Source organism: Actinomadura livida, assembly GCF_014648675.1.
GTDB lineage: Bacteria > Actinomycetota > Actinomycetes > Streptosporangiales > Streptosporangiaceae > Spirillospora > Spirillospora livida.
The window spans coordinates 13,338-68,081 of record NZ_BMRO01000023.1; the positions used below are offsets into that span (position 1 = coordinate 13,338).

Sequence of the window (54,744 nt, forward strand, 5' to 3'; positions counted from 1 at the left end):
GTCCCGCCGCGGGCCGCGCGCGTCGGTTCGGCGCGCGGTTCGTCGGCGAGCGGGTCCGCGGCCGTCGGCTCCGTTTGCGCCGCCCGCGCCGTTCTCGCTGGGCCGTCGCTCCTGACCAGGGCGAACGCGCCCAGGCTGAGGACCGCGACCGCGGCACCGGAGATGATCAGAATCGTTCGTAGGCGTGCTCGAAGAAGACGCCTGACAGGGCTACCCACAGAGGTGTCCTTTGATCGGGGACAGGTCCCCGGACGCCCGGCGTGTCGTAACGCCGTGCTCGCGGCGCGTTCAGGCGACGTCGACCGTCCCCGAATCCCCCGCCGCCCGCGGGCTCGTGGGCCCGCACGCGCCGATCCCAAGGCGCGTCCGCGTCAGCGCGGTCTGGCGTCCGGCAGGTGCGGCTGGAAAGGCATCTTCTTTTTTTGATCACAGAGACGCCGCACCGAGCGACCGCTTTCGCCGTTGCCGGCCCCCGGCAGATGACCTCTCTGGCGGGCGGGCCGGACGAAAGCGGTCCGTGGATGACCGTACGTTGCGTCTCGCGTTAATCAAGACGCAGAGCCCTGGTTTGTGGGGTTTGTCACCCGACCTTTTGCCCTGCGGAGTTGCTCGGAAGCGGCGCGTAACCGGGCAAGATGATCGTCTTTACCTGCGCGAGAACCGCGATCTCGGACATATAACTAGCACCGCGCGGATAATGAAAACGGAGCGTCCCGCAGATGTTACGACATCCGCGAAACGCCCCGTTTTGATCAGTGCTGGGATCAGCCGAGACCGGGCACGGCGGGCAGCTCCACACCGGACGAGTCCAGCAGCGACACCGGGCCGTCCCCCTTGGTCGCGGTGCGCTCGCTCGCCTTCAGCACGCGCACGACCTTGCTGACGCTGTTCCCCGCCTCGTCGAGCTCGCCGCCGGCCCGGTCGACCACGCCGTCGGCCTGGCCGAGCAGGTCCCCCGTCGGGCCGGGCTTGGCGGCCCGCGCGTTCGGCGGGAAGAGGGTGGTGCCGACCGGCAGCCCGGCCGGGCCGGCCGCGCCGAGCGTGGCCGGGACGTCCGTCAGCAGCAGGCTCACCGGCGACTCGGCCTGGCGGGCCTCGCGGAGGCCGCCGCCCCCCAGGGTCTGGCCCAGGCCGACGTTCCCGAGGAGTGACGTCAGGCCGCCCAGGTCGCCGGTGGGCACCGCGCCCCCGAGCGGGTCGGGGTTGGCGCGCAGGCCGGACCCGGCCCCGGTGCTCCCGAGCACGCCGTCGACCCTGTGCGTGGCCTTCTCGGCGGTCTGCCCGGCGGTCCGGGTCACGGACTCCGGGAGCGCCCGGGTGACCGGCGCGGCCTCCGCGTAGCCCTCGTAGAGGAGCTCGGTGGACGGGCCGGGCGCGGCGTGCGCGGGCGCGGCCGCGACGGCGAGCGCGGCGGCCGGCACGAGGACGGAGACGCTCAGCAGGCTCTTGACGGATCGGTACATGCTTCCCCCCGGGAGTTCTTCGGATTTGACCCTGCACGTGTGATGTGGCACGTGATGTGCGCCCCGCGGTCGGCAGTTTCCGGCGCACCGTCGACCGGCGACGCTAGTACAGCCCGGAGACGCGCACGGCCATTTGGAGAAGCAATTGGTAAACCCCATATAGATCTACGGATTCGTTCACCGGAAAACCCGGGGCCGCCAAATGGCGACAAGGTCCGACAAACAATCCGGGCATACGAAACGGGGACGCCCCGCAGGGCGTCCCCGTCCGGTACGTGCCCGGCTACTCGGCGGTGCCGCCGAGCGCGATGGCCTCGTCGACCTCGTCCTTGCGCGCGGCGAGTTCGGCCGCGTAGCGCTCCTCGTCGACCTTCTCGGCGATCTCCTCGTCCTGCTTCATGAGCGCCTCGAGGTCGGCCTTGGCATTGTCGAGGACGCCCATGTCGGCGTAGGCGGCCTGCACCTTGTCGCCCCACAGCCCGACGTCCCGGACGCACGGCACGATGCGGCTGAACAGCAGCGACTGGTAGAGCGTGTACATATCCGAGTTGTCGACGTATTCCATGCACTTGTCGACCGGCATGTCGAGCTGCTCGAAGATCTCGCGGCCCTTGAAGCGGTCCCGCATCAGGTAGCAGCCCTCGACGACGAACTCCTCGCGCTCGGCCCGCTCCTTGTCGGTGAGCTCGGCGTAGTAGTCCTTGAGCGCGAGCCGGCCGAACGCCACGTGCCGCGCCTCGTCCTGCATGACGTAGGCCAGGAGCTGCTTGACCAGCGGGTTCGTCGACATGTCGCGGTAGAGGCCGAACGCCGCGAGCGCGAGCCCCTCGATCAGGACCTGCATCCCGAGGTAGGGCAGGTCCCACCGGCTGTCCTCCAGCGACTCGGCGAGCAGCTTCGCCAGGTCCTGGTTGACCGGGTAGTACATGCCGATCTTCTCGTGCACGAACTTGGTGTACAGCTCGACGTGCCGCGCCTCGTCCATCGTCTGGGTGGCGGCGTAGAACTTGGAGTCGAGGTCCGGCACGGTCTGCACGATCCTCGCCGACACGTTGAGCGCGCCCTGCTCACCGTGCAGGAACTGGCTGAACAGCCACGATCCCTGGTGCCGCCCGAACTCGTCGCGCTCCTTCTGCGACATCTTCTCCCAGATGTCGGAGCCGAAGAGCGGGTTGAAGTTCTCCGGCAGGCCGGCGATGTTGACCGGATCGACCTCGAGATCCCAGTCGATGCGCTTCTGCGCGTCCCACTGCTTGTCCTTGCCCTTCTGGTACAGGTTCAGCAGCCGGTCGCGGCCCTCGTCGTATTCCCAGGTGAAGCGGGTGTCACCGGCCATGGGGACGTTCCACGTCTCCGTCGGCACCGGCGTGGAGTAGAGGTCGTAGGAACTCACGGGGGATCCTCCTCGGGGGGATGACGCCGCGCGATCGCGACGCGGGTGTGCTCCGCCCACGGCTTTACATACCTTCGTAACATGTAAAGCCCGCGGAAACCAGACCCGGCGGGAGCCCCGCGCCCTCAGCCGGCCCCCCGGCCGCCTCTTTCAGTCGCCTGCGACCCCGCCTCCCGGCGCGCTCGGCTCAGCGGGATTGGAGGGCGTCCAGGCCGACGGCCTGGGCTATCACCAGGCGGCGGTCCAGGCGCGGGTCGTGGATCTCGACGACGTAGCGGTCGCGGATGCCGAACTTCTTGTCGACGGAGAAGACGAGCTGGTCGCCGGCGTGGAAGTCGAAGTGGTACGGCCACGCGAACGGGAGCGCTTCCACCCAGGGGATGAACTGCCAGACGCGCCGCAGGACGGCGAGGGCCTTGTTGCGCTCGCTGCCCGTCGTCACGCCGAGGCCGGGCTGTTCGAGGTGCCACGTGGAGGCGAGGAGCGACTTCTTGAAGTCCTTGCGGAAGACTCCGATCGCCCGCCCGTCGGCGTCCGTGATGTCGTACGCGGAGGCGAGGTCGATGCGCTTGCGGGCCTTGAAGCCGAGGATCGGCCGGGACTTCGTGTCGTCCGTGTAGAGCGTGACCTGCTCCTTGAACGCCATGCGCTTCTGCTGGGCGAAGGCGAGCAGCTCGCCCTCCTTGCCGCCCGGCGCCTCGGCGTGCACTTCGTACTGGTTCACCATCAGGCGTATCCGCTGCCTGATCAGCAGCCTGCTGTGCGCCTGGAGCCCTTGTACGTCCAGCGGACTCACCCGTTCCTGAGCCTTTGCGAGATCTGTCACGGATGAGTGTGACAGGTCAGGAATCTTCGATGTGCGAGGCGAGGTAGCTGTGGATGAGCCGCTCCGCCTCGGCGACGATCACCGGGTCGCCGGCCGGGTCGCTGCGGAACGCCATCTTCAGGACGGCGTCGCCGGCCTCCACCGAGATGGCGAGGGCGGTGGCCAGGCCGGGGGTGTCCCGCAGGTCGAAGGTCTCGACGATCATCTGGCGGAGCGTCTCGGCGACGACCGCGTTGTTGTCGGCGTCGGAGTCGAGCAGGTTGACGTCCGCGACGTCGCCGAACCGCAGGATGCGGAAGCCGGGCACGGTCCGGTGCATCTCGACGAAGATCTCGATGATCGCGCCGACCGTGTCGGACCATTCGGCGAAGTCGCCCTCGGCCAGCCGCGCCGAGACCCGCTCCCCGAAGACCTCCAGGTTGCGCAGGGCCAGGGCCTGCGCGACCGCGCGCTTGTCGGGGAAGAACTGGTACACCGAGCCGATCGCCACGTCGGCGCGCTGGGCGATGCGCGTCGTGGTGAGGCCGTCGTAGCCGTCCTCGTCGAGGATGTCCGCGCAGGCGTCGAGCATCCGCTGGACGCGTTCGGCACTGCGGCGCTGGGCTGGACGACGGCGGAGCGGAGTCCGGATCTCGGTCACCCCACCATTGTCACCCCAACGCGGCGGACCTCGGCATCCGCGGGCCGGCGGTCGCCCCCCGGGGTCAGGTGAGTCTTCCGCGCACACCGCCCGAACCCCTAATATCCGAAGGCTATTCGCGTTTTCGCGCGGGTCATGTCGAGGAGGGGCGCGATGGGGCTGCCGGAAGGGTTCCGCTGGGGTGTCGCCACCGCCGCGTACCAGGTCGAGGGCGCGGTGGACGAGGACGGGCGCGGCCCGTCCACCTGGGACACGTTCTCCCGCACGCCGGGACGCGTCCGCGACGGCCACACCGGCGACGTCGCCTGTGACCACTATCACCGGTGGCCCGCGGACGTCGCGCTCATGAGGGACCTCGGCGTCGGCTCCTACCGGTTCTCGATCGCGTGGCCGCGCGTCCAACCGGCCGGGATCGGCCCCGTCAACACGAAGGGGCTCGACTTCTACGACCGGCTGGTGGACGGCCTCCTCGCCGCCGGCATCTCCCCCGCCGCGACGCTCTACCACTGGGACCTCCCACAACCGCTCGAAGACGCGGGCGGCTGGATGGAACGTGACACCGCCTACCGGTTCGCCGAATTCTCCTACCTCGCCGCCGAGCGGCTCGCCGACCGCGTCGACATGTGGATAACCCTCAACGAGCCGGTGGTCGTCATGGCCTACGGCTACGCGTTCGGCGTCTACGCCCCCGGCCGGGCGCTCATGCTCGACGCGCTCCCCACCGCGCACCACCAGCTCCTCGCCCACGGCCTGGCCGTCCACGCCCTGCGCAGCAGGAACGCCCGCAACGTCGGCCTGACGAACCACTACTCCCCGGCATGGGCGGCGACCCCCGAGGACCAGCCCGCCGCGGACGCCTTCGACGCGTTCATGAACCGGCTGTTCACCGAGCCCGTCCTGACCGGCCGCTACCCCGATCTCATGGACGGGGCGCCGTTCGTCCGCCCCGAGGACCTCGCCGTCATCGCCGCCCCCCTCGACTTCCTGGGCGTGAACTACTACCAGCCGACCCGGCTGGCGACCCCGTCCGAAGGGCCGCTCCCCTTCGACATCCTGGACATCACCGAGTACCCGACGACCGGGATGGGCTGGCCGATCGTCCCCGACGCGTTCCTGTCACTGCTGCGTACGCTCGACTCCAGGTACGACCTGCCGCCGCTCTACATCACCGAGAACGGCTGCTCGTTCCCGGACGAGATCGGCCCGGACGGCACCGTGGACGACTCCGCCCGCATCGACTTCCTGGACGCCCACATCAAGGCCATGCGGACCGCCATCGACGAGGGCATCGACATCCGCGGCTACTACGCGTGGTCCCTCCTGGACAACTTCGAATGGTCGGAGGGCTACCACCCGCGGTTCGGCCTCGTCCACGTGGACTACGCGACCCAGAAGCGCACGCCGAAGAAGTCCTTCACCTGGTACCGCGACCTCATCGCGTCCTCCCGCGAGCCCGCCGGATCGCGCTGAACCCGCGGGCGCGGCGCGGGCGATCATGGATAGCCTGCTCACGCCGCTTCCGCGTTGGAGGTAACGAATGCCCGGCACCCGCCCGCTGCGCCCGAACGACCCCCGGGAGGTCGGCGGTTTCCGGCTGACCGCCCGGATCGGGGCGGGCGCGCAGGGCAGCGTCTTCCTCGGGGAGTCCGGCACCGGGCAGCGGGTCGCGGTGAAGCTCCTGCACGCGGACTTCCGGAGCGACGCCCGCGCCCGCACCGCGTTCGAGCGGGAGCTGGTCGCGGCACGGAGCGTCGCCCCGTTCTGCACCGCGCCCATCCTCGCGGCCGACGCCGACGCCGAGCCGCCGTACATCGTGAGCGAGTACATCGAGGGACCGTCGCTGCGGGAGCTGGTCACCGGGCGCGGCGCGGTCGGCGGCGCCGAGCTGACCGGGCTCGCCATCGGCACCGCGACCGCGCTCGCGGCGATCCACGAGGCGGGCGTCGTCCACCGCGACTTCAAGCCCGCCAACGTGCTGCTCGGCGCGGACGGCCCGCGGGTCATCGACTTCGGCATCGCCCGCTCGCTGGACGCCACGTCCGCCACCATGACCGGCGCCGTGGGCACCCCGGCCTTCATGGCGCCGGAGCAGGTGGCGGGATCCGCGGGCGGCGCGCCCCTGGACATGTTCGCGTGGGGCTGCACCATGGCGTTCGCGGCGAACGGGACGCCGCCGTTCGGCGGCGACTCCGTCCCGGCGATCATGCAGCGGATCCTGCACGGCGAGCCCGACCTGGGCGCGCTGGCCGGCGACCTGCGCGACCTCGTCGCGTCCTGCCTGGCGAAGGAGCCGGCGAGCCGTCCCACCGCGATCCAGGTGCTGCAGCGGCTGCTCGGCACCGGTTCCGACGCGGACCTCCTGGCGGAGGGCACCTCCGCCGCCTCCTCGGCCCTGCCCGCGGGCGCGCCGCCCGCGCGGGAACCGGCCGGCGAGCCGGGCACCTGGCCGGGGGCCGCGGCCACCGCGCCTCCGTTCCCGCACGCGCCCCCTGCCGCGGCGTTCCCGCCCCCCGTACCGGCTCCGGCCGGGCATCCGTACCCGGCTGCTCCGCGGCGGGGCAACCGGCCGCTGGTGATCACCGCCGTGGCCGCGTCCTTCGTGCTGCTGGCCGCCGTCGGGGTCGCCGCAGCGGCGGTCTACTGGCGACTGAGCGGAACCGCCGAAGGCGGACGACCGGTGACTCAGGTGACTCCCACGGCCGCCGCCGCCCAGGGCTGCACCTATACGCCCGCCAGCGGCGACATCAAGGACGTCGGAACGCCCCCGTCCGAAGCCTCGCGGCTTCCGTCCACCGCCACGATTCGGACCAGCCTCGGCGCGGTCGAAGTGGAGTTGGACGCCGCGAAGGCCCCGTGCGCGGTGAACTCCCTCGCCTTCCTCGCGAGCAAGAACTTCTACGACGACACCGAGTGCCACCGGCTCACGACGAACCCGACGCTGAAGGTCCTGCAGTGCGGCGACCCCTCGGGCAGCGGGACCGGCGGCCCCGGCTACCAGTTCGCCAACGAGAACACGACCGGCGCCCGCTACTCCCGGGGCGTCGTGGCGATGGCCAACGCGGGGCCGGGCACCAACGGCAGCCAGTTCTTCATCCTCTACGAGGACGCTCCGAACCTGCCCGCGAGCTACCCGGTCATCGGCCGCGTCACCGGCGGCATGGACGTCGTGGACAAGGTCGCCGAGGCGGGCTTGAGCAGCGGCGCCGACGACGGCGAACCGAAGCAGCCGATCACCATCACCGACCTCCGCACGAGCTAGCACGCCGCTAGTCAGCGAACCGGCGCCGCCGCGTCAGTCAGGGAGGGGGCCGGGCGTGCGGTGCGGCGGCGGTAGTAGTGGAAGGTCACGACCGCCAGCAGCGGCCCCCAGGCGAGGCAGGGCGCGTATGCGGCGGTCATCACGGTCTCCGCGAACCCGTCCGGGCTCCCGGGCAGCGCCATGGCCTCGTCCCAGACGAACGCCGTGTCCACGCTGAGGTAGGTGACCGCGGCGGCGCCGAGCGACGCCGCCCCGACGGCGAACGAGACGGGCACCCGGCGCCCCGCGATCAGCGGGAACCAGCGCGGGAAGACCTCGCCCCAGGGGCGCACCAGCCCGATCGCGAGCAGCGCGAACAGCTCGGCGAGGATGCTCAGGGAGAAGACGTAGGGCGTCCCGATCGGGTGCGGGAAGTCGGTGAGCTCGCTTCCGTTCCCGAAGCCCATCGGCCCGCCGAGGCCGAGCGCGATCCGCCATATTCCGGACGGCAGCACGGTGAACGGGATGATGTGGGCGACGACGTCGGCCCATCGGGGAACCGGGCGGGCGGTGGTCATGGCGTCCTCCTCAGTGTGAACGCCTTCATGCTCCGCGGCGCGCCCCGGGTCGAGCCTCCCTCCCCGGAGCGGCACCGCTCCCCCGCGGGAGTGAATCGCGGGGACTAACCCCGCTTTGCCGCGCGTTGACCAGGGTGACGACCACGCAACCGGGGAGGAGACCCGATGGCCTTGAAGCGCCCGTCCTTCCTGCCGTCTCTGGAGCAGCTCGAGCGGCAGGCCCAGGAGCGGTCGTCCCACCGCAGCCGTCCCGGGTCCATGTTCGACCACCCGACGGCCAAGGCCGTGTTCATCGCCGTCCTGGTGGTGACCGTCCTCGCGCACCTCATCGGCGGCATCGTCTTCCTGGTCCTCGACTAGCGCGCCGAGCTCAGCGGCTCAGCGCGCCCAGGGGGTCGGCCAGCAGCGCGGCGAAGCCCAGTTCGGCCGCGCCCGCGAGGGTCGAGTCGTACCCGAGCGCCGCCGTCCGGAGCGCGACGCGCTCCCGGGAGACCGGCAGGACGCTGTTCTGCACGCGGGTGTCCACCTGCGCCGCGGCGCCGCGGTAGATCTCGCTCAGCATGCCGCCGAAGATCACGACACCCGGGTTGAACAGGTTGATCAGGTTGGCGACGCCGATGCCGAGCCAGTCGCCGACCCGGTCCAGCGCCGCGCGGGCGGCCGCGTCGCCGCGCTCCGCCGCCTGCACGACGCCGCGCACGCCCTCGCGGCCGAGCGGCCCGCCGGCGCGTCCGGCCGCCTCCAGCAGCGCCTCCTCGCCCACCTCCGCCTCCAGGCAGCCCCGCGAACCGCAGTTGCAGGGCCGCCCGTCGTAGGGGTTGACGATCATGTGCCCGAGTTCGGCGGCGTAGCCCTCGTCGCCGTCCAGCAGCCTGCCGCCGACGATGATGCCGCCGCCCACGCCCACGTCGCCGTGGAGGTAGACGAGGTTCCTGCTGCCGGCGCCCGCGCCGCGCTCGTGCTCGGCCAGTGCGCCCAGGTGGGCCTCGTTGCCGACGGCCACGGGCAGCCCGAGCCCGAGGCGGCGGCCGAGCGCCGGGCCGAAGTCGAGATCCGTCCAGCCGATGGTGGGCACCAGCCGCACCTTCCCGTCCGCGGCCCTGATCAGGCCGCAGTAGGACGCGCCTACGCCGACGCACGTCGCGTCCGGCGGCGCGGCGGCCACGAGCTCGGCACCGAAGCCGGCGAGGACGGTGACGACCTCGTCCAGGTCGTCGTTGCCGCGGCGCCGTGCCGCCTCCCTGCGCTCCAGCACCGTGCCGCCGAGCCCCACCCTGGCGGCGACGAGGCGGTCGACCGCGACGTCGAAGGCCAGCACGTACACCTGGCCGGTCTCGGGACGGACCACCAGCGACGGCCGCCCGGCGCGGCCCGTCGTCGCCGACGTCTCCTCGCGCACCAGGCCCGTCGCCGCGAGCTTGCTGATCAGCGTCAGGATCGTGCTCCGGTTGACGCCCATCCGGTCGGCGAGCTCGGTGCGCGACACCGCGCCGTCGCGGTGCACCTCCCGCAGCAGGACCCCGAGGTTGCGCCGCCGCGACACCTGCGAAACCAGCCGTCCCGTGCCGATGGCCCCCGACACGGTCGAGGACGACATGGCTCCTCCTCTCCCGACGTGACACCGCCAAGTTACCCAAGGGCGCCCTTCCCGTCGCCCGCCCGGCCCGGCTCCGGCGCCCGCCGTGCGACGATCGGACACCGGGCGTTCCAGTGATTCACCTGCCCGTTCGGGCACGTCAGGTGGCGCGGGACGGCACCCGTAAAGATTCCGTAAACGGGTTCCGCCAGTGTTCGGGCTATCGGGACGGCGGGGTCCGCCGCCCCGGCCGGCACGACCTGACTCGAAAGGACGAAACCCATGCGCAAGCTCAAGCTGCAGGTCCAGACCTCCCTCGACGGCTACATGGGCGGCCCGAACGGCGAGATGGACTGGATGACCTTCCCCTGGACCGACGACATCAACGCCTACCTCGACGAGCTGTCCGGGTCGGTCGACACGATCGTGCTGGGCCGCAAGCTCGCCGAGGGCTTCATCCCCGCCTGGGAGAGCGGTCCGGAGGGCGAGGACCAGAAGTCCATCGACTGGATGAACAACACCCCCAAGGTCGTCATCTCCGACTCGCTCACCGAGTCGCCGTGGAAGAACGCCACCGTCGCCGGGGGCGACCTCTCGGAGATCGTGAACGGGCTGAAGGCGCAGCCCGGCGGCGACCTGATCGCCTACGGGGGCAGCACGCTCGTGACGAACCTGATCGCGCGGGAGCTGATCGACGAGCTCCACCTGCTCGTCAACCCGGCCTCGCTGGGCGCGGGGCTGCCCGTGTTCCCCGACGTGGACGGCCACCAGCGGTTCCAGCTCGTCGCGGCCCGCCCGTTCGACTGCGGGATCACCGCCCTGCACCTCGAACCGAAGCGCTCCTGACCGCCGCCGACCGCTCGCGTCGGTCGGGCCGGGATCAGTTGGCGGACGCGGCGGACAGGCGGTACGTGGTGCCGCTGCTGCCCTGCACCCAGGCGTCGGGCAGGGCGGCGGCCAGCGCGTGCTGGGCGCGCCAGCCCGTGCAGTGGCCCGGGACCACGAGGCTCGGGGCGAACTCGGTCAGCGCCTGGACGGTGGGCGGGATGATCGGTTCGAACGCCGGGCCGCCCAGGTGGAACCCGCCGAGGAGGCCGTGCAGGCGGTCGACGCCGGTCAGCCGCTGCGCGTGCCGGACGATGTTGACCGCGCCCGAGTGCCCGCAGCCCGTCAGCACGACGAGCCCCCGGTCGCGGACGTTCACGATGAGCGCCTGGTCGTCGATCACCAGCGGGTCGTGGACCCACTCGCTGCCCGTCCACGCCTGGTGCGGGGGCGGCATTCCGCGCTCGAACTCGGTGGTGCGGTCGCGATCGGGTCGACCGCCGTCCCCGCCGCCGGGCGCGGCATGGCCGCCGAAGCCTCCCCGGGTGTGCCCGCCGTCTCGCACATACCGGCAGCCTAACGCCCGGGGAGCCGGGTCCCACGGCCGCGGCGCCCGCTCGATGATCATGGAGGTGGGGCCGGGTCAGGCCATGGTGGTGATGGTCGCTTCTATGCCGTAGTGGTCGGACAGATACGTCTCGGTGCCATCGGGAAGGCGGATGCGGTCCTTGAAGACCACGCGGGTGGTGGCGTCCATGCCCGGCCTAATGAGCATTTGGTCAATGGGCCCGATCGCGGCATAGTCGGGGTTGTAAGTGGTGGCCGTGTCACCGTTCAGCGCGTCCCGCAAACCGGCGGCGGACGCGAAATCCTGGAACAGGCGATGGTCGCGGGGGACGTTGAAGTCGCCCATGACGACCATGGGTTCTGCCGCGTCCACCCTGCCGATGTGGGCGGCCAGTTCGCGCAGTTCGGATTCCTCGGTCTTCGTGTAGACGTTGGACGGCGCCCAGTCCATGTCCATGTTCGCGGAGAGATGCGTGTTCACGACCGTCAGGAAACCGCCGGAGGCGGGCAGGCGGACGCGCGTGAAAAACGCGCCCTTGCGCATCAGCCATTCCGGGCGCGCCGGGCGGGTGGGCTTGAACGCGCGGTAGTTCCGGCGGACGATCGGCAGGCGGGACAGGGTCACCAGACCGCCGCGCACCACGGGGAAGGCCGACGCGTGCGCCACGTGCGGGTACGACTTCACGGCACGCCGGAGACGGGCCAGGTTCAGCGGCGATATGACCTCCTGGAGACAGACCACGTCGTAGTCGGCCTCCTCCAGGATTCCGGCCAGCACGCCCAGCCGGGCCCGCGAGTTGCCTTGGAACAGCGTGTTGAGGGTGAGGACCCGCGCCTTCATAGTCCCTCCGGCGTGCTGCGCCGCACGTCATCCCACCTGGCCATGCGCATCACTCTACGGGCACGCCGCTCTGTGCGTGCGGAGCATTGCCCGCCGTCCCGGACGCTTCCGATACTGGGCGGGCAATGCCGGACGCGGCACGGACGAAGAGGGGTCGGCATGGGTTTCCAGCTGGGCTTGTTCTCACCGAACACCGAATCGGGGCTCGCGATCACGAACGCCCCGGAAAGGTGGCACGCGACCTGGGACGACAATCTCCGTCTCGCCCGGCTGGCGGATGAGAAGGGCATCGACTTCCTGCTGCCCGTCGCGCGCTGGACCGACTGGGGTCCCGGTACCGACTTCCACAGAAGCGCCCTCGACCCGCTGGTATGGGCGTCCGGGCTGCTGGCCGCCACGAGCCGCATCCGCGTTTTCAGCACCGTCCACACCGCGTTCCACCATCCGGTCGTCGCGGCCAAGCAGCTTGCGACCGCCGACCATCTCAGCAAGGGCCGGATCGGGCTGAACATCGTCGCGGGGTGGCACGCTCCCGAATACGAGATGTTCGGGCTCACCCTGCCCGACGACCACGACACGCGGTACGCGCTCGCGCAGGAATGGTGGGACGTCGTCAAACGCATCTGGTCGGTCGACGAGCCTTTCGACCACGAAGGGGAGTTCTTCCAGCTGAAGAATGTCGTGGGGAGACCCAAGCCGTACAACGGGCACGGCCTCCCGGTCATCAACGCGGGCTCGTCCGCGCAGGGCCGTTCCTTCGCCGCACGCAACGCCGACCGCGCGTTCACCGTCGTCGGCGGCCCCGATGACGGGGCGGAGATCGTGCGGGCCATCCGCGCGGAGGCCGCGTCCCACGGCCGGGCGGTCGGGGTCTTCACGCTCGGCCACGTGGTGTGCCGCCCGACGAAGGCCGAGGCGGAGGACTTCCTGCGCTACTACGCCGACGAGCACGCCGACTGGCCCGCCGTGGACGAGGTGATGCGGCTGCAGGGCCTGCACGCGCAGTCGTTCACGCCCGAGATGCTGCAGGTCTACCGGGGAAGGTTCGCCGCCGGCCACGGGAGCTGCCCGCTGGTCGGCGACCCGGACACCGTCGCGGACGCCCTCGCGGAGTTCGCGAGTGCGGGATTTGACGGTATCGCTCTGTCGTTCCTCAATTACGCTGACGAACTTGGCTACTTCGCGGACGAGGTCATGCCACGGCTACGGGCGCGGGGTGTCCTGTCCACCGACCCTCAGGAAACGGCCCCACCGACACGACCATGACTGCTCCCGAAACCCCGCCGCCCCTGTCCGCTCACCAGCGGGTCGCCAGCAAGGACATCGGCGTCCTGCACGACACGGTCGAACCGTTCGCCGTAGGGCACGACCTCCATGCCCGTGAGCCGGACGTCCCGTTAAACGGCTTGGTGAACGCCGTCGGCGTGGGCGCGGTCACCCTCGTGTGGGTGCGCTACGGGGGCGGCGGGGTCATCGTGGACACGCCTCCGACCGAGGGGCACTTCGCCATGTGCGCGCCGATCGCGCCGATGGGCGTCGAGTACCAGGCCACGAAAAGCCGCGACACGGCAGGCGGGAGCCTCGTCCTGTCGCATGACGAGGCGATGCGGATGACGCCCGACCCGCTGCTGGGGTGCCTCGTCATCGCCACGAGCACCGGCCGGCTCGCCGACCACCTCGCCGGGCAGCTGGGGCGGCGGCACACCCCGCCGCTGCGTTTCCACAGCGTGGACGGCCCGGCGATCCTGCCGTCCTCGATCGTGGAGCGCACCTGGCGGCACGTGTGCGGCGTGCTCGACCACGTCACGGCGGAGGAGGAGGGGCAGTTGCACCCGCTGGCGGCGCGGAACCTGGAGGAGTCGCTGCTCACCGCCGTCCTCCTCGGCCTCCCGCACACCGCCACGGAGCGGCTCGCGGAGGCGCCGCCCCGGGCCCCGCACCATCTCGCCGGGGCGATCCGGGAGTGGATCGAGGCCCACCACGACCGTCCGATCGGCGTCGTCGACATCGCCACGGCGGTGGGGATCGGTGTCCGGCAGCTCCAGACGATCTGCCAGGACCAGTGGGGGCTGACCCCGACGCAGCTTCTTCGCGGGGTCCGTCTCGACCATGCCCGGACGGCGCTCATCGAGGCCCGGCCGGGTCCGCGCACGGTCACCGATGTCGCCGGTGCCGCCGGATACGTCCACATGAGCCGGTTCGCCGCCCACTACCGGCAGCGGTTCGGAGAGACCCCGACACAGACCCTCAGGCGGAGCGGGCAGCTCGTCTGAGGTCAGCCGTGGCGGCGTCCCACGTCCGCCAGGAACCGGTCTCCCGCGCGGCGGCCGATGCGGCCGATCGCCCGGTTCGCGGTCGGCGACACCCGGGAGAGGGCGCGGCCCAGGCGGGCTTCTGCCGCGACGTACACGACCGGTGTGTCCTGCCGGACCGCCCGCAGGACGGCCCGTGCCACCTTCTCCGGCGGGAACCCACGTCGCTCTACCGCGCGTCCCATCCGCTCACGCAGCTCGTTGTCCACGCCTGGGGCCATGCCCACGAAACGGGTCCGGCCGGTGATGGGCGTGTCGATCGCTCCGGGGCAGATGGCGGAGACACCGACGCCGTAGCGGTCCATGTCGAGGCGGAAGCACTCGGTCATCTGGAGCACCGCCGCCTTGGTCGCCCCGTACGCGGGCAGTTCGGGGCTCGGCAGGTACGCGACCATGGACGAGATGGTGACGATGTGGCCGCCTTCGCCGCGCTCCATCATCTGCCGCCCGAACAGGCGGCAGCCCCGGTACATGCCGTCCACGTTGATGGCGCGGATGCGCGCCCAGTCCTCCTCCGGTGTGTCGAGGAGTGAGCCGGCCATGGCGATGCCCGCGTTGTTGACGACGACGTCCGGTACGCCGAACGAGTCACGGACGTAGTCGGCGAACCGTTCCATCGCATCCGCGTCGGCGACATCGACGCTGTACGCGTGGGCTTCGCCACCGGCCGCGGTGATCTCGTCCACGGTGCGCTTGGCCGCGCCCTCATCGATGTCTGCGACGACCACGCTTCCCCCTTCTGCGGCGAAGGCGTGGGCGGTGGCGCGGCCGATACCGCTGCCCGCCCCGGTGACGACGACGAGATCACCGCCGAAGTCCCTGCCCGGCACTCCGGCCGCGCGGGCGCGGGCGAGAGCCTGCGTCTCCGGTCCGCCCTCGATGTGCTCCACGAACTCGGTGACCCAGCGGGCGATGAGGTCCGGGTGGCTGCGGGCCATCCAGTGCCCGGCGGGCGCACGCCGCACGTACAGCCGCGCCACCGGGCCGCGGGCCGACAGCAGCAGCGACCGCGACCCGTACCGGTCCTTGGTCGGGACGATGAGCTGCACGGGCACGTCGGTCCGGCCCTCGTCGGCGGGCCCGGCCCCGCCTCCACGGCGGCGGCCCATGTTCGCCCGGTACAGGCCGAGCCCGTTGCGCGCGTCCGCCGCCAGGGTGGCCGCCGGGTGGCCGGACCGCGGCTCGGCGCCCTCGCGCAGCCCCAGCAGCCGCGGGAACCCCGTGGCCAGGACGCGCGCCGCGGCCTCCCCGACCTTCGGCGCCATCAGCACCGGCATGTAGACGCTCCGCCGCGCCTGCCCGACGACCTCCGCCACCCCGCGCGGCCCGGACCGGACGGCCTCCCGCGCCCAGCGCGCCATGTGCCGCCGGTCCGGGCCGGAGATCGAGGTGAGGGACGCGACGCGGCCCCGCAGCCGGTCCCCGATGACGGCCTCCCAGCCCTGGACCGAGCCCCAGTCATGCCCCACGAGGTGCACGGGCTCCTCGGCACCGACCCCCTCCAGAACAGCCCGGAGGTCGCCCATCAGCGCGTCGAGCCCGTAGTCGAGCGGGTCGGCGGGCGCGGTCGAGGCTCCGGCGCCCCGCACGTCGTAGGCGACGACGCGGAACCGGCCGGCGAGCCGCTCGGCCACCTCGTCCCACATCGCGCTCGTGTCCGGGTAGCCGTGCACGAGGACGACCGTCGGCCGGCGCTCCGCACCGCGCACCCGCACCGCCAGCTCGATCTCGCCCGATTTCACCCGAAGGTCACCCATGACGCCGCCCACCCCGGTCCGTAAGAGCTCGTTCCCCGTGAAACTACGCCCGTCCGGGAGGCCGCCGACAGCGCGCGGTCCCGCCTACCGGACGGGCTGGCGGAGGATCGTGCGCATCTGCGCCGGGTCGGCCTCGCCGGGATCCGACAGGTAGATCTCGTGGTGCAGGCCGTTCCGGACGAGGCCCTCCGCCTCGATGAGCGCGACCATGCGGGCGAGGGACGCGGGCTCCTCCGAGTAGGGCCCGCGGTGAAGCATCTGGACGCACAGCCCATCGGTGAACGTCACGCGCTGGACTCGGCACGCCGCGGGCATCCCCGGCCGCACCTGTTCGACGACCGCGTCCACCGAAGTGATGTCGTCCGGAAGCCGGAGGAACAGGTGCCACCACCACTCGTCGCGCGGCACGTCGAACGGTGAGCGCTCGTCCTCGACCCACCAGCGTCCTTCCAGCGGCACCATCGGCGCACCGAGCGCACCCATGACGGTGTACAGCGCGCCCACGCTCTGGCCGTAGGCCGCGCCTCCCGGCTCACCGCGCCCGGTGACGGCCAGGCCCGACACGGGGCCGTGCTCCACCAGCTCTGGTTCCTCCGCCGCCTCGTACCAGCTCGCCCCCGTCTCCTTCAGGGACGCGTTCACTTCGCTCACTGGGAGTCCTCCACTCGTATCTGCACCCGGGTCTCCAGGCGCTCGGGCGGCGTGGTCGCGGGGTCGCTGAGGTACACCTCGCGGACCGGCCCCGCAGGCGTGTGCCCGTGGTCGCCGAACCACGCGAGCACGCCGTGGACGGTGAGCGGAATCTCCTCGTACGGGCCGACATGGACGGCCGAGGCGAACGCGCCACCGGGCAGGAGGTCGTCGCCGTCCGCCGCCTCGACGGTCACGCGGACGTCGAACTCCTCCTCCATGTCCAGCGGGAACAGCCCGATCAACAGGCTCTCGGGCGACATCCGGGGCAGCAGCCGGGCCACGCACGCCCCCGTCGCGTCGGGGATCGTCGCGGGCGTCGCGGGCTCGCGGGCGGTGAACACCCGCCGCGCCGGTTCCCGGACCAGCGACACCTCGTGCTCCGGCAGCCCCTCGGCGAGCACGCGGTCCAGGAGCCGCAGCCCGCGCTGCCGCCTGGCGACGTCGGCTTCGATGCGGTCCCGCGCCGCCTTCAGCTCGGCGCGCTCGTCCCCGGACAGGACGCGCGCCACGACCGGCAGCGGGACGTCCATCGCCCGCAGCAGGCCGATCATCAGCGCGTCCCGCGCCTGGGCCGGCCGGTAGTACCGGTAGCCGGACGCGGGGTCCGTCCACGCCGGGGCGAGCAGCCCCAGGTCGTCGTAGTGCCGGAGCTGCTTGACGCTGAGCCGGCACAGCCGGGCGAAGCGTCCGATCGGCAGGAGATCCTTGCTCACGGGCACCACCCTGACCTCTCCCCCAGTGGGAGAGTCCAGCTCAGCCGGCGGCCGGGCGCGCGTCGAGCCCGGTGCAGCCCCGCAGGTTGTTCCACCGCTGGACGGCCGACTTCGCCTGGGCGCCCTTCAGCGGGATCGGGATGCCGCCGGAGATCTGGGCCGGGTCCCACTTGTCCTTGGTGACCTTGCCGTTCTCCACCTTCAGGTACAGCACACCGGACTCCGCCGTCTTGCCGTTGGCGGAGTAGAACACGAAGTTCCCCATGCCGTAGTGGACGTACGCGTCGTTCATGTAACCGCCGCCGGCCAGGATGTGCTGGTGGCCGCCGACGAGGATGTCGGCGCCCGCCGCGATGAGCTGCTCGGCGAGTTCCTTCTGCCGCGGCAGCGGGCAGGGCTCCAGCTCCGCACCCCAGTGCAGGTGGACGATGACGACGTCGGAACCCTTGCTGGCCTCCTTCACCGCCTGGACCATCCGCGGGACGTCCTTGGCGGAGGCAAGCCCGCCCTTGGAGTCCGTGGCCGTCCACGCCTGGATCAGGTGGTCGTCCAGTACCTGGGTCGCCCCGACAATGGCCAGCTTGTTGCCCTTAACGGTCACCCGGTAGGGACGGTACGCCTCAGCAGCGTTCTTGCCGATCCCAACGGTCGGGAACCGGGTGCGCTTGATGGCGGCCAGGGAATCGCGTAGGCCGCCCTCCGAGTAGTCCATGCCGTGGTTGTTGGCCATGGACGCGACGTCCACTCCGGCGGCCTTCAGCGCGGTGAGCGCGGTCGCCGGGGCCCGGAACGTGAACTGCTTGCCGGGCGCGGGCGTACCACCCGTCGTGATCGCCGTCTCCAGGTTGACCATCGCGAGGTCGGCCACGCTCAGCTTCTTCGCGATCGGCCCGAGCGCGGTCTTGGGGTTGTTGAGGCGCGGCCGCAGGATGCCCTCGAAGTGCACGTCGCCGCCGAACGCGAGGATGATCGGCTCCTTCGCGGGCGGCGCCGGCTTCGTCCCGCCCGAGGGCGCGCCCGACGTCGCGGACGGCGGCGTGGCGCCCTCCGCCTCGGAGTCGCCCGAACTGCCGCACGCCGCCGCCGTCAGCGCCAGCGTCCCCGCCATGGCCGCGGCCACGGCCGTCCTTCCACGCATGCTCATCGCCTCACCTGCGTCGCCCCGGCCCCCTTGGATCCCCCGGGTCGGACGCCAAGCATGCCATGCACCCCCCGCGCCCTGACAAAGACATGCGTTTCAAAAACTTGAATCGTTCAGGTCCCTGGGGTTAGGTGGAGCCGAGCCCCAGGCCTTCTTCGGAGGGACGGCCCAAGCCTCGGGGCCTCCCTCACCGAGGGCGTGTCTCCACGGAAACACGCCCCGAAGCGGCCGGGCGGCCTCCCCCGCCCGGCCGCTTCCCACCCCACGCCTCCTGACCTTGCGCTATAGGCTCTGGCCAGGTACCGGACCGAGTGCTAGGAGCCCGCACATGCCCCTCCCCGCCTGGGCGACGGACCCCTCGATCCTCTTCATCACCGAAGAAGAGTACGAAGCCCTGCCGTCCGAGGTGTGCAAGACCATCGAGGTCGTCGGCGGCAGGGTCGTCTTCCGCGAGTCCCCGAGCCTGGAACACCAGCATGTTTCGCTCAACCTTGCGGTGGCGTTGAAGGCCGCTCGTCCGCCGAAGCCGTGTATCAGCGTCGTCCAGGACGCAGACATGCGCTATCGGTACTCGAATCCGCACGCAAGTCGACGAAACAAGCGTTTCACCCTGCGGCGGCCTGACATCAGCGTCATGCATTGCGTCGAGCGTGGCGCGAAGCTCTGGTCGGACGACGTCATCACCGCCATCGAGATCACGTCCACCGATGACGAGGTCGACTTCAACGACAAGCGCGCCGAATATGCGGCTCAGCGCATCCCCGCCTACTTGATCGTCATCATGGAGGACGGGCAGATCGTAGCGATCGAAGAACACCGGCTCGACTGGAGTGCCCGGAACTACCAGCTCGTCGCGGTCCACCGCGGAACCCTGGAGACCGAACTCCCGGAGGGCATGAAGGTGAACGTAACGTTCTCCGAGTTGGAGAGCGCCTGACCCCGGCCGCTTCCCCATCCCCACGTCTTCTGACGTGGCGCTATAGGCTCTGGCCAGGTACCGGACCGAGTGCTAGGAGCCCGCACATGCCCCTCCCCGCCTGGGCGACGGACCCCTCAAGCCTCCTCATCACCCGGGAGGAGTACGAGGCCCTGCCGGCAGAGGTCTGCAAGACCATCGAGGTGGTGGACGGCAGCGTCATCTTCTGCGAATCGCCGTCACCCCGGCACCAGCGCGTCCAGCGAAACCTGACCCGGGCTTTGGACAACGCGCGGCCTACCGGCGGCCCCTGCATCGACGTGCTGCCGGACACCGACATGTACTACCTCGAAGATCACGCGGAGCGCGGGAAGAGCCGGTTCACCATGCGCCGGCCCGACATCAGCGTCCTGTACTGCCTCGAAGGAAACGCCAAGCTGACGAGCGCCAATGTCTTCACCGCCGTGGAGATCGCCGGCTCCGACAGCCAGAAGCGCGACTTCCAGGACAAGAAGGCGGAATACGCGGGCGAGCGCATCCCGGTGTACCTCGTCGTCGTCCTCGACGCCGAGGACTTGATCCGGTCCGTGGAGGAGTACCGGCTCGACTGGTCGGGCCGCAGCTACCAGCTTGCGGCCGTTCATTACGACGTACTGGACACCGATCTTCCCGAGGGCATGAAGCTCAAGGTGGCGTTCTCCGAGTTGGAGAGCGTCTGAGCGGGCGGTCAGTGTTCTACTTTCTGGCGGTTGCCCCGGGTTAGTTCGTAGGGGGCTTCTGCGGGGATGACCACGTCGGGGTCGTAGGGGCGGGCCGTCCACTCCTCGCCGCCGATCAGAGCGCGCCCGCCCCGGCGGTTCACCTCGGTGAGGGTGAGCGCCTCGCGGCCGACGAGCGCGGCGGTGCCCGAGCGCAGCGGCGGCGGCCGGGTGATGTGGCGGCGCGCGATGGGGCGGACGACGGCGAGCCCCGCGACGGACCCGATGGCGAACACCGCGACCTGCGCGGCGAAGGGGAGGCCGAGCGCGCCGGCGAGCCCGGCGGCCAGGGCGGCGGCGGCCAGCAGGCCCAGCGCGAACGTGAGCGTGAAGATCTCGGCGATTCCGAGCAGCGCGGCGACGGCCAGCCAGACGACCCACGACTCCATAGCAGCTCCTCACGGCTGCCCGAAAGCCCTTCCCGCCAAGGTAACTCCAAAATCGACATCTCGGCCATGCCCGGTCAGGACATCTCGCGTCATGGCGTCCCCGGGCCGGGACAGGCCATGATGGAAAGGAGCCACTTACGAGGAGTGTCCCGATGGGCGAGCGCATGGCCTTCCGCACCTGTCCCCTCTGCGAAGCCCTGTGCGGCCTCGAACTCACCCTGGACGACGCCGGAACGGTGACACGGGTACGAGGCGACGCGAAGGACCCGTTCAGCCAGGGCTTCATCTGCCCCAAGGGCGCGACGCTGGGCAGCCTCGACGGCGACCCCGACCGGCTGGCCGAGCCGCTCGTCGGGGGCGCCGCGGCCGGCTGGGACGAGGCGTTCGAGACCGTCCGGCGCGAGCTGGCCGCCGTCATCGCGAAGCACGGCCGGGACTCCGTCGCCGTCTACATCGGCAACCCGACCGCGCATTCGCTCGCCGGTCCCCTCTACGCGGGCGCGATCGTCAAGGCCATCCGCACCCGCAACATGTTCTCGGCCAGCACCGCCGACCAGATGCCGAAGCACGTGTCGTGCGGGCACATGTTCGGCGACCCCCTGGCGATCCCCGTGCCGGACCTGGACCGCACCGACCATCTCCTCATGCTCGGCGCCAACCCCCTCGAATCGAACGGCAGCCTGTGCTCGGCGCCGGACTTCCCGGGGCGGCTCAAGGCGATCCGGGCGCGCGGCGGCAAGGTCGTCGTGGTCGACCCCCGCCGCACGCGGACGGCCGCCCTCGCCGACGAGCACCTGTTCATCCGCCCCGGGACGGACGCGTTCCTGCTGATGGCGCTCGTCCACACGCTGTTCGCCGAGGACCTGACGGCGTCCGCGGAGCACCTGGCCGGGCGCGTCAACGGCCTGGACGAACTCCGCGGCCTCGCCGTCGACTTCGCCCCCGAGCGCGTCGCCGAGATCACCGGCGTCCCGGCCGGCACGATCCGCCGCACGGCCCGCGAACTCGCCGCGGCCGGGCGCGCCGCCGTCTACGGACGCATCGGCACCTGCACACAGGCTTACGGGACGCTCAACAGCTGGCTCGTGGACGTCCTCAACGTCCTCACGGGGAATCTCGACCGGCCCGGCGGCGCGATGTTCCCGCGTCCCGCCCACGCGCCCGTGTACCGGCGCAAGAAGCCGTTCACGACCGGGCGGTGGCGCAGCCGCGTCCGCGGACTGCCCGAGGTCAGCGGGGAACTGCCCGTCGCGACCCTTGTCGACGAGATCGAGACGCCCGGCGAAGGCCAGGTCAAGGCGCTGATCACCATCGGCGGCAACCCGGCGCTGTCGGCCCCCAACTCCGACCGGCTCGACCGCGCGCTCGCCGGCCTGGAGTTCATGGTCAGCGTCGACCCCTACCTGAACGAGACGACCCGGCACGCGCACGTCGTCCTGCCGCCGCCGCGCCCCGCGCAGACGCCGCACTACGACCTCGCGCTGGTCGGGCTCGCCGTCCGCAACTACGCGCGCTTCTCCGTGCCGGCGGTGCCGCTGCCGGACGGGCGGCCCAGCGAGGCGGAGATCCTGGCGCGCCTCGCCATGATCGCCTCCGGCACGGACGGCGACCCCGCCGCCCTCGACGAGCTGATCATCAACACGACGCTCACGAAGGCCGCCGCCTCCGCGGGCTCGCCCGTCCACGGCCGCGACCCCGAAGAGCTGCGCAAGATGCTCGACAGCGGCACCCCGACCGAGCAGCGCCTCGACATGATGCTGCGCCTCGGCCCGTACGGCGACGGCTTCGGGGCCGAAGCGTCCGGCCTCACCCTCACCCGGCTGCGCACCGAGCACCCCCACGGCCTCGACCTGGGCGCCCTGGAGCCCCGCCTGGACGAGGTCCTCTGCACCACCTCAGGACGCGTGGAGCTGTGCCCGTCCACGTTCGCCGCCGACGTGGACCGCCTCCACGCGGCCCTGAACGACCCCGCGCCCACCGGAATGCTCCTGATCGGACGCCGCCACCTGCGCTCCAACAACAGCTGGCTGCACAACGTCCCCGAACTGGTGCGCGGCTCCAACACGTGCACGCTCCAGCTCAACCCCGCCGACGCCGAACGCCTCGGCATCTCCACCGGCGATTGCGTCCGCGTCACGTCCCGCACGGGCACCGTCGAGGCCGTCGCCGAACCCACCGACACCGTCATGCCCGGCGTCGTCAGCCTCCCGCACGGCTGGGGCCATGACCGACCCGGTACCCGCACGGAGGTCGCCCACCGCAACGCGGGGGTCAACGTCAACTCCGTCACCGACGACCAGGAGATCGACCCCCTGTCCGGCAACGCCGTGTTCAACGGCGTCCCCGTGACGCTGGAGCCCGTGGCGCGCTGACCCCGTGGTTTAGCCTTATCCGCCATCAGGTAGGAATGACTGGCCACATACGTACGCAGATGACCACTGTCGCGACAGGCGTCTCAGCGCGGAGGAGGGGCATGATTCGCAGGACGAGCCGGCGCATGTCCCGGCCCCAGGGCTCGACACGACTGGCGACCGCCACCGAGAGCCTGGAACGCGCCCGCGGCCTCGACCGCACGATCCGCGCCCTGTCCACGGCCGTCCGCCGGACGCTGCGCACCGGCACGATCAAGGACACCCTGCACGGCGTCCCGATAGGGCACCCCGCGCACCCGCCGCTGACCGACCTGCCCATGGGCATGTGGATGTCCGCCGCCCTCCTGGACCTCGTGCCGGGCACCCGGCGCGCCTCGCAGACCCTCGTCGCCGCGGGGCTGGCCGGCGCCGTCCCGACCGTCCTCACCGGCATCGCCGACTGGTCGGCGATGCACCGCGAGCAGCAGCGCGTCGGCCTGGTCCACGCGGCGAGCATGGCGACCGCGAGCGGCCTGTACTCGGCGTCCTTCGTGGCCCGCTACCAGGGCCGCGACGCCGCCGGCCGCGCCTTCGGCTTCGCCGGCCTCACCGCCCTCCTGGCGGGCGGCTACCTGGGCGGCCACCTGGCCTTCCGCCAGGCCGGCGGCGCCAGCCACGCCGACCAGACCGCCCACCTCGTCAGCCTCGGCTGGCACGACCTGTGCAGCACCGACGACCTCCCGGACGGCTGGCCGGTGCACCGCCGCCTCGGCTACATCAGCCTGTTCGTCCTGCGCACCGGCGACGAGGTCCACGTCCTGACCGACCGCTGCAGCCACCTGGCCGGCCCCCTCCACCAGGGCCGCATCGTCACCGACGACAACGCCGACACCTGCGTGATCTGCCCCTGGCACGGCAGCACCTTCCGCGTCCGCGACGGCGCCGTCGTCCACGGCCCCGCCACGGCCCGCCAGCCGTCCTTCGAGACCCGCGTAACCGACGAGGGAACGGTCCAAGTCCGCCCCCTCGGCTGACCGGTCGGCGAGGCCCTTGTCAGCGGCCTGGACGAGGACGGCGCCGACCGCCCGCTGTGCGAGCACTCCGTGCTCCCGGGATACCGGAGCCGACCATCCGCCGGGCCGCCTCCAGATTCGTCCGCACCCTCTCGGTGCTCGGGTGGTCGGCCCCGAGAACCCGCTCGGAGTCGGCGAGGGCCTGTTGGAAAAGCGGCAGCGCACGCCCCAGGTTGCCGGCTCGGACGTAGGCGTTGGCGAGATTATTGCGGGACACCAACGTGTCCGGATGATCGTCACCCCAGACCCGCTCCCGATCGGCCAAGGTGGACTTGTAGAGCCTCACCGCACGTCCTAGGTCACCGGCCGCCTCGTAGGCGGCGGCGAGATTGTTGCGGGACACCAGGGTGTCGGGGTGGTCGTCGCCCAGCACCCGGCCGCGATCGGTGACGGTGGCCTCGAACAGGGGAATCGCACGCCCCGCATCACCGGCCACCACATAGGCATGAGCGAGATTGTTGCGAGACCCCAGGGTGTCGGGGTGATCGTCGCCCAGCACCCGCTCGCAATCGGCGAGAGCAGCCTCCAACAGCGAGATCGCACGCCCCGCATCACCGGCCACCACATAGGCATGAGCGAGATTGTTGCGAGACGCCAGCGTGTCGGGGTGATCGTCACCCAGGACCCGCCTCCGATCGGCCAAGGTGACCTCGTACAGCCTGACCGCACGCCCCACATCACCGGCCGCCTCGTATGCGGAGGCGAGGTTGTTGCGATAGGTCAGGCTGCGGTGGTGGTCAAGCCCTAGCAGCCGTTCGCAGTCGTCGAGGATCCGGCGGTACAACGGGACCGCACGTCGCAGGTCACCGGCCACTTGGTAGGCGAGAGCGAGGTTGTTGCGGAACATGAGGACGTCGGGATGATCGTTGTCTAGCGTGCGCTCGCAATCCGTGAGGGCGGCCTCGAACAGCGGGATCGCACGTCCCAGATCACCGGCCGCCTGGTAAGCGGAGGCGAGGTTGCTGCGGGACTCCAGGGTGTCGCGGTGGTCACCGCCCAGCATCCGCTCGCGACCGGCCAGGGCACGCCGGAAGTAGGTGATCGCACGGTTCAGTGCACCTTGGCCGAGCAGAAAGCACGCGGTTCCGCTGAGCACTCGCGCCATGGCGATCGTGTCGGTGTCGGGGCCGGTGCGGTCGACCAGGGCGGTGACGTGCGGGGCGAGGATCTGCCAGGTCGGCCACTGTGCCGGATCCTCGACCGTGGTCGGGATGGCCTGGTTGAGCAGGTCGGTGGCCTGGCTGCGGGCTCGGTCGATGTCGTCCGGGCGGCGGTGGGGGTCGCCGTCGTCCTGGACCGGACGCGGGTCGGGAGTGCGGGCGACCGCTTGGACCAGTCGATGGACGGTGACGGTGTCGGCGTCCAGGTTGATCATGTTGTAGGCGGACAGGTCGCCCAGCGCGGTCGCGAGCTCCGCCGCGCCGCCGAGCGGGGCGAGCAGGCCGCGCGGTATGCCCTCGGGCGCCCACCACGCCAGGACGCGCAGCACGTCTCCGGCCAGCGACCCGTCGGCGGCGAGGTGGTCGAGGGTGAGGCGCCAGATCCGGGCGATGGTGCGTTCACCGTCAGCGCCGCGGGCCGCCTGGTCGTACATCACCGCCGGTTCCGCCCGCAGCAGCTCCAGATAGGCGACGGGGGACAGGTGCGTCTGGCGCATGTAGGCGCCCGCCTGCTTGACGGCCAGCGGAAGGTGGCCAAGCTCGGCGCACAGTTCGGCGGCACCGGTCAGGTCGGCGGGACGACCCGTGGTGAGGATGCGGGCCAGCAACTCCTCCGCTTCGGACGCACTGAGCACGTCCAGCTCGATCAACGCCGGGACGAGGTCGTACCACCCCTCCCGCAGCCGACTGGTGATCAGGAACCGGCCTCCCGGAGCGCCGGTCACCAGCTCTGCCACATCGGCGGGGTGAGTGACGTTGTCGAGCACCACCAGCCAGCCGGTGTGCGCGGCCAGCCACCGCCGCGCCCAGTCCGCCCGGTCCTCCAACCCCACCGCCGCCGGCGCGCCGCGGGTCATCTCGGGCACCAGCATCCCAGCGAGGTCGGCCAGCCCCGCGGTGACGCCCGCAGCCGAGTCGGCGGTGATCCACCACGTCAGGTCATGCTCATCGGCGTGCCGATGCGCCCACTGCGCGGCCAGCGCGCTCTTGCCGACACCGCCCAGCCCGTGGACCGCCTGCACGACCGCCCCGCCGGGGGCTTCCAGCGCATCTTCCAGCTCGGCCAGCTTCTCGTCCCGCCCGACGAACGTCGCCGTGTGCAACGGCAGGGCGGGCGGCACCCGAGGCGGCGGATCCACATCTTCGGGACGCGGCAGCGGTGCCGCCCGGTACACATCACCGACATGCGTGGACGAGCCGATGATGTCGCCACCGGCGGCCATCGCCCCGGCACCAGCCGCTTCAATCAGCCCGCCCGGCCGCGCCGCGTCCCGCCCCACCTCACCGGGTGACGAGCCGCCCCCACTGCTCATCACGCCTCCCGCAGCGCCCGCGAAACCCCGTCCCACACCGATTGTTCCGCGCCGCCTGTCCTCCCACGGCCGCTTCGCCGCACCCGGCCACCACCCTCCAGGCCAGAACGCTCAACGCGCAGCGATAAGCCCTCAACCCCATCGGGCCGAGGGCTCACACAGAGCTAGGACGGATCAGATCAGGGTCTTACTCACCACGCATCACACGGCCAGCAAACCTGCGCCAGGCAGCGACCCCGCACACCAAGCGGGAAGCCTCGGGAGCGGCATCCGGCCTGCACCTTCGCGTCACCCAGGGGTGACGGCGAGCGGGTTACCGGGCGAATCCAGCCAGGTGTACTGGCCCTCGGGAGTCACGGTGAGGCCGTACCTGGACAGATCTGCTTTTCCGGCGGCCTGCCAGCGTTCCTCTGCGGCCTGGACGCTCTGGGCGCTCACCTGCTGGGCACGGAGGGGCATGAAGGGTGCGGAACCGACGCATCGTCCCTGCGCCGTCCCCGAATCTTGGACGCGGAGTACCGCGAGAGGCCAGTCCGGATGAACCGTTGGTGCCAGCGGTACGACGATCAGTCCACCAGGCCGAGTCTGACGGACCCATGCGTAGGGGATGGTGTGAGCGGACGCCGTCACGATGATCCGGTCGAACGGCGCACCGGGCGGGAACCCCCCTTCCCCGTCCCTCGTGACCACCTCCACTGGGAGACCCACCGATGTAAGAGCTTTGCGGGCCTGGGAGGCGGCCACAGGATCCAGCTCCGTGCTGACAACGTTCCCCGCGCCGACCAGCTTTGCGAGGACGGCGGCGTTGTAGCCCGTGCCGGTACCGATCTCTAAGACCCGCATGCCGGCCTCCAGCTCCATGACCTCGATGAGGTGGGCCATGATTGACGGAGCGCTGCTGGAACTGGTGGAGATCATTCCCTTGCCCGTCTCCGGGTCGCATATCCCGGCGGGCAGCGACGGATCGGGCTCCACCCGCGTCACGACCGGAGCATCCGCCTCTACCTGCTCCCGCCACCGGTCCGGATCGTCGGCGCGACGCAACGACACCAGCCATCCCGCCTCGTCCCGCACGAAGATCTCCTCCGGGATGAACGGTGCCCTGGGCACGGACGCGATGGCGTCGTGGACGTTCACTGCTTTCCTGTCCCGTTGCACATGGCACACCGCCTCCACACCCTGTTTCCGTCGTCGGATACCCAGCTGCCACCGTTACCGCTGCAGGATGAGCAGTCCACTTCCTTCTTATGCTTCCCCATCGCGCCTTTCCCTTTCTATTGATCATCGGAGTCGCGGTCACCATGTGCCAGGGAACAGCCGCTGCTTGAGAAAACGGTCTACACGTTCCGCCGCGGCTTTTGCATCACCGCAGGGGGCCAGGAAGCCGTACCGGCCCCACCGGGCGTCGTGGTAGCCCCACGCGCCTCCGGACGTCGCCAGGACGCTCACCAATGCTCCGGCGTCGTCCGTCACGCCGCTGGCGTACACCCACAACAGGGGGACCGGAACCGCGAATTCTCCACTTCCATAAAGCCGGACATATCGCCAGCCGCGCGCTTTGAGTGCGACGGCCAGCAGATCCAGATGCCGCACCGCGACATCGTGCCCACAACGCGTCCGCCACCGAAGCACCGGCCGCCACCGGCCCACGGCCTGACACAGCCCGCGAACCATCTGCCTCTTCTCACGGCTCACGCGCCGACCCTCGCCCACACCCATTTCCCGCATGGCTCCGTCGTTGTGACACCGCACTCCAACGACAACGCCTCTACGATCGGCAGGCCCCGCCCACCCAGGCCGTCGCCATGGCCCGGGTCGAGCGACATGGCGTCTGGAGCGAGGTCACCCGCCATCACCTCCAGCCCACGCTTGCGGACCGGCCGTGCATCCGAGCGGTCCCATACCGACAGCAGCACCGCGTTCAGTTCCCGCGTGAGCGTTACCCGGACCTTTCCGTCTGGGACGTGCAAGACCGCGTTGGTGACAAGCTCACTGGCGATCAACGAGACATCGTCGGTGAGCTTGGACAATCCCCAGTCGGCCAGCCGCAGTTCGACGAGCATCCGCACCTCCCCCACGGCGGTCTTGGCCGCAAGGAAGGTCACGTCAAGGGCGCCCTGTGCGCTGGGTGTCGCCATCTTTGCCGCCTCCGCTACGATCTTTTTGCTCTCCGCACAGGCTCACACACTCACTGTTACCTTTGCTTTGTCTCGGGAGCGCTTCGAGAGTCACGGAGGAGTCATGGCCAGCACCGCTGAGTCGATCAACCCGATGGACGGACTCTGGTCACTTCTGGCCTACATGCTGCGGAAACTCCGTCAGCAGCACCGCCAGTCCCAAGCCGATGTCGGACGGCTCGTAGCGGCCGACCACAAGACGGTCTCGAATTGGGAGGCCGGGAGGAACCACCCACCCGTCGAAGCACTCCGGGTCCTCGACCTTGAGTGGAAGACAGGCGGACTCCTGGAAGCCCTCCGCCACTACGCCAAGACCATGCAGGCCCCGGCGCAGTTCCTCGCGTTCGTCGAGTACGAGTCACTGGCCGACGTGATCCGCATCAACGGAGTGGCGTTCCTGCCGGGCCTCCTCCAGACACCCGAGTACGCCCGTGAGGCATTCACCCTCGCGGGCGAATCAGAGGTGGACGACCACGTCAGACGCCGGATGGAGAGGCAAGTGGTACTCACCCGAAAGGGGCCGCCCTATGTCTCGATACTGCTCTCGGAACTCGCCCTGACAGTCATCCCGCCCCACATACTGCCGGGCCAGCTCGACAGGATCGCGGAGGTGGCAGACCTCCCGAACGTAACCCTCCGCCTGGTACCCGCAGCAGTCGGACTCCAGGTCGGTCTAGCGGGAGATTTCTACCTCTTCACCACATCGGCACGCGAAGTCGGATTCATCGAAACCCCGGCTCGCGGAAGGCTCGTGACTGAGATCGAGGACCTGCGTAGGCTGAATGTCGCGTTTGACCGAACCAGCGGGCGCGCACTCACTCCTGAGGCCACCCGCGCCAGACTCCAAGAGATGATCGAGGCTCACCAGTGATCCAGTGGAGAAAGTCCCGGTACAGCGCCAATTCTGGCCAGGCGGACTGCGTCGAGGTGGCGCGCCTGGCCCGCGAGTTCGGCATCCGGGACTCCAAAGCCCCCGAGGTGGGCCACCTCACCCTGACCTCCACGGCCTTCGCCGAACTCGTCGCGAGCGTGAAGCGGAACGACCTGGACCGCTGACCCTCACGCGATGGACCCCAGCTATTGGTCCGGTGCCCTTCACCAGGGCCGCATCGTCACCGACGACGACGCCGACACCCGCGTGATCTGCCCCTTGCACGCCAGCACCTTCCGCGTCAGCGGTGGCGCGGTCGTCCACGGCCCCGCCACCGCCCGCTAACCGTCCTTCGAAATCCGCATGACCGCATCGGGGACGGCCTGAGACCACCCCTTCGGTTGACGCCAGTCGTCCGGCGGATTTAGTCCTGGGTGCCGACACCCCTATCGGGGGCGCTCATGTCGCCCGTGCCGGGGGTGCCTTCGGCGAGGGCGTAGCGCAGGTAGACGGTGCCGGTTGGGCTGGCGACCGGGGGTTCGAGGAGGGTGAGGTTCGCGGGGACCGCGCCCTCGTCGAACACCTTCTTCCCTACGCCGAGGACGATCGGGTGCACCCAGAGGTCTAGGCGGTCGAAGAGCTTCTCGCGCAGGAGGGTCTGCACCAGGTTCAGGCTTCCGACGACCTTGATGTTCTCGTGCCGCTCACGGATCTCGTCCACTGCGGCGGCCAGATCCGGGCCTAGCTGCGTTGAGTCGGCCCACGGGAGGTCGGGCTTTCCACGGGAGGCCACGTACTTCGGGATGCCGTTGAAGAGCGCGGCGATCTCGCCGTCCTCGCCGCCTTTCTGGTGCGGCCAGTAGGCGGCGAAGATGTCGTACGTCCGCCGGCCGAGCAGCAGGGCGTCCGTGCCCTGGTACGCGGCGCCGACCTGCCCTCCGGAGACCTCGTCCAGCAGGGGCGCCTGCCAGCCGCCGAACGGGAACCCCTCCGGGTCCTCGTCGGGTCCGCCGGGCGCCTGCCCGACGAGGTCGAGGGTCGCGAACATCTCGATATGGATGAGGCCCATGTCATCTCCTGAGAATCGGTTGCTCCAGTCAGGAGGTTGACCAGGGGGGACCGCCGTATTCATCGCCGCGCGGCGGCGGTTTCCCGTCCGGCTACCGCGGGGGCGGCGGATGGTGCTGGGCGTTGCCCGTCTGGAGCGTGGCCGTGAGGCCGCCGAGGACGGACGCGAGCAGCGCCAGCAGGGTCGGCGGCAACGCCGCCACGAAGACCAGCCGCCACCCGAACGGCGCCGCCAGTACCGGGCCCGCGAGGAAGCCGAGGAGAACGGCGAGCACACCGGCTCCGATCATCGCCGCGACCGCCCCTCCCCGCAGATGACCGACCCGCAGCGCGAGCAGCGCGGCGAGCGCGCCCGCGCCCAGCCCGGACACGACCCGGCCGACCATCAGCAGCATGTAGGACGGCGTCAGGAAGATCAGGATCACTCCGATGAGGATCAGGCCGAGGGCTGCCCCCGCCGCCCCGTTCGGGAACCGGCGGCCGAACTTCGCCCCGAGCGGCGCGGCCAGCGCCGCGGGCAGGAGATAGCCGAACAGGTCGGACAGGATCGGAAATCCGGTCCCGTGGCCCAGGATCCCCCGGTAATCGCCCATGGCGACCAGCCCGAAGGGCGCGGTCAGGAGGTACAGGGCCACGAAGGCGCCCAGCGCCGGTCCGATCGCCTCCACCCCGGCGGTCGGCCGCGATGGCACCGGCCCCTGGCGCTGCGGCGGAGCGGGCATGGGCGGAGGTTGGGCGGCGAACTGGTGCGGGGCGGCGGCCGGTGGCGCGGGCGGGGCCGCCGCTGGAGGTGCGGATGGAGCTGCCGCCGGTGGCGCGGGCGGGGCGGCGTGGCTCTTGACCATGTGGTCGATGACGTCGCGGGGGGTGGGGCGCTGTGCGGGGTCCTTGTTCAGCGCGGCGGCGACCACCTCGCGCAGCGGGCCGGTCAGGGCGCCGAGGTCCGGCTCGTGGTGGACGATCCGGTTCATGACGGCCGCGACGGTGTCGCCCCCGAACGGCGGGCGGCCCGTGGCGGCGTAGATGATCGTGCCAGCCCAGGCGAACATGTCGCCGGCCGGGCCGGTCTCCTCGCCGTTGATCTGCTCCGGCGCCATGAACGCGGGCGTGCCGACGAGCTGGCTGGTGAGGGTCGAGGTGGCGTCGAGGACCCGGGCGATACCGAAGTCGATCACCCGGGGGCCGTCCGGGGCGAGCAGCACGTTGCCGGGCTTGAAGTCCCGGTGCACGATGCCCGCTTCGTGGACGGCGGCCAGCGCGGTCGCGGTCACGATCGCGAGCCGGTCGAGGGCCGTTCCGGTGAGCGGGCCCTCGTCGCGCACCCGGTCGTGCAGCGAGGGGCCGTCGACGTACTCGCTGACCACGTACGGGGTCTCGCCGTGCAGGTCGGCGGTGACCACCCGCGCGGTGCAGAAGGGCGCCACGCGTTCGGCGGCCGCCACCTCCCGCACGAACCGCTGGTGCGCCTTGCCGTCGCGGCCGAGCCGTGTCCGCAGCAGCTTGATCGCCACGTGCTCGCCGTCCGGGCCGCGCCCGAGATAGACGACGCCCTGGCCGCCCTCCCCGAGACGTCCGGCCACCTCGTAGTGGCCCAGTCGCGATGGATCTCCCGGCTGGAGAGCCGTGACGTCCGGCATCGACGTCCCTTCCGCGGCGGTCATCGTGCAGACCGTAGATCTCGGTCGCGCCCACTTTGCCACACGCGAAACGGGCAAGTTGATCATATGGAGAGGGCGGCCGAGCGCCGCTTCGGCGGCGCTAGCGGGGGGCGGTGCCGTTCAGGATCTCTCTGCGGGCGGCGGTGTCGGGGCTGAGCTGGGCGGAGTAGGGCGCGGTGCCGCGGTCGGCTATCCGGGCCGACGTGATGGTCAGGTCGTAATGCGCCCACACCATGGCGGCGTCGGCCAAGCGGCGGGCCGTGGCGCGGATGAGGTGGACGTCCGGTGAGCCGGTGACGATCAGCAGGACGGGCTCACCGCGATCGAGGTCGTCCACGGTGGGGTCGTCAGGCCATATCGCGACGCGCAGGCACCGGTCCTCGATCACCCGCAGCTCGCCCCAGTCCGGGACGCAGACCCAGGGCAGGCCGTCCGCGGCGCAGGTGACCATGACGATGGGGCGCTGCCGCGCCTGGGAGCTCCTGATCGCGTCGATGGAGGTTGCGAGGACGTCGGGTGATGCTGTCGTCGGCACGTCCGCCGCACGTCGAAGGTTCGGCCGGCGTCGTTCGGGTGAGGACCATTCCTGTACCCACTTGAACATATGTTCGATTGTAGTGGATGCAGGTGCCCTCGGCCCAGTCTCCGGAGCCGCAACTCACGACGGGAATACGAGATGCCATCTCGGTTGACGGGATGTGCGAGGTTGGCCTACGGTTTGCGGGAGATCCTCCACAGTCGGGAGCACGCCATGAGCCGAGTCGCCTCACGGGGCCTTGGGTCGGCTGTGCGCGCCTACTCCGAGCCGCTGCGCGTGCGTCCGCCGCGCACCGGCATGCGCCCCGGCACCGCCGCGGGCATCGTGCAGACGCCCTTCTAATCCGCGACGTCCGCCGCCCTGTCTCTCCGGGCCGCGGCGTCCCGTCCGCGGTCCTGCCCTCCTTCTGAAGTGCGAGGCATCATGTCCACGACCATTGACCTGTCCCCGATCTCCGGTCCGTCCGCCTGGCGCGGCGACGAGCTGGCCGGCTCCACCGAGTGGATCTACCACCTGTCCGACGCCGAGCGGGACGAGCTGGAGGCCGTCGGCCGGCGCTTCGTCGCCGACGACCCCGACCTGCGCACCGTCACGGCCGCCGACTACCCGCTGGACGCCGCCGCCGGCCTCATCGAGGAGTGCGCCCAGCAGATGGACTCGGGCCGCGGGTTCATCCTCGTCCGCGGGCTCCGCACGGAGGAGTACGGCGACGCGGTCGCCGGGGCGATCTTCTACCTGATGGGCCTGCACCTCGGCGCGCCCATGCCGCAGAACCAGTACGGCGACGTCCTCGACCACGTCATCGCCACCTCGAACAAGACCATGGACGACCCGACCGCGCTGCCGTCGCGGGTCCGGGACCGGCTGCCGTTCCACTCCGACAGCTCCGACGTCGTCGCCCTGATGTGCCTGCGCGGCGCCCGCGAGGGCGGCGCGAGCAGCCTGGTCAGCGGCACCACGATCTACAACGAGATCCTGCGCCGCCGCCCGGACCTCGCGCCGCTGCTGTTCGAGCCCTGGCACTGGGACTGGCGCCGGCAGGACCCCGACGCCCCGGCCGACACCTACGAGTCGCCGATCTGCAGCTACGTGGACGGCATCTTCAGCACCTACGCCGGGGCCCAGATGATCTTCACGGCGCAGGAGTACCCGGAGGTGCCGCGGCTGACCGAGGCGCAGATCGAGCTGCTGCACATTTTCGACGAGATCGCGCAGGAGCCCGGCCTCCCGCTGGACATGGACTTCCAGCCCGGCGACGTCCAGTGGCTCCTGAACTACGCGGCGCTCCACTCGCGCACCGAGTACGTCGACTACCCCGAGCCCGAGCGGCGCCGCCACCTGCTGCGGCTCTGGCTGCGCCGCGACGTCGGCCGCCCGCTCGTGCCCGGCTTCGGCAAGAGCGTCATCGAGAACGCCGGCGAGCCGCTGCCCGGCGGCCGCTTCAAGATCGCGGACGCGGTCGTCCCCAACGAGTCCTGGGGCCTCTGACCGGCCGCCCCCTGAGCCCGTGGCCCCGTTCCAAGAGCGGTGTGAACGGGGCCACGACCTCCCGGCCGGGGCGGGATCAGCGGGCCCGGTCGTAGACGAGGGCCATCTCGCCCAGCTTGCCGGTCTCCTGGAAGGACAGCGTCCACCGCGTGGCGGGCAGGCCGTCCTCGAAGAGGCGCTGCCCGCCGCCCGCGATCTCCGGGAAGATCATCAGGTACAGCCGGTCGATCATGTCCGCCGCCAGCAGCGGCCGGATGATGCTGGCACTGGTGTTGACGAGGATCTCGCCCTTCCCGGTGCCCTTCAGCTCGGCGACGACCTCCGCGGCGGGCGCGTTCACCAGGCGGGTGCGCTCCCAGGGCGCCTCGGTCAGGGTGGTCGAGAAGACCACCTTCTCCGTCGAGGTCAGCCACTGCGCGTACCCGCGGTCGCGCGGGTCGGCGTCGTCGTCCGCGGCGAGCGGGCCCCAGTACCCCATGAACCCCTCGGCGTTGCCCCGGCCGAGGACCGCCGTCGTCGCGTCCTTGTGCAGCCGCCTCATGTGGTCCCTGGCGACCTCAGTGCTCACGTACGGGACGAACGCCCCGAAGTCGCCCGGCCCGCCGGCGCCGTGGATGCGCCCGTCGAGGCTGAGGCTCATGTTGGCGGTCACCCTGCGGCCGTCAGTCGTCTCGCTCATCTCGTTCTCCTTGTGTGGTTGAAGTGCTAGCGCCGGGCGCTTCCGCGGCGATCGCGGCCACGAGCCGGTCGAGGCTCTGCCCGAAGCCGATCTCGATGCCCGCGACGAAGTCCGCGGAATCGACCGTGCTGTCGGTGATCCGGTAATGGACGTGCAGCTCGGTGCCGTCCCCGTCCGGCCGGAGGCCGATGTCGACGCGGGAGGTGAAGGCGGGACCGCCCGCGGGGAGGAGGGGGCTGAGCCGGTAGGCCAGGCGCTCGGCGGGGCGGACGTCCTCGACGACCCCCTCCGCGCGGCCCGCGACCGGATCGGAGCCGTCGACGTCCTCGGCGTCGCGGTACTCCTGGACGATCCGCCCGCCCGGCCGCGCCTCGAAGACGAGCTCGGAGACGCGCAGGTCGTCGGGCGTCCACCACCGGGCCAGCAGCCCGGCATCGGTCAGGTGGCGCCACACCTGCGCGGGGCGCCCCGCCAGTGACCGGGAGAACCGGAAGGCGCGGTCGTCGGCCCACCCCGGCCGCTGCGCGGCGAGCCGCTCCGCACCGAGGCTGAGCCCGTACCGGTCGAAGGTCTCGCGGGAGCCGCCGGCCTCGTCGGCGGTGTCGGCGAGCCGCCCGAGCTCGGCCGCGAGCTCCCGCAGCGGGCCCGGCCGCAACGCGTAGATGCGGCGCTGGCCGGTGCGCTGGGACGTCACCACGCCGGCCCGCTCCAGCGTCTGCAGGTGCTTGGTCGTCTGCGGCTGGCGCGCCCCGGCCAGCCGCGCGAGGACCCCGACCGAGCGCGGGCGCTCGGCCAGCAGGCACACGAGGCGCCAGCGGGCGGGATCGGCCAGTGCGGCCAGGAGGTCGTCCATGTGGCGAAGTATTCTCGTCAACGAATATTCGTGTCAAGGAATAATTAGAGACGTCCGCAGGCCCGATGATGCGGTGGGTCAAGCGCAGCAAGTGCCCGACTACGGCACGGGCAGGTCGGAGCCCGTCGTCAGGAAGCCCTCAGGACAGCAGGTGGGCGTAGAGGCGGGCGTAGGCGGCCAGGGATGCGAGGTCCAGGACGTCGCAACGGGGATCTTCGGCGGACGGGCGGGAAGCGGGGCCGAGGCGGACGGTGTCGATGCCGTGGGCTCTGAGCGCTACCCCGTCCGTGGAGCCGGTCCAGCCGGTGATCGGGGGTGGGGCGGCGCCGAACTCCTTCTGCCAGGCCGTGCGGGCGGTACGGACGATCCAGGCGTTGGCGGGGGTCGCGGCGGCGGGGTGGATCTCGTCCACGTCCACTTCGATCGTGCAGGTGGCCAGGGGACCGTTCGCGCAGGCGGTCTCGACCTCGCTTCGCAGCGCACCCGCTATGACCTGCGGGTCGGCTTCGGGGACCGTCACCACGTAGATACCGGCCTCCAGCAGGGCCGGGAGGAGGTCGGGTTTGTCGGGGCGGCCCGCCGTGAGCGAGCCGATGCCGGCGGCCGGGCCGACCTGGGTGCCAGGGGCCTGATTGGAAGCGACGTAAGCCGCTCGCCAGCGTTCGACGGCCTCGATGACCGGGCCCGCGTGGGCGATGACCCCGCCGGGCGGGTCGGCCGACTCGCGAGCGAGCACGGCGCCGTGCCGGCCGACGACGCGCAGGCGCAGATAGAGGGCGCCGGGCTCCTCCCACAGGATCGTCGGCGGGCCGCCCTTGGCGACGATGGCGGCGGGCGGGCGCGGCTCTGTGGCGAGGTAGTGGTCGAGGCCGGTCGAGCGAGTGATTCCGCCGTGGCCGCGCAGCATGCTCCGGTGCGTTCCTGAACCGGCCAGGAGAAGGCGCGCGGGTATGCCGCGGGACGCGGCGGAGACGAAAGCGATCAAAGCGGCGGCGGCAGGAGCCCTAGCCACGCCCAGGCCGAACCCCGAGACCTCGGACGCCGTGACCTTCAGCGAAGGCGGCGCGTCCGCGCGGGCGGTGATGGGGCGGTCCTCGGCGGGGTCGCCGCTGAGCGACGTGTCCAGATGCGAGTAGAGCAGCACGCCGCGCGGATCGCCCGCCTGGAGGTTGGCGCCGCCCCCGCCGTACCGCTGGACGTCCCAGTCGATCCAGGGCCACCGCGCCGTGCACCAGGAGGCTAGGCGCACGGCGGCGGCGGCTTCGTGCCCGTACGGGGACGGGACGTCGGCCAGGACCTGGAGGGCGCGGACGATGTCCGCGTCCTCCGGTGCCCTGCTCAGAAACGGCCCCAGTCGTCGGCGGCCGGGCGCCACACGTCGATGTTGCGCGGGTCCGGCGGCATCCGGCGGGGGCGGTGCGTCTCGTGCTCCTCCGGCGTGAACACGCGGTGCCGGTCGCACAGCTCGTAGCGGGGGCCGTGCAGCGGCTCGTGCATGTAGAACGCGATGGACGTCGACGCCGAGTGGTTCACCAGGTCCGACGCGATCGGCTCGCCCTTGTACAGGGCGCGGGCCCGGAAGCGCATGACGTGGTCGAGGCTCTTCGTCGCGAAGCACAGGTGCGCGACGTAGTGCTCCTTGTTGTTCTGCAGCGCGAGGCTGTGGTGGTAGCGGTCCTCGCAGCGCAGGAACGTGGTGGAGCCGACGATCTCGTCCGACGGCAGGAAGCCCAGCACCTTGGTGTAGAACTCCAGCGACTCCTCGTACTTCGTCGTCGCGATGAACGGGTGGACGAGGTCGACCGGGCGCAGGTCCGTGACCGGCGGCTCGGCGTACTCCAGGAAGCCGGTGAACAGCTCCACGATCAGCCCGTCGGGGTCGCGCACCGCGAAGCCGTCCGCGCACAGGTCCTTCTGCCGGTCCTGCAGTTCGAGGATCTCGTGGCCGGCGTCGGCGACCCGCTTGCGCAGGTCGGCGAGGACCTCGTCGCTCTCGACGCTGTAGCCGATCGCGACGGTGTGCCCCACCTCATGCTGGGGCGCGCTGATCAGCTCGATCGAGTGGTGCTCGATGTCGGTCCGCAGGTAGGCGTACTCGTCGGTGCGCTGTTCGAGCTGGAGGCCCACGTGGTACTGGAGGAAGTCGATCGTGCGGTCCATGTCGGGGACCTCGATGCGGGCGTACTCCATCCCGTACGGGCCGCGCGGCCGCCCCGGCTTGGCCGGGATCTCGTAGGTGACGATGATGTGGTCGTCCATGATCGGGCGCCACCGCTCCCGGACGAACCGCTCGTGCGACTCGCTCTCCAGGTAGGCGTTCAGGTCCGCCCGGGTGTCGAACTTCACCGAGAAGGCGTGGGTGTACCTGTCGCTGCGGGTGCTGATGTTGGGCCCGAGCGAAAAGTCGCGCATGGCCGGGTAGCGCTTCGGGAACGTGCGCAGCTCCGCGAGGATGGACTCGACGGCCTCCGCCGGCGCGTCCTCGCGGAACCGGAACGCGAGGTTGTGTTGGATCATCAGGGTTTCCTCAGAGGATGAAGCTCAGCCGGGCGCCGGCGGTCAGGTGTTCGTGGCCGAGGACCGCCCGGCGCCGCCGGAAGCGCAGGCCCTCGTCGCCCGGGACGAGCAGGTGGTCGTACCGCCCCACGTAGGCGTCGAACTCCCCGTCGCGGGCCCGGTGGACGATGAAGGACGCCGTGACCCGGAGCAGGCCCGGCTCGTCGGCCTCGCGCAGCCGCACATTGGAGATCATCCGGTGCGTGCGCGACGGCGGGTTCTCCGCGTGCGCCTTGCGCGACTTGAGCCGCTTGACGCGGGCGCGCAACAGGTCCCAGTCGTCGGTGACGAACGAGCCGGACTCGAAGAACGACTCGCCCTTCCAGTCGGTGGCGGGCACCTCGAACCGGGCGCCGGGCTCGAACAGGGCGAGCCAGTCGTCGTACTTCCAGGCGTCCAGGATCTCCGCCTCGTCGTAGAGGAAGTCCTCCACGTCGGCGCGGGTGATCTCGCGGCCGCCGATGAGTGCCGTCATCGCACGTTCCTCCCCTCAAGGAAGCGCTCGGGACGGTCTCCGCTGACCGCCAGGCCGTCCTCGACGCCGAGCGCGTCGACCCAGTGCCGCCAGAAGCCGCGCATCGCGCCCTCGTCGATGGAGCGGCCCTGGACGCCCTTGACCTCGTCGACCATGCCGCGGGACATGTCGCTGTAGTCCATCCCGGGGCGGGTGTCGGCGGCGGTGGCCTCGATGCCCCGCTGGACCGCCTCGTACGCCTCGATGTCGTCGGGCGTGGCGAGCCCGCCGGGGCCGACGAAGCTGACCATCGTCTTCATCCGCAGCGCGCGGGTGTCGGCGTCCTCGCCGCGCGGGGCGAGCTGCCAGGCGCGGACGTCGGTGCGGTCGGCCGCGACCGGTTCGAGCTGGCGGATCGACAGCCCTTCGAGGTCGAACAGCAGCAGGTTCGGCCAGACGAACAGGATGTGGCTCTCGTCGGCGACGTAGCGGGCGCGCTCGGGGCCGAGGCGGCGGTCCATCTCGGCGCGGTGCGCCTCGGTGCGGACCTTCTCGTCCTCGCCGAAGCGCGGCTCCCACAGCATGCTGATGCGGCCGCCGTGCCCGGTGAGGACGAGCAGGCTGTGGCCGTTGCCGAGGTTGTAGGCGTACTGGTCGTCGTCGGTGACGGCGAAGCCGGTCTCGCGCAGGTAGCCGACGAAGGTGTTGTGCGTGGGCGAGAAGTGGTAGCCGTCCATGGCGTTCTCGACGCCGAGCTTCCAGTTGCCGCGCACCCCGTACATCTGCGTGCCGGGCAGGACCTCCATGCCGGCCTCGTGCTGCTGGGAGATCATCGTCATGTAGTCCGCGGCGTCGCCGAGGTACTCCAGCAGCGGCGGGACGTCCGGGTCGAACGAGACGAACACGAAGCCCTCGTGGCTCTCCAGCCGGGGGACGGCGCGCAGCCGCATCGAGTCGAGGAAGCCCTCGCCGGCGGCCTCGTAGGCGTCCTTGCCGGGGATGGCGGCCACGTCACCGCTGTTGCGGAACGTCCACGCGTGGTAGAAGCACTGGAACAGCTTGGTGGATCCCTCGCGCTCGCGGCACAGGATGGTGCCGCGGTGCGGGCAGGAGTTGAGCCACGCCTGGATGTCGCCGTCGGCGTCCCGGCAGAAGATCAGCGGCCGGCCGCCGAGCGTTCGCGTCTTGAAGTCGTTGGGCGTGGCGACTTCCGTCTCATGGCCCAGGTACAGCCATGTGCGCGCCCATATCCGGTCGCGCTCCGCCTGGAAGACCTCTTCCGAGCGGTACGCGACCCGATTCACGCGGAAAGTCAGCGCGTCCCAGTCCTCGACGACCAGCCGCCCCGGAAGTCCCGTGCCATCCGGTCCGGGCATCGGGCTCCACCCCCTTCCACGCCGCTTCGTCAGCAGCATCGTTCAACAATTCGAGATACCATCTCGCATCGTGTACAGACTTCACCAGTCTCGCTCGTCATGTCAAGGGGCTGTACGGATGGATCGCAACCGGCTTGACTAGGAGCGTCACGTTCATCATGATTGCGTCTCGCAGTGAGAGATGGCGTGCGGTAAAGCTACTACTACGTTACGTGCTGGGCGCTTTACCCATTGGTGTTGCGAATGACCCGCCATGCCGCTCTCGCTCGTGATGAGATGGCGTGTCATGCCGCCACGGAGCCGCCGCACGGCACACGAAGCGGCCGGTGGCCCGGGCAGAAGCGAGGAACGGATGGCGACGAGGACCGCACGAGACACCACGGCCGAGAGCTCCTCTTCGATCCAGACGGTGCAGCGCGCCGCGCTGATCCTGGACTCGTTCACGGTGAGCCGGCCGCATCTGAGCCTGAACGAGATCACCGCCCGGCTCGGCGCCAGCAAGGCGACCGCGCACCGGTACACCAAGGCGCTCCGGGCCGCGAACCTGCTCCGGTACGACGACCGCACCGCGCTGTACTCCCTCGGCCCGCAGGTGCTCACGCTCGCCGCCGCGGCCCGCGCCGCGCTGCCGATCGTGACCGCCGCCGAACCGTACATGGACCGGCTCGTCCAGCTCGCCGGGCAGACCGTCGTGCTGAGCATCTGGGACGGCGAGTCCCCCACGGTCGTGCGCTCGGCCGACAACACCGACCACCTGATCCGCATCAGCGTCCGCGTCGGGTCGCGGCTCGACCTGGCGACCTCCGCGCAGGGCCGGGTGTTCTGCGCGTATCTCCCGCCCGACCAGGTGCCGGCGCTGGGCAAGCTGCTGCGCCGCGCCCCGGAGCTGCGCGCGGAGCTCGACTGGATCCGCGAGCACGGGCTGTCGGTCAACTCGCCGTCCGAGAACGGCCTGCACACCATCGCCGCGCCCGTCTTCGAGGGGGACGCGATCATCGCCACGATGGCGATCGTCGGCACCTCGGTGGACGTCCCGCGCCAGGCCGACTCGCCGATGGCCGAGGCGCTGCTGGAGATCACCCGGGACCTGTCGCAGCGGCTCGGCAACAACGGCGTACCGCACGCCGAGGCCGCCGGCTGACACTCCGCCGGATGGGCGGGACCACGGAGTCGCGGCGCACCGCCCCCTGCCGGGGTCTCGCGGGGGCGGCGCGCCGCGGGCGAACCTCTCAGGAGAGGTCGTCCAGGTAGGTCAGCGACTTCGCGAAGTCCGCGCGGGGCGGCACGAAGATGTCGATGTTGACGCACGGCTCTTCCAGCGGCTCGATGTAGTGCTCGGCTCCCGCGGGCACCAGCAGGAACGTCCCGGCCGTCATCTCGTGCGGGACGCCCTCGACGTAGTAGTTGCAGCGCCCCTCGGAGATGTAGACGAGCTGGTCGAAGTCGTCGTGGCTGTGCGGGTTGAGGTCCATGCCGACGTCGAGGGTGTGGTGGGCGACCATCACCTCGTCGGTGGAGTAGACCCGGCGCCGCACCCCCTTGCGCAGCTCGGTCTCCGGCATGTCGGCCCAGCCGATCACCCTGTTGTAGAGCTTGGCGTTGCGGCCCTCGTCGGTCATGCGTTCCCCTCTCGGCCGGCCGCCGCTTCCAGTCCGGCGGCCAGAATCTGCAGGTCAGAGCCCGTCACCAGGTAGCGCGCGGCGGCCATCCCGTGCCCGTCCGCGGCGGCGGGGGACGGGACCCAGCCGCCGAACGCGATGCCCTGCCGTCCGGCGGCCTCCCGGATCTCGGTGACGGCCGCGCGCAGCTCGGCTCCGCCCGGGGCGGCGCCCAGGCTGACCGCGAGGTCGGTGCCGCCGACGAAGACGACGTCCAGTTCGCCGGTCACCGCGTCCCAGGAGTCGCCGCCCCGCCACCAGGGGGTCTCGATCTGGCCGACGAGCAGCGGCGGGTCGGCGCGTTCGGCGGCCAGGAACGCCGCCAGACCGCCGGACGAGCGCAGCCCGAACCCGGCGGCCCGGTTGGCGAGGCTGACCGACCGGGCCCCGTCGGGCGCGAACCGCGTGGCCCGGACGAGCGCGCGGGCCTGCGCCGCCGAGCCCAGCATGGACAGCTGCAGCCCGGCGGCGCCGTTCTCCAGCAGGCGGCAGATCAGCGGCGCGTCGACCTCCGGGATCCGGACGAGCGCCGGCAGCCCGCAGCGCTCGGCGTGCCGGACGAGCCCGATGGCCTCCGCCTCGGTCAGCGTGGAGTGCTCCAGGTCGACGACGACGAAGTCGAAGCCGGCGAGGCCGCAGACCTCCACCACGTCCGGCGCGGGCAGCTTGACGAAGGTCCCGGTGACCCGGGTGCCCGCCTTCAGCGCCGCCCGCAGCCGGGCCCGCGGCGAACCCTGTGAAGCCGTCATAGGCCGCGCCACGGGACGGTCTCGACCTCGGCACCGTCGTGCAGGACCAGCGCGGGCTGCAGGAGGGGCGCGGTGATGGAGTTGCCGGCGGCGTCCGGCAGGGCGACCGGGTCGGTCTCCTCGACCACGGTGACGTGGGCGGGGCCGCCGGCCTCCAGGCGCCCGTAGCCCTCGGCCTCCAGGCCGAGGAGCTGCGCCGGGCGCACGGTTGCGCGGGCGACCGCCTCGGTGAGCGGGAGGCCCAGCGCGACGAGCTTCGACATGCTGGTCAGCAGGTCGAACACCGGGCCGCGCCAGTTGCGGGCGCTGGTGTCGGAGCTGAGGACGTCGGGGTAGAAGCCCTTCTCGATCGCGGGCCGCGCGACCTCGAAGCTGAGGTTGCTCTTGCCGTGCGCCGAGTCGAACAGGACGCCGCGCTCGCGGGCCGCGAGCACCGCCGGCTGCACGGCGTCGCCGTCCAGGATCCCGTGCTCCTTGCCCGTGTAGCAGTGCGCGACGACGTCACCGGGGCGGAGGTGGTCCAGCACGACCGGGAGCGGCTCGGACGTCTCGCCGATGTGCACCATCAGCGGCAGGCCCGCCTGCTCGGCGAGGTCGAGGGACTTCTTCAGCAGCATCTGCCAGTTCTCGCCGACCACGTCCTCGGACAGCCGGATCTTGAAGCCGCGCACCACGTCGGGGTTCTCGGCGGCGGTGGCCAGCGCGTCGTCCGGGACGAGCGTGTCGGGGTTCATCAGCTCGCCGAAGCGGAAGTCGATGAGGCCGAGCACCGACACGTTCAGGAAGTTCACGATCCGCATCGGGGACGGCTCGACCACGAGCTTGCGGAACGCGGCGAACGTGGAGGCGCCGGCCGTGCCGGCGTCCGCGGCGGCGACGACGCCGCGGCGCAGGTGCGCCTCGTCGGCGGGCGCGCCGACCGCGGACACGTACTGGAAGATGTGGGTGTGCCCCTCGACCAGGCCGGGCAGCACCCAGCGCCCGGTGCAGTCGATGACCTCCGACGCCTCCGCGGCGAGCCCCTCGCCGACGGCCGCGATCGTGGTGCCGTTGACGGCGACGTCGAGCACGGCGTTCGTGCCGGACGCGGGATCGATGACCGTCCCGCCCTTGAGCACGCGATCGTAGCGGGGCTTCTTGTCTTCGGTCATCGAGGTTCTCCCTGTTCTGTGCGGGTGGTGAGGGAAAGGCGGGTGCGCCGTCCCGGGCGGGGCGGCGCGGAGCGCGGGGTCACGTCCGGACCCGGGTGGTGAGCGGCAGGACGCCGTCGATCTCGACGCGGATCGTGTCGCCGGGCCGCAGGAAGTCGCCGCGGTCCTGGCCGGTCCCGGCGGGCGTGCCGGTCAGCACGACGTCACCGGGGTGCAGGACGGCGTACCGGGAGATCCGGGCCAGCAGCTCGGGGATCGGGAAGATCATGTCGGCGCTGCTGGAGTCCTGGCGCTGCTCGCCGCGGACCCAGGAGCGGACGCCGATCGCGTCCGGGCCGGCGACCCGGTCCCGGCTCAGCAGCGACGCGCCCAGCGGGGTGAAGCCGGGGAAGCTCTTGGCCAGGACGGGCCACCCGGTGCGCTTCATGACGTCGCGGCAGGTCATGTCGTTGGCCGCGGTCACGGCGGCGACGGCCGCCCAGGCGTCGGCCTCGGCGGCGTGGTCGAGGGTGCGGCCGATCACGACGGCGATCTCGGCCTCGTAGTCCATCTCGGCGGTCTGCTCGGCCGGCAGCCGGACGCCGGCGCCGGGCCCGCTCACCGACGACGGCGCGGCCAGGTAGAGCACCGGCTCGGCCGGGGCGTCGCGCCCGGTCAGCCGCGCCTTCGAGTGGTAGTTCATGCCGATGCCCCACAGGGCGCGGGGGCGGATGGGCGCGAGCAGCGGCCCGGCGTCGTCCCCGGTGGCCTCGTCGAGCGGGATCCGCCGGACGACCTCGGCCGCGGCGAGGGCGTCCAGCGAGCCGGTCGCCTCGATGAGGGCGCCCGCGTCGGCGTAGGGGGTGTCGAGCACGGCGATCGCGCCGTCCTCGATCCGGCCGAGGCCCTGCGAAGTCATCACAACATGCACAACGTCATCTTTCGATGCGAGATGGATAGCTGTCAAGCAATAAGAGACGGTATCTCACAATGCGACACGCCATGATCCGGGCAGCACCGTGCCGCCGCCTGGCGCGGCCGGGTGGCGGCCGGGCGGCTCGGCGGCGGGCGGTCAGGCGTCCGCTTTGGGAGCGGCGGCGAGCTGCTGCGCCACGTCGGACCCGTCCCAGTAGTCGACGCGGCGCGCCACCAGGCCCTCCGCGTCCACCCACAGCCGGAACACGCCGCGGACCCGCACCGGCGCGTATCCGGCCGAGACGAGCCGGAACGACATCGAGTACGCCAGCACCGCCCGCACGTCCCGGACGACCAGGTCCTCCATGACGTACTTCAGGTCGGCGAAGTCGGCCAGGAAGCCGTCCAGCCGCTCCCGGTACGCCGCGCGGCCGACGACGCCCCGCCCCGCCGCCGCGGTGTGCTCGCTGACGAAGCCCTCGGCCACGCACGCGGCGACGGCGTCGGCGTCATGGCGGTTGAGGGCCGCGAGGTACCGCAGCACCGCCGCGCGGGTCCGCTCCTCGACCCGCGCGGCGGCCCCCGGTTCCGCGGGCCCCGGCCGCCCGGTCAGGATCGCCCCCACTTGGCCCTGACGGTGTCGAACACCTTCTGGTCGTGGGAGATCTCGATGACGTTGCCGTCCGGGTCCTTCAGCGCGCAGATGTAGCCCACCGGGTCCGGCATGTCGCGCGGCTCCCAGTGCAGGCAGCCCAGCTCGCGGGCGCGCTCGGCCAGCTCGTCCACGTCGGAGCGGTTGGGCACCTCGATGCCGATGTGGGCGAACGGGTGCAGCAGGCCCAGCTGGTTGCCCTTGTCCTTGTTGAACGACACCAGCACCAGCACGAACGGCGTCTCCACCTGCCCCTCGTTGGACAGCCAGGCGCTCTCGCCGTCCGCGTCCTTGAAGCGCTCGACCACCACCAGCGGGGTGAGCTCGGTGTAGAAGTCGATCGACTTGTCCAGGTCGCCGCTGGGCAGCGCGACGTGCGTCCAGCGCGCGGCGGTCAGTCCGGTCACAAGGTCCTCCTCGGATTCGTCCGGGCCGGAGTTCCCCGGGCCCGCTTGCTCTTACAGGTCACGCCGTACCCCGTCACGCCGTGCCCCGCTGGAACGCCTTGCCCAGGGCCCGCGGCTCGCGGTCCTTGGCGGCGAACAGCAGCATGGCCACCAGCGCCAGCAGGTAGGGGGCGACGATCAGCAGCTGGGAGTTCAGCGAGACGCCCAGCGCGGGCAGCGCCAGCCGCATCGCGTCGGCGAGGCCGAACAGCGCGCAGCCGAGCAGCGTGCGGCCCAGCCGCCACGCCCCGAAGATCACCGCGGCGATCACGATGAACCCGCGGCCCGCGGTCATGTTCTGGCTGAACGAGCCGACCTCGCCCACCGCCAGGTAGGCGCCGCCGAGCCCGGCCAGCAGCCCGCACCACAGCAGCGCCTGGCGGCGCCGCGCGTTCACGTCGATGCCGGTCACGTCCGCGGCCTGCGGATCCTCGCCGACCGCCCGCAGCTCCAGGCCCCAGCGGCTGCGCTCGACCAGCCACCACGTCAGCGGGATCACGCCGATCAGCAGGTAGACCGGCCACCGCTCGACGAACAGCACCTGCCCGACGATCGGGATGTCGCGCAGCACCGGCACGCTCACCTGCCACACCTGGTGGCCGGTGAACGTCCCGGTGACGATCAGGTAGCTGGTCAGCCCCAGCACCAGCGTGTTGAGGACGAGGCCGACCACGAACGTGTTCACCGCGGCGCGGTGCGACAGGTTGCCGTGCACGAACCCGATGAACAGGCCGACCAGCATCCCGACGACGAGCCCCGACGAGGCGCTGCCGGTCACGGACGCGCCGGCGACCGCGCCGAACGCCCCGCCCAGCATCATCGCCTCGACGGAGATGTTCACCGTCCCGGCCCGCTCCGCGAGGTACTCCCCGCAGGCCGCGAACGCGAGCGGCACCGTCAGCCGGGCGCCGCTGGCGAGGATCGTGGAGATGTTGTCCGCGGCGCTCATGACGCCACCGCCTCCTTGGGCTCGGCTGCCGGGACGTCCGCGTCGGTCGCCGCCCCGCGGCCCTCGCGCCGGCGGCGCAGCGCCTCGGTCAGCACGGGCGGGACGACGAACGCGAGCACCAGCAGCGACTTGACCACGTCCACGAGGAAGTGCGGGACACCGGTCGACGCCAGGAACCCGCCCCCGGAACGCAGCACACCGAACAGCAGCGCGACCGGGATCGCCGCCAGCGGGCGGTTGCGGGCGACCAGCGCCACCAGCAGGCCGTCCCAGCCGATGTTGTTGGACAGGCCCTGCTGCAGCCGGTTGGTGCCGACCGGGCTGGTCAGCAGGACCGCCCCGGCCAGGCCCGCGAAGGCGCCCGACACCGCGAGCGCCGTGCCGCTGAGCGCCGCGACCCGCACCCCGGCGTGCCGCGCCGCCCGCGGGTTCAGGCCGAGCATCGTCAGCCGGAAACCCCACCGGCTGCGCGCGATCAGCACCGCGATGACCACCGCCGCGAGCACCGCGAGGAGCAGCCCGCCGTTGATCTGCAGCCCCGGGTACTCGCCGAACGAGCCCAGCAGGCCGTTCTCCGGCAGCCGGTTGGACTGCGGCGAGACGGTCGCGCCGCCGCGCCGCGTCTCCTGCAGCAGCCACTCGGTGTTGACCGCGAACGAGACGAGCTGCTGCGCGAGGAACGTCATCAGCAGCGTGCTCACCACGATGTTGACGCCGCGGAACCGGTGCATCAGCGAGCTGATCCCGGCCCACGCCCCGCCCGCCAGCGCCGCCGCGACCATCGCGATCACCAGCAGCGCCGGCCCCGGCACGGCCAGCCGCAGCCCGACCGCGGCCCCGGCCAGCGCGCCGATGAGCACCTGGCCCTCCTGGCCGAGGTTGAACACGCCGGCGCGGACGCACACGCACGTCCCGACGGCGACCAGCAGCAGCGGCGCCGCGTACAGCAGCGTCGAGCTGATCGCCGACGGGTTCGCCAGGCTGCCGTCGTACAGCGCCTTCACGGCCCTGCCCGGCGACCCCCCGGTCAGCGCCACCAGCACCGACGACAGCGCCAGTGCCAGCGCGACCGCGACCGCCGTGGCCAGGGCCACCCGGACCCCGCCGGGCCCGGGATTCAGGGCGGCGGCGAGCCGCCGCCCCATCCGGTCCGCGTCGCCCACGCTGTGCTCTCCGGTCACGCGGCCACTCCTCCCACGAGCATGCCGAGGCGTTCGGCGGTGGCCTCCGCGGTGGGCAGGAGGCCGGCGACGCGGCCGCCGGAGATGACCGCGATGCGCGACGACAGGGCCATGACCTCCTCCAGCTCGGTGCTGATGAGCAGGACCGCCACCCCGCTGGACGCGGCCTTGCGCAGCCGCAGGTACATGTCCTCGATGGCTCCGACGTCCAGGCCGTGGGTGGGCTGGGCGGCGACCAGGACCGACGGGTTCGCCGACATCTCCCTGGCGAGGACGACCCGCTGCTGGTTGCCGCCCGACAGGCTGCGGACGGGGTTGTCCAGCGACGAGGTGATGATGTTGAACTCGGTCGCCAGCCGCCGGGCCAGCTCGTGGGTCTTCCGGCGGTCGATCAGCAGCCGGCCGCTGACGCCTTCGAGCGACTTCATCACGAGGTTGTCCGCGACGCTCATGTCGAGGACGACGCCGGAGGCGTGCCGGTCCTCGGGGATGATGCCGAGCCCGGCCCGGTGCAGCGCGCCCGGCCTGGCCGGGTCGACGGGCGTCCCGCCGATCTCGATCGTCCCGGCGGCGGGCTCGACCAGGCCGGACAGCACGTCGCCCAGCGTCGCCTGGCCGTTGCCCTCCACCCCGTACAGCCCGAGGATCTCGCCGGGCGCGACCTCCAGGCTGAAGTCGTCGAGGAGCGGGACGCCGTCGGACCGGACGGTGATGCCGGACAGCCGGAGCGCGGGCTCGACGCCGGGTTCCGGCGCCTCCTCCTGCTTCCGGCCGCCGCGGCGCTCCACCGGGAGCATGCCGAGGGCGGCGGCCTCGGCGCGCAGCGAGACGTCCCGGCCGACCATCTGCCGGGCCAGCTCCTGCGCGCTGGTCTCCGCGGTCACGCTGTGGAACGCGACCCGCCCGCGGCGCAGCACGGTCACCCGGTCGGTGGCCGTGGTGATCTCCGCCAGCTTGTGGCTGATCAGGATCACCGCGCGGTCCTCGCCGGCGACGACCTCGCGCAGCACGCCGAACAGCTCCGCCGACTCGGCCTGGGTGAGCACCGAGGTGGGCTCGTCCAGGACCAGGACGGACGGGTCGCGGCGCAGGCACTTGATCAGCTCGACCCGCTGCCGCTCCCCGGCCGACAGCCGGGACACGGGCGCGAGCGGGTCGATCGGCAGCCCGTACCGGGCGCCGACCTCCCTGACCTGCTCGCAGGCCCGTGCCCGGTCGACCTTGCCGGTGTCGCCGAGCGTGACGTTCTCCCAGACGGTGAGCGGCTCGACGAGGCTGAAGTGCTGGTGCACCATGCCGATGCCGAGCGCGATCGCCTCCTGCGGCCCGCCGACCTCGACCGGCGTGCCGTCGTGGTCGATCGTTCCGCCGTCCCGCCGGACGAGCCCGAGCAGGATCTTCATCAGCGTGGACTTGCCCGCGCCGTTCTCGCCGAGCAGGCCGTGGATCTCCCCGCGGTGGACGGTCAGGTCCACCGCGTCGCAGGCCACGACCGGCCCGTAGGACTTGCAGATCCCGCGCAGTGCCAGCGCGGGCGCCCGCGCCCCGCCGTGGTGACCGAGACCATCGCCGGGGAGGCCGTCACGATCGGTCATGTCACTTACCGAGCCTCTCCACTTCCGCGGAGGCGTCGATCTTCCCGCTCGCGATGTCCTCCATGAACTGGTCGATCTTCTGCTTGGCCTCGGGGTTGTCGCCGCAGAGCTTGACCGTGGGGTACGGGTCCTTGCCGATCGTCCACACCTTCTGCACGCCCATCTCGAGCTTGCCGTCGGCGAACAGCTTCAGCGCCTCGGTGAAGTAGTCACCGGGGCTGAACAGCACCGACACGTCGAACTTCGGGTCGGCCGAGTCGCACCGGTCGGTGCCCGGGGTCAGCGTGATGAGCTTCTTGGTGTTGGCGAGCCTGGTGGCGGCGTCGGTGGAGCCGCCGAGGTACGGGTACACGGCCCCGACGCCCTGGTCGATCTGCGCCTGCACCGCCTCCTTGGCCTTGGCGGCGTCGTCCTGGTCGCCCGCGTAGGTGGTGGTGATGTTCGCGTCCGGGATCACCGACTTGATGCCCGCCTGGAACGCCTTGGAGGCGTTGATGTTGAAGTCGACCTCCATGCCGGCCACGAAGGCCGCCTTCTTGGTGTTGCGCTGCTGCATCAGGACACCGGTCGCGTACCCGGCGGACAGGATGCTCTGCGCGGGGTCGTCGGTGGACAGCATGATCCGGGGGGTCTGCTCGACGTTGCCGGAGCTCGGGACGTACCAGGCGGTCTTCTCGCACACCGCCTCCTCCGAGGCGGGGATCGCGTCCTTGAGCTCGGAGGCGCCGAGGGCGACCATGTCGACCTTCTGCTGGCACAGCGCGCGGGCGGCGCTCAGCGCCTCGCTCTCCGGGACGCTGCCGCGCTTGATGATCTCCCAGCCCTTCTCCTTGGCGAAGGTCTCGGCACCGGTCACGAAGCTCTGGTAGTAACCGTTGTCGTTGATGTCGCCGGGGCTGAGCACGCCGATGACGACCTTGCCGTCGCCGTTGACGTCGGCGTTCGGCACCACGCCGCCGGAGCCGGAGGAGGCGCCCTGGTTGGCTGTGGCGTCGCTGTCGGCGCAGCCGGCGAGGGCGAGCAGGGTGGCGCACGCGACGGCCGCGCTCGCCATCCGTACCGTTTTACGGTTCTTCACCTCAGTGGTCCCTTTCGATCGGACGATGAGACGAGCAGGTTGCGGGAGCTGGGTCTGCCGGTGGCGGTGACCACCGGCCAGCGGCGGGGGATCCGCAGTCCGGCCGCGCGCAGCAGCGCGGCCGATCTCGACTCCGCCTCGCGGCGGAGTTCCGCTGTGTCGACGGTCGTGATCCGGCGGTCGCGGACGACCGCCTTCCCGTCGACCAGGACGTCGCGGACGGTGTGGCCGGGTGCACCCCACACCAGGTGCGTGGCCAGGTCGCCGGGCGGCGTCCAGGCCGGGTCGTGCGCGTCGAGCACGACGAGGTCGGCGGCCTTGCCGACCTCGATCGACCCGATCAGGTCGCCGAGGCCGGCGGCCTCGGCACCGGCGCACGTGGCCAGCGCGAACGCCTCGTCGGCGCGCAGCGGCCAGGTGCCCCGGTCGTTCTCCAGGCCGGCCAGCAGCCCGGCCGCGCGCAGCACGTCGGGTGCGTCGCCGGCGTTGTGGGCGTCGCAGCCGAGGGCGACACGGCCGCCGCGGCGGACCAGCTCGCCGTGCCGCCCGGCCCGCGTGTAGCCCTGGCCGAGCCGCAGGTACGCGCCCGGGCACGACGCCACGGCGGTGCGGGTCGCGAGGACGGCCTCGACCTCGGCGTCGTCGAGCCACACGGCGTGGCCGAGGACCAGCCGCGGCCCCAGCACGCCCAGCTCGCGCAGGTGGACGAGCGGGCGGACGCCGGTGCGCCGCAGGTACGACTCGGCGTCGCCGGGTCCGGGCGACATGTGGAAGGTCATCGTGGTGCCGAGGCGTTCGGCGAGCTCGGCGGCGCCGGTGAACAGCTCGTCGCTGACCAGGTCGTGGCCGACCAGCGTGACCCACCCGGTCACCGGCCCCTCGGCGGGGAGGCTCCGGACGATCTCCTCCTGGCGGGCGAGGGCCTCGGCGGCGGGCAGCGAGTGCGGCACGCCCGGGGCGTCCCAGCCCCAGCCGCCGACCCGCCCCCGGATTCCGGCCGCGGCCAGCCCCGCGGCGACTCGGCCGGGGTGCGCCACGGTGCCCGCCTCCAGGACGGTGGTGACCCCGCGCAGCAGCGACTCGGCGGCGGTCAGCGTCGCCGACAGCTCGTCGTCGTCGCCGGTGACGCGCCCGTGCAGCGGCACGGCCCAGCCGAAGATCGCTTCCTGGGCGTCGATGTCGTCGGGGATCACGCTGCGGATCAGCGGGTCCACGGTGCAGTGCTGGTGGGCGTTGACCAGGCCGGGGATCACGACGCAGCCGGTCGCGTCCAGTTCCGCGGCGCCGGGGTGGGCCGCGCGGAGCGTCCCGTAGGCGCCGATGCCGGCGATGCGCCCGTCCTCGACCGCGACGGTGGCGTCCGTGACGACCTCGCGTCCGGGCGCCATCGTGACGACCGTCCCGCCGGTGACCAGGAGCGGGGACCCGTTCCGCCCGGTGGTGTTCGGCCCGGTGATGTTCGGCCCGGTGATGTTCGGTCCGGTGATGTTCGGCCCGGTGGTGTTCGGCCCGGTGATGTTCGGTCCGGTCATGGGCGGACCAGGATCTTGCCGATGGCGGCCCGCGACTCGGCGGCGGCGAACGCGGCGGGCAGCTCGTCCATGCCGTACTCGGCCATCCGGACGGTCCGCAGGCCGCCGCCGAAGTACGCGTCCAGCATCGCGGCGAACTCGGCCTCGGTGTAGGCGCCCGTGCCGAGCACCCGCAGCCCGCGGTGGTACACGCCGGCGAGGGAGAGCGTGACCTCGTCGCCGGTGGTGTTGCCGAACGTCACCAGGCGCCCGCCCGCGCGCAGGGAGTCCAGGGAGGTCTGCCAGGTCGCCGCGCCGACGTGGTCGAGCGCGAGGTCGGCGCCCTCGCCGCCGGTGAAGCGGCGCACGGCCGCGACGACGTCGGCGTCGTTGTGCAGCAGCAGGTCGGCGCCCAGGTCGGCGGCGAGCGCGAGCTTGGCGTCGCTGCCCGCGACCGCGACGACCCGCGCCCCGGCGCGCTTGGCGAGCTGCACCGCGGCGATGCTGACGCCACTGGCGGCGGCCTGCACCAGCACGGTCTCGCCGGGGGCGGCCGCGCCGACCGTGACGGTGGCGCGCCAGGCGGTGCTCCACGCCGACGGCAGCGCCGCGGCCTCGGCCAGGTCGACGTGCCCGGGGACGCGGTGGACGAGCCGGGCGGGCACCCGCACGTACTCGGCGAACCCGCCGGCGGTGTTCCCGCCGATGACGCGGACCGCGGCGCAGTGGCCGGGCTCCCCGGCGGCACAGCGCGGGCACGTCCCGCAGCCGTGCGTCGGGTCGACCACCACGCGGTCGCCGGGCGCGTACCCGGCGGCCTCGTCCCCGGCCGCCGCGACGTGGCCGGCGACGTCCATGCCGGCGATGTGCGGGAGGCGGAAGCCCGGCAGCACCGCGGGGCCGCGGCGCTGCAGGACGTCGAGCCGGTTCAGCGCGCAGGCCCGTACCCGGACCAGCACGTCACGGGGACCGGGGACCGGGTCGGCGATGTGCCGCAGCGACACCACCTCCGGGCCGCCGAACCCCGTCTGGACCAGCGCTTTCACCAGGGACCTCCGCCCTCAGCCACTTCCTGCCATCTCGCATTGTGAGTCACCGACTCGCAATGTGAGGGCAACTCTGAACCCCGCTCACGGGGCGTGTCAACACCCGCGCCGGAAATCGCGGCGCGCGCGGCTCAGCGGTCGAGCAGCCGCACCGCCACCGCCTTCTCCTGCGTGTACTCGCGCAGCGCCGCGTATCCGCCGCCCGCGCTGAACCCGCTGTCCTTCTGCATGTTGAACGGGAAGCCGATGACGCCCGCGTCGTGGAACTGGTTCACGGCGACCTGCCCGGCCCGCACCTCCTTGGCCGCGCGCAGCGCCCGCGACACGTCGTCGGTCCAGATGCAGGCCAGCAGCCCGAAGTCGGTGTCGTTCATCATCTCGACGGCCTGCGCGGTCCCGGTGAAGCCCTGGATCGCGAGCACCGGCCCGAAGACCTCCTCGCGCACGACCCGCATCCCCCGGTCCACCCGGTCCAGGACGGTCGGCGCCACGAACCAGCCCTCGTCCGGCACCTCGGCCTTCGCGCCGCCGGTGACGACCCGCGCGCCCTCGCCGGGCGCCTCCTCCAGGAAGCCGAGCACGCGCTCGCGCTGCTCGCGGCTGACCAGCGGCCCCATGTCGAGGTCCATGTCCCAGGTGCCGAGCCGGACGGCGCGCATGCCCGCGGCGACGCGCTCGGTCACCTCGTCGCGGATCGACTCCTCGACCAGGAGCCGCGAGCCCGCGTAGCAGTTCTGGCCCGCGTTCTCGGTGATCGAGCCGACGATCGCCGGGATCGCCACGTCGAGGTCGGCGTCGGCGAACACGACGTTGGGCGACTTGCCGCCCAGCTCCAGCTTGACCGGCACGAGGTTCTCCGACGCGGCGCGCATCACCGCGCTCCCGGTCGCGGTGGAGCCGACGAAGCTGATGTGGTCGATGTCCGTGTGGGAGGTGAGCGCCTGGCCCGCCTCCGCCCCGAGCCCGGTGACGACGTTGAACACCCCGGGCGGCAGGCCCGCCTCGCGGGCCAGTTCCGCCAGCGCCAGCGGGCCGAGCGGGGCGACCTCCGACGGCTTGAGCACGACCGTGTTGCCGGCCGCGAGCGCGGGCGCGACATTGGCGGCCGACAGCAGTGTCGGAACGTTCCAGGGAAGCGTCACCGCGCACACTCCCCACGGCTCCGGGATCGTGAACCCGAGGTAGTCGGGCGTGCGGGTGGGCAGCGTGACGCCGGTGAGCTTGTCGGCGGCGCCGGCGAAGTACTCGATGATCCCCTGCGCGATGAACGCGTTCATCCGCCCGCCGGACAGCGGCTTGCCGACGTCGCGCGCCTCGACCCGGGCGAGGTCCTCGACGCGCTCCATGACCAGCGCGGCCCAGCGGCCCAGCAGCGCGCCGCGCTCGGTGGGCGAGGTCGCGGCCCAGCCGGGGAACGCGCGCCGGGCCGCGGCGACGGCGGCGTCCACGTCGGCCTGGCCGCCGCGCGCGATTCGCTGGATAACCTTGCTGTTCGCCGGGTCCAGGACCGGGAGTTCTCCCTGGTCAGCGGCGGGGACCCAGGCTCCGTCGATCAGCTGGCGGGCGACCGGAATCTCAAGTGCGGACATACCG

General features: G+C 71.6%; 55 protein-coding genes and 1 pseudogene. 16 read left to right on the top strand and 40 right to left on the bottom strand.

Annotated features, from left to right (window positions below):
- The 5 genes and pseudogenes from IEZ03_RS38365 to IEZ03_RS34925 all read right to left on the bottom strand — a co-directional run.
- Positions 1 to 218 (bottom strand): annotated as a pseudogene (locus IEZ03_RS38365) (hypothetical protein); the annotation flags it as partial.
- Between the two features lie 546 nt (positions 219 to 764).
- Entirely contained in the window at positions 765 to 1,463 is a 699-nt protein-coding gene (locus IEZ03_RS34910) for a hypothetical protein (RefSeq protein ID WP_184889884.1), read from the bottom strand.
- Between the two features lie 283 nt (positions 1,464 to 1,746).
- Positions 1,747 to 2,856 (bottom strand): ferritin-like domain-containing protein, encoded by a 1,110-nt coding sequence (locus tag IEZ03_RS34915; RefSeq protein WP_184889886.1) that lies wholly within the window; start codon positions 2,854 to 2,856, stop codon positions 1,747 to 1,749.
- Positions 2,857 to 3,043: 187 nt separating this feature from the next.
- On the bottom strand, positions 3,044 to 3,652 hold the full coding sequence (locus IEZ03_RS34920) for an LURP-one-related family protein (protein ID WP_229808775.1): 609 nt from the start codon (positions 3,650 to 3,652) through the stop codon (positions 3,044 to 3,046).
- Positions 3,653 to 3,698: 46 nt separating this feature from the next.
- Positions 3,699 to 4,322: a TetR/AcrR family transcriptional regulator gene (locus IEZ03_RS34925; RefSeq protein ID WP_132048231.1), complete on the bottom strand. Its 624-nt coding sequence runs from the start codon at positions 4,320 to 4,322 to the stop codon at positions 3,699 to 3,701.
- 153 nt (positions 4,323 to 4,475) lie between these two features.
- Between IEZ03_RS34925 and IEZ03_RS34930 the strand changes: the two genes are divergently transcribed.
- On the top strand, positions 4,476 to 5,792 hold the full coding sequence (locus tag IEZ03_RS34930) for a GH1 family beta-glucosidase (RefSeq protein ID WP_184889888.1): 1,317 nt from the start codon (positions 4,476 to 4,478) through the stop codon (positions 5,790 to 5,792).
- Positions 5,793 to 5,859: 67 nt separating this feature from the next.
- On the top strand, positions 5,860 to 7,581 hold the full coding sequence (locus IEZ03_RS34935) for a protein kinase domain-containing protein (RefSeq protein ID WP_184889890.1): 1,722 nt from the start codon (positions 5,860 to 5,862) through the stop codon (positions 7,579 to 7,581).
- Positions 7,582 to 7,592: 11 nt separating this feature from the next.
- Here the strand turns inward: IEZ03_RS34935 and IEZ03_RS34940 are convergent, their stop codons facing one another.
- Positions 7,593 to 8,138, bottom strand: a complete 546-nt coding sequence (locus IEZ03_RS34940; protein ID WP_184889892.1) for a hypothetical protein — start codon at positions 8,136 to 8,138, stop codon at positions 7,593 to 7,595.
- A 165-nt stretch (positions 8,139 to 8,303) separates the two neighbouring features.
- Here IEZ03_RS34940 and IEZ03_RS34945 point away from each other — a divergent pair, with 165 nt between their 5' ends.
- Positions 8,304 to 8,498 carry a hypothetical protein gene (locus tag IEZ03_RS34945; protein ID WP_184889894.1) on the top strand — a complete coding sequence of 65 codons (195 nt, stop codon included), beginning with the start codon at positions 8,304 to 8,306 and terminating at the stop codon, positions 8,496 to 8,498.
- A 10-nt stretch (positions 8,499 to 8,508) separates the two neighbouring features.
- On the opposite strand, the gene IEZ03_RS34950 is transcribed toward IEZ03_RS34945, so the two are convergent.
- On the bottom strand, positions 8,509 to 9,735 hold the full coding sequence (locus IEZ03_RS34950; protein WP_184889897.1) for an ROK family transcriptional regulator: 1,227 nt from the start codon (positions 9,733 to 9,735) through the stop codon (positions 8,509 to 8,511).
- A gap of 261 nt (positions 9,736 to 9,996) precedes the next feature.
- Between IEZ03_RS34950 and IEZ03_RS34955 the strand changes: the two genes are divergently transcribed.
- Positions 9,997 to 10,560: a dihydrofolate reductase family protein gene (locus IEZ03_RS34955; protein ID WP_184889898.1), complete on the top strand. Its 564-nt coding sequence runs from the start codon at positions 9,997 to 9,999 to the stop codon at positions 10,558 to 10,560.
- Between the two features lie 34 nt (positions 10,561 to 10,594).
- Here IEZ03_RS34955 and IEZ03_RS34960 read toward each other — a convergent pair whose 3' ends face one another.
- Together IEZ03_RS34960 and IEZ03_RS34965 are read right to left on the bottom strand one after the other, a co-directional pair.
- Positions 10,595 to 11,104 (bottom strand): MBL fold metallo-hydrolase, encoded by a 510-nt coding sequence (locus tag IEZ03_RS34960; protein ID WP_221480932.1) that lies wholly within the window; start codon positions 11,102 to 11,104, stop codon positions 10,595 to 10,597.
- Positions 11,105 to 11,182: 78 nt separating this feature from the next.
- The gene (locus tag IEZ03_RS34965; RefSeq protein WP_184889900.1) at positions 11,183 to 11,947 is read right to left on the bottom strand and encodes an endonuclease/exonuclease/phosphatase family protein; all 765 of its coding nucleotides are present in this window, start codon (positions 11,945 to 11,947) and stop codon (positions 11,183 to 11,185) included.
- Between the two features lie 159 nt (positions 11,948 to 12,106).
- On the opposite strand from IEZ03_RS34965, the gene IEZ03_RS34970 reads away from it, so the two are divergent.
- The gene (locus IEZ03_RS34970) at positions 12,107 to 13,213 is read left to right on the top strand and encodes an LLM class flavin-dependent oxidoreductase (RefSeq protein ID WP_184889902.1); all 1,107 of its coding nucleotides are present in this window, start codon (positions 12,107 to 12,109) and stop codon (positions 13,211 to 13,213) included.
- The gene (locus IEZ03_RS34975; protein WP_184889904.1) at positions 13,210 to 14,220 is read left to right on the top strand and encodes an AraC family transcriptional regulator; all 1,011 of its coding nucleotides are present in this window, start codon (positions 13,210 to 13,212) and stop codon (positions 14,218 to 14,220) included. Before IEZ03_RS34970 ends, IEZ03_RS34975 begins: the two co-directional genes overlap by 4 nt.
- A 2-nt stretch (positions 14,221 to 14,222) precedes the next feature.
- Here IEZ03_RS34975 and IEZ03_RS34980 read toward each other — a convergent pair whose 3' ends face one another.
- The 4 genes from IEZ03_RS34980 to IEZ03_RS34995 all read right to left on the bottom strand — a co-directional run bounded on the left by IEZ03_RS34980 (position 14,223) and on the right by IEZ03_RS34995 (position 18,560).
- Entirely contained in the window at positions 14,223 to 16,016 is a 1,794-nt protein-coding gene (locus IEZ03_RS34980; RefSeq protein WP_184889906.1) for an SDR family oxidoreductase, read from the bottom strand.
- 84 nt (positions 16,017 to 16,100) lie between these two features.
- A complete protein-coding gene (locus tag IEZ03_RS34985) occupies positions 16,101 to 16,667 on the bottom strand; it encodes a GyrI-like domain-containing protein (RefSeq protein WP_184889908.1) in 567 nt (188 codons plus the stop codon).
- Positions 16,664 to 17,422, bottom strand: coding sequence for a MerR family transcriptional regulator (locus IEZ03_RS34990; RefSeq protein WP_184889910.1), 759 nt, complete (start codon positions 17,420 to 17,422; stop codon positions 16,664 to 16,666). The genes IEZ03_RS34985 and IEZ03_RS34990 overlap by 4 nt, the downstream gene beginning before the upstream one ends.
- Before the next feature lie 40 nt (positions 17,423 to 17,462).
- Entirely contained in the window at positions 17,463 to 18,560 is a 1,098-nt protein-coding gene (locus IEZ03_RS34995) for a CapA family protein (protein ID WP_184890990.1), read from the bottom strand.
- 331 nt (positions 18,561 to 18,891) lie between these two features.
- Between IEZ03_RS34995 and IEZ03_RS35000 the strand changes: the two genes are divergently transcribed.
- Both IEZ03_RS35000 and IEZ03_RS35005 read left to right on the top strand, forming a co-directional pair.
- Positions 18,892 to 19,500, top strand: coding sequence for a Uma2 family endonuclease (locus IEZ03_RS35000; protein ID WP_184889912.1), 609 nt, complete (start codon positions 18,892 to 18,894; stop codon positions 19,498 to 19,500).
- Between the two features lie 86 nt (positions 19,501 to 19,586).
- Entirely contained in the window at positions 19,587 to 20,198 is a 612-nt protein-coding gene (locus IEZ03_RS35005; protein ID WP_184889914.1) for a Uma2 family endonuclease, read from the top strand.
- Between the two features lie 8 nt (positions 20,199 to 20,206).
- Here the strand turns inward: IEZ03_RS35005 and IEZ03_RS35010 are convergent, their stop codons facing one another.
- A complete protein-coding gene (locus IEZ03_RS35010; RefSeq protein WP_184889916.1) occupies positions 20,207 to 20,626 on the bottom strand; it encodes an NfeD family protein in 420 nt (139 codons plus the stop codon).
- A 152-nt stretch (positions 20,627 to 20,778) separates the two neighbouring features.
- On the opposite strand from IEZ03_RS35010, the gene IEZ03_RS35015 reads away from it, so the two are divergent.
- Positions 20,779 to 22,998: a molybdopterin oxidoreductase family protein gene (locus IEZ03_RS35015; RefSeq protein ID WP_184889918.1), complete on the top strand. Its 2,220-nt coding sequence runs from the start codon at positions 20,779 to 20,781 to the stop codon at positions 22,996 to 22,998.
- 101 nt (positions 22,999 to 23,099) lie between these two features.
- On the top strand, positions 23,100 to 24,011 hold the full coding sequence (locus IEZ03_RS35020; protein ID WP_184889920.1) for a Rieske (2Fe-2S) protein: 912 nt from the start codon (positions 23,100 to 23,102) through the stop codon (positions 24,009 to 24,011).
- Between the two features lie 19 nt (positions 24,012 to 24,030).
- On the opposite strand, the gene fxsT is transcribed toward IEZ03_RS35020, so the two are convergent.
- The 4 genes from fxsT to IEZ03_RS35040 form a co-directional block, all read right to left on the bottom strand.
- Positions 24,031 to 26,523, bottom strand: coding sequence for an FxSxx-COOH system tetratricopeptide repeat protein (gene fxsT / locus IEZ03_RS35025; protein WP_221480933.1), 2,493 nt, complete (start codon positions 26,521 to 26,523; stop codon positions 24,031 to 24,033).
- Positions 26,524 to 26,811: 288 nt separating this feature from the next.
- Positions 26,812 to 27,660 (bottom strand): methyltransferase domain-containing protein, encoded by an 849-nt coding sequence (locus tag IEZ03_RS35030; protein ID WP_229808776.1) that lies wholly within the window; start codon positions 27,658 to 27,660, stop codon positions 26,812 to 26,814.
- Positions 27,661 to 27,819: 159 nt separating this feature from the next.
- Complete coding sequence (locus IEZ03_RS35035; RefSeq protein WP_184889924.1) at positions 27,820 to 28,116, bottom strand: hypothetical protein; 297 nt, start codon at positions 28,114 to 28,116, stop codon at positions 27,820 to 27,822.
- Between the two features lie 98 nt (positions 28,117 to 28,214).
- A complete protein-coding gene (locus IEZ03_RS35040; RefSeq protein ID WP_184889926.1) occupies positions 28,215 to 28,661 on the bottom strand; it encodes an ATP-binding protein in 447 nt (148 codons plus the stop codon).
- Positions 28,662 to 28,764: 103 nt separating this feature from the next.
- Here IEZ03_RS35040 and IEZ03_RS35045 point away from each other — a divergent pair, with 103 nt between their 5' ends.
- From IEZ03_RS35045 to IEZ03_RS35055, 3 genes are read left to right on the top strand one after another with little or no spacing between them, the layout of a single operon-like run.
- The gene (locus tag IEZ03_RS35045) at positions 28,765 to 29,571 is read left to right on the top strand and encodes a helix-turn-helix domain-containing protein (protein ID WP_184889928.1); all 807 of its coding nucleotides are present in this window, start codon (positions 28,765 to 28,767) and stop codon (positions 29,569 to 29,571) included.
- Positions 29,568 to 29,756 carry a DUF397 domain-containing protein gene (locus IEZ03_RS35050; protein WP_184889930.1) on the top strand — a complete coding sequence of 63 codons (189 nt, stop codon included), beginning with the start codon at positions 29,568 to 29,570 and terminating at the stop codon, positions 29,754 to 29,756. The genes IEZ03_RS35045 and IEZ03_RS35050 overlap by 4 nt, the downstream gene beginning before the upstream one ends.
- 10 nt (positions 29,757 to 29,766) lie before the next feature.
- A complete protein-coding gene (locus IEZ03_RS35055) occupies positions 29,767 to 29,916 on the top strand; it encodes a Rieske 2Fe-2S domain-containing protein (protein ID WP_184889933.1) in 150 nt (49 codons plus the stop codon).
- 79 nt (positions 29,917 to 29,995) lie between these two features.
- Here the strand turns inward: IEZ03_RS35055 and IEZ03_RS35060 are convergent, their stop codons facing one another.
- The 3 genes from IEZ03_RS35060 to IEZ03_RS35070 form a co-directional block, all read right to left on the bottom strand.
- Positions 29,996 to 30,640, bottom strand: a complete 645-nt coding sequence (locus tag IEZ03_RS35060; RefSeq protein ID WP_184889935.1) for a dihydrofolate reductase family protein — start codon at positions 30,638 to 30,640, stop codon at positions 29,996 to 29,998.
- A gap of 91 nt (positions 30,641 to 30,731) precedes the next feature.
- On the bottom strand, positions 30,732 to 32,300 hold the full coding sequence (locus IEZ03_RS35065) for a bifunctional serine/threonine protein kinase/MFS transporter (RefSeq protein WP_229808777.1): 1,569 nt from the start codon (positions 32,298 to 32,300) through the stop codon (positions 30,732 to 30,734).
- 97 nt (positions 32,301 to 32,397) lie between these two features.
- Complete coding sequence (locus IEZ03_RS35070; RefSeq protein WP_184889937.1) at positions 32,398 to 32,832, bottom strand: hypothetical protein; 435 nt, start codon at positions 32,830 to 32,832, stop codon at positions 32,398 to 32,400.
- Positions 32,833 to 33,048: 216 nt separating this feature from the next.
- Here IEZ03_RS35070 and IEZ03_RS38675 point away from each other — a divergent pair, with 216 nt between their 5' ends.
- The gene (locus tag IEZ03_RS38675) at positions 33,049 to 33,177 is read left to right on the top strand and encodes a hypothetical protein (RefSeq protein ID WP_268248590.1); all 129 of its coding nucleotides are present in this window, start codon (positions 33,049 to 33,051) and stop codon (positions 33,175 to 33,177) included.
- 81 nt (positions 33,178 to 33,258) lie between these two features.
- Entirely contained in the window at positions 33,259 to 34,323 is a 1,065-nt protein-coding gene (locus tag IEZ03_RS35075) for a TauD/TfdA family dioxygenase (RefSeq protein ID WP_184889939.1), read from the top strand.
- 76 nt (positions 34,324 to 34,399) lie between these two features.
- On the opposite strand, the gene IEZ03_RS35080 is transcribed toward IEZ03_RS35075, so the two are convergent.
- The 6 genes from IEZ03_RS35080 to IEZ03_RS35105 form a co-directional block, all read right to left on the bottom strand.
- Positions 34,400 to 35,002 (bottom strand): dihydrofolate reductase family protein, encoded by a 603-nt coding sequence (locus tag IEZ03_RS35080; protein WP_184889941.1) that lies wholly within the window; start codon positions 35,000 to 35,002, stop codon positions 34,400 to 34,402.
- Positions 34,986 to 35,855, bottom strand: a complete 870-nt coding sequence (locus IEZ03_RS35085; RefSeq protein WP_184889943.1) for a metalloregulator ArsR/SmtB family transcription factor — start codon at positions 35,853 to 35,855, stop codon at positions 34,986 to 34,988. The genes IEZ03_RS35080 and IEZ03_RS35085 overlap by 17 nt, the downstream gene beginning before the upstream one ends.
- Before the next feature lie 139 nt (positions 35,856 to 35,994).
- Positions 35,995 to 37,230 carry a hypothetical protein gene (locus tag IEZ03_RS35090; protein WP_184889945.1) on the bottom strand — a complete coding sequence of 412 codons (1,236 nt, stop codon included), beginning with the start codon at positions 37,228 to 37,230 and terminating at the stop codon, positions 35,995 to 35,997.
- Positions 37,194 to 38,372 (bottom strand): Dabb family protein, encoded by a 1,179-nt coding sequence (locus IEZ03_RS35095; protein WP_184889947.1) that lies wholly within the window; start codon positions 38,370 to 38,372, stop codon positions 37,194 to 37,196. Before IEZ03_RS35095 ends, IEZ03_RS35090 begins: the two co-directional genes overlap by 37 nt.
- 10 nt (positions 38,373 to 38,382) lie before the next feature.
- Positions 38,383 to 38,886: an aromatic-ring-hydroxylating dioxygenase subunit beta gene (locus IEZ03_RS35100; RefSeq protein ID WP_184889949.1), complete on the bottom strand. Its 504-nt coding sequence runs from the start codon at positions 38,884 to 38,886 to the stop codon at positions 38,383 to 38,385.
- On the bottom strand, positions 38,883 to 40,241 hold the full coding sequence (locus IEZ03_RS35105; RefSeq protein WP_184889951.1) for an aromatic ring-hydroxylating oxygenase subunit alpha: 1,359 nt from the start codon (positions 40,239 to 40,241) through the stop codon (positions 38,883 to 38,885). The genes IEZ03_RS35100 and IEZ03_RS35105 overlap by 4 nt, the downstream gene beginning before the upstream one ends.
- A 352-nt stretch (positions 40,242 to 40,593) precedes the next feature.
- Between IEZ03_RS35105 and IEZ03_RS35110 the strand changes: the two genes are divergently transcribed.
- Complete coding sequence (locus IEZ03_RS35110; RefSeq protein ID WP_184889954.1) at positions 40,594 to 41,382, top strand: IclR family transcriptional regulator; 789 nt, start codon at positions 40,594 to 40,596, stop codon at positions 41,380 to 41,382.
- Between the two features lie 88 nt (positions 41,383 to 41,470).
- On the opposite strand, the gene IEZ03_RS35115 is transcribed toward IEZ03_RS35110, so the two are convergent.
- The 13 genes from IEZ03_RS35115 to IEZ03_RS35175 form a co-directional block, all read right to left on the bottom strand.
- Positions 41,471 to 41,860 carry a cupin domain-containing protein gene (locus tag IEZ03_RS35115; RefSeq protein WP_131975427.1) on the bottom strand — a complete coding sequence of 130 codons (390 nt, stop codon included), beginning with the start codon at positions 41,858 to 41,860 and terminating at the stop codon, positions 41,471 to 41,473.
- A complete protein-coding gene (locus tag IEZ03_RS35120; RefSeq protein WP_184889956.1) occupies positions 41,857 to 42,648 on the bottom strand; it encodes an HpcH/HpaI aldolase family protein in 792 nt (263 codons plus the stop codon). Before IEZ03_RS35120 ends, IEZ03_RS35115 begins: the two co-directional genes overlap by 4 nt.
- Positions 42,645 to 43,799 (bottom strand): amidohydrolase family protein, encoded by a 1,155-nt coding sequence (locus IEZ03_RS35125; protein ID WP_184889958.1) that lies wholly within the window; start codon positions 43,797 to 43,799, stop codon positions 42,645 to 42,647. The genes IEZ03_RS35120 and IEZ03_RS35125 overlap by 4 nt, the downstream gene beginning before the upstream one ends.
- Positions 43,800 to 43,878: 79 nt before the next feature.
- A complete protein-coding gene (locus tag IEZ03_RS35130) occupies positions 43,879 to 44,697 on the bottom strand; it encodes a fumarylacetoacetate hydrolase family protein (protein WP_184889960.1) in 819 nt (272 codons plus the stop codon).
- A gap of 153 nt (positions 44,698 to 44,850) precedes the next feature.
- Positions 44,851 to 45,318 (bottom strand): nuclear transport factor 2 family protein, encoded by a 468-nt coding sequence (locus IEZ03_RS35135; RefSeq protein WP_229808778.1) that lies wholly within the window; start codon positions 45,316 to 45,318, stop codon positions 44,851 to 44,853.
- Positions 45,303 to 45,752 (bottom strand): VOC family protein, encoded by a 450-nt coding sequence (locus IEZ03_RS35140; RefSeq protein ID WP_184889962.1) that lies wholly within the window; start codon positions 45,750 to 45,752, stop codon positions 45,303 to 45,305. The genes IEZ03_RS35135 and IEZ03_RS35140 overlap by 16 nt, the downstream gene beginning before the upstream one ends.
- Before the next feature lie 73 nt (positions 45,753 to 45,825).
- Entirely contained in the window at positions 45,826 to 46,740 is a 915-nt protein-coding gene (locus tag IEZ03_RS35145; protein WP_184889964.1) for an ABC transporter permease, read from the bottom strand.
- Positions 46,737 to 47,921: an ABC transporter permease gene (locus tag IEZ03_RS35150; protein WP_221480934.1), complete on the bottom strand. Its 1,185-nt coding sequence runs from the start codon at positions 47,919 to 47,921 to the stop codon at positions 46,737 to 46,739. The genes IEZ03_RS35145 and IEZ03_RS35150 overlap by 4 nt, the downstream gene beginning before the upstream one ends.
- Positions 47,918 to 49,516, bottom strand: a complete 1,599-nt coding sequence (locus IEZ03_RS35155; protein WP_184889966.1) for an ABC transporter ATP-binding protein — start codon at positions 49,514 to 49,516, stop codon at positions 47,918 to 47,920. Before IEZ03_RS35155 ends, IEZ03_RS35150 begins: the two co-directional genes overlap by 4 nt.
- A 1-nt stretch (position 49,517) precedes the next feature.
- A complete protein-coding gene (locus tag IEZ03_RS35160; RefSeq protein ID WP_184889968.1) occupies positions 49,518 to 50,570 on the bottom strand; it encodes a BMP family ABC transporter substrate-binding protein in 1,053 nt (350 codons plus the stop codon).
- Positions 50,571 to 50,590: 20 nt separating this feature from the next.
- On the bottom strand, positions 50,591 to 52,126 hold the full coding sequence (locus IEZ03_RS35165; RefSeq protein WP_184889970.1) for an amidohydrolase family protein: 1,536 nt from the start codon (positions 52,124 to 52,126) through the stop codon (positions 50,591 to 50,593).
- Positions 52,123 to 53,151 carry a zinc-binding dehydrogenase gene (locus IEZ03_RS35170; RefSeq protein ID WP_184889972.1) on the bottom strand — a complete coding sequence of 343 codons (1,029 nt, stop codon included), beginning with the start codon at positions 53,149 to 53,151 and terminating at the stop codon, positions 52,123 to 52,125. Before IEZ03_RS35170 ends, IEZ03_RS35165 begins: the two co-directional genes overlap by 4 nt.
- A gap of 131 nt (positions 53,152 to 53,282) precedes the next feature.
- The gene (locus IEZ03_RS35175; RefSeq protein ID WP_184889974.1) at positions 53,283 to 54,740 is read right to left on the bottom strand and encodes an aldehyde dehydrogenase family protein; all 1,458 of its coding nucleotides are present in this window, start codon (positions 54,738 to 54,740) and stop codon (positions 53,283 to 53,285) included.
- Positions 54,741 to 54,744 lie beyond the last annotated feature (4 nt).

What these genes read in the sequence shown, in the direction of transcription:
- IEZ03_RS34965 (WP_184889900.1), bottom strand. Translation starts at nt 11,947, where the DNA reads ATGAAGGCGCGGGTCCTCACCCTCAACACGCTGTTCCAAGGCAACTCG.
- IEZ03_RS35175 (WP_184889974.1), bottom strand. Translation starts at nt 54,740, where the DNA reads ATGTCCGCACTTGAGATTCCGGTCGCCCGCCAGCTGATCGACGGAGCC.
- IEZ03_RS35040 (WP_184889926.1), bottom strand. Translation starts at nt 28,661, where the DNA reads ATGGCGACACCCAGCGCACAGGGCGCCCTTGACGTGACCTTCCTTGCG.
- IEZ03_RS35115 (WP_131975427.1), bottom strand. Translation starts at nt 41,860, where the DNA reads ATGACCGACGAGGGCCGCAACGCCAAGCTCTACAACAGGGTGATCGGC.
- IEZ03_RS34945 (WP_184889894.1), top strand. Translation starts at nt 8,304, where the DNA reads ATGGCCTTGAAGCGCCCGTCCTTCCTGCCGTCTCTGGAGCAGCTCGAG.
- IEZ03_RS35015 (WP_184889918.1), top strand. Translation starts at nt 20,779, where the DNA reads ATGGGCGAGCGCATGGCCTTCCGCACCTGTCCCCTCTGCGAAGCCCTG.
- IEZ03_RS35145 (WP_184889964.1), bottom strand. Translation starts at nt 46,740, where the DNA reads ATGAGCGCCGCGGACAACATCTCCACGATCCTCGCCAGCGGCGCCCGG.
- IEZ03_RS35125 (WP_184889958.1), bottom strand. Translation starts at nt 43,799, where the DNA reads ATGACCGAAGACAAGAAGCCCCGCTACGATCGCGTGCTCAAGGGCGGG.
- IEZ03_RS34935 (WP_184889890.1), top strand. Translation starts at nt 5,860, where the DNA reads ATGCCCGGCACCCGCCCGCTGCGCCCGAACGACCCCCGGGAGGTCGGC.
- IEZ03_RS35075 (WP_184889939.1), top strand. Translation starts at nt 33,259, where the DNA reads ATGTCCACGACCATTGACCTGTCCCCGATCTCCGGTCCGTCCGCCTGG.
- IEZ03_RS35165 (WP_184889970.1), bottom strand. Translation starts at nt 52,126, where the DNA reads ATGACCGGACCGAACATCACCGGGCCGAACACCACCGGGCCGAACATC.
- IEZ03_RS35130 (WP_184889960.1), bottom strand. Translation starts at nt 44,697, where the DNA reads ATGACTTCGCAGGGCCTCGGCCGGATCGAGGACGGCGCGATCGCCGTG.
- IEZ03_RS35080 (WP_184889941.1), bottom strand. Translation starts at nt 35,002, where the DNA reads ATGAGCGAGACGACTGACGGCCGCAGGGTGACCGCCAACATGAGCCTC.
- IEZ03_RS34930 (WP_184889888.1), top strand. Translation starts at nt 4,476, where the DNA reads ATGGGGCTGCCGGAAGGGTTCCGCTGGGGTGTCGCCACCGCCGCGTAC.
- IEZ03_RS35045 (WP_184889928.1), top strand. Translation starts at nt 28,765, where the DNA reads ATGGCCAGCACCGCTGAGTCGATCAACCCGATGGACGGACTCTGGTCA.
- IEZ03_RS35155 (WP_184889966.1), bottom strand. Translation starts at nt 49,516, where the DNA reads ATGACCGATCGTGACGGCCTCCCCGGCGATGGTCTCGGTCACCACGGC.
- IEZ03_RS35060 (WP_184889935.1), bottom strand. Translation starts at nt 30,640, where the DNA reads ATGGGCCTCATCCATATCGAGATGTTCGCGACCCTCGACCTCGTCGGG.
- IEZ03_RS35020 (WP_184889920.1), top strand. Translation starts at nt 23,100, where the DNA reads ATGATTCGCAGGACGAGCCGGCGCATGTCCCGGCCCCAGGGCTCGACA.
- IEZ03_RS35160 (WP_184889968.1), bottom strand. Translation starts at nt 50,570, where the DNA reads ATGGCGAGCGCGGCCGTCGCGTGCGCCACCCTGCTCGCCCTCGCCGGC.
- IEZ03_RS34940 (WP_184889892.1), bottom strand. Translation starts at nt 8,138, where the DNA reads ATGACCACCGCCCGCCCGGTTCCCCGATGGGCCGACGTCGTCGCCCAC.
- IEZ03_RS35005 (WP_184889914.1), top strand. Translation starts at nt 19,587, where the DNA reads ATGCCCCTCCCCGCCTGGGCGACGGACCCCTCAAGCCTCCTCATCACC.
- IEZ03_RS34950 (WP_184889897.1), bottom strand. Translation starts at nt 9,735, where the DNA reads ATGTCGTCCTCGACCGTGTCGGGGGCCATCGGCACGGGACGGCTGGTT.
- IEZ03_RS35055 (WP_184889933.1), top strand. Translation starts at nt 29,767, where the DNA reads ATGGACCCCAGCTATTGGTCCGGTGCCCTTCACCAGGGCCGCATCGTC.
- IEZ03_RS35105 (WP_184889951.1), bottom strand. Translation starts at nt 40,241, where the DNA reads ATGCCCGGACCGGATGGCACGGGACTTCCGGGGCGGCTGGTCGTCGAG.
- IEZ03_RS38675 (WP_268248590.1), top strand. Translation starts at nt 33,049, where the DNA reads ATGAGCCGAGTCGCCTCACGGGGCCTTGGGTCGGCTGTGCGCGCCTAC.
- IEZ03_RS35095 (WP_184889947.1), bottom strand. Translation starts at nt 38,372, where the DNA reads ATGATCCAACACAACCTCGCGTTCCGGTTCCGCGAGGACGCGCCGGCG.
- IEZ03_RS35010 (WP_184889916.1), bottom strand. Translation starts at nt 20,626, where the DNA reads ATGGAGTCGTGGGTCGTCTGGCTGGCCGTCGCCGCGCTGCTCGGAATC.
- IEZ03_RS35065 (WP_229808777.1), bottom strand. Translation starts at nt 32,300, where the DNA reads ATGACCGCCGCGGAAGGGACGTCGATGCCGGACGTCACGGCTCTCCAG.
- IEZ03_RS34955 (WP_184889898.1), top strand. Translation starts at nt 9,997, where the DNA reads ATGCGCAAGCTCAAGCTGCAGGTCCAGACCTCCCTCGACGGCTACATG.
- IEZ03_RS35110 (WP_184889954.1), top strand. Translation starts at nt 40,594, where the DNA reads ATGGCGACGAGGACCGCACGAGACACCACGGCCGAGAGCTCCTCTTCG.
- IEZ03_RS35085 (WP_184889943.1), bottom strand. Translation starts at nt 35,855, where the DNA reads ATGGACGACCTCCTGGCCGCACTGGCCGATCCCGCCCGCTGGCGCCTC.
- IEZ03_RS34995 (WP_184890990.1), bottom strand. Translation starts at nt 18,560, where the DNA reads ATGCGTGGAAGGACGGCCGTGGCCGCGGCCATGGCGGGGACGCTGGCG.
- IEZ03_RS34910 (WP_184889884.1), bottom strand. Translation starts at nt 1,463, where the DNA reads ATGTACCGATCCGTCAAGAGCCTGCTGAGCGTCTCCGTCCTCGTGCCG.
- IEZ03_RS35100 (WP_184889949.1), bottom strand. Translation starts at nt 38,886, where the DNA reads ATGACGGCACTCATCGGCGGCCGCGAGATCACCCGCGCCGACGTGGAG.
- IEZ03_RS34980 (WP_184889906.1), bottom strand. Translation starts at nt 16,016, where the DNA reads ATGGGTGACCTTCGGGTGAAATCGGGCGAGATCGAGCTGGCGGTGCGG.
- IEZ03_RS34970 (WP_184889902.1), top strand. Translation starts at nt 12,107, where the DNA reads ATGGGTTTCCAGCTGGGCTTGTTCTCACCGAACACCGAATCGGGGCTC.
- IEZ03_RS35120 (WP_184889956.1), bottom strand. Translation starts at nt 42,648, where the DNA reads ATGACGGCTTCACAGGGTTCGCCGCGGGCCCGGCTGCGGGCGGCGCTG.
- IEZ03_RS35000 (WP_184889912.1), top strand. Translation starts at nt 18,892, where the DNA reads ATGCCCCTCCCCGCCTGGGCGACGGACCCCTCGATCCTCTTCATCACC.
- fxsT (WP_221480933.1), bottom strand. Translation starts at nt 26,523, where the DNA reads ATGAGCAGTGGGGGCGGCTCGTCACCCGGTGAGGTGGGGCGGGACGCG.
- IEZ03_RS34975 (WP_184889904.1), top strand. Translation starts at nt 13,210, where the DNA reads ATGACTGCTCCCGAAACCCCGCCGCCCCTGTCCGCTCACCAGCGGGTC.